Origin of the sequence: Pseudomonas sp. GZD-209, from assembly GCF_049310485.1 — a bacterium.
Lineage (GTDB): Bacteria > Pseudomonadota > Gammaproteobacteria > Pseudomonadales > Pseudomonadaceae > Aquipseudomonas > Aquipseudomonas sichuanensis.
Map to the genome: position 1 here is coordinate 1 of NZ_JBMOWQ010000021.1, position 56,154 is coordinate 56,154.

51 protein-coding genes, 1 tRNA gene and 1 pseudogene (1 of these 53 only partly in view) are annotated in these 56,154 nt (G+C 64.1%); 32 read left to right on the plus strand and 21 right to left on the minus strand.

Annotated elements, in window-relative coordinates; translation table 11 throughout:
* Positions 1 to 58: 58 nt before the first annotated feature.
* Entirely contained in the window at positions 59 to 862 is an 804-nt protein-coding gene (locus ACO6VM_RS03055) for an MOSC domain-containing protein (protein ID WP_422402749.1), read from the minus strand.
* Positions 863 to 923: 61 nt separating this feature from the next.
* Entirely contained in the window at positions 924 to 1,859 is a 936-nt protein-coding gene (locus tag ACO6VM_RS03060; RefSeq protein ID WP_401056864.1) for a chemotaxis protein CheV, read from the minus strand.
* A gap of 352 nt (positions 1,860 to 2,211) precedes the next feature.
* Between ACO6VM_RS03060 and ACO6VM_RS03065 the strand changes: the two genes are divergently transcribed.
* The 3 genes from ACO6VM_RS03065 to ACO6VM_RS03075 all read left to right on the plus strand — a co-directional run bounded on the left by ACO6VM_RS03065 (position 2,212) and on the right by ACO6VM_RS03075 (position 4,637).
* Entirely contained in the window at positions 2,212 to 2,694 is a 483-nt protein-coding gene (locus tag ACO6VM_RS03065; protein WP_401056863.1) for a histidine kinase, read from the plus strand.
* A gap of 397 nt (positions 2,695 to 3,091) precedes the next feature.
* Positions 3,092 to 3,988, plus strand: a complete 897-nt coding sequence (locus tag ACO6VM_RS03070; protein WP_401057140.1) for a sensor histidine kinase — start codon at positions 3,092 to 3,094, stop codon at positions 3,986 to 3,988.
* Positions 3,978 to 4,637, plus strand: coding sequence for a response regulator (locus tag ACO6VM_RS03075; protein WP_401056862.1), 660 nt, complete (start codon positions 3,978 to 3,980; stop codon positions 4,635 to 4,637). Before ACO6VM_RS03070 ends, ACO6VM_RS03075 begins: the two co-directional genes overlap by 11 nt.
* Here ACO6VM_RS03075 and yegS read toward each other — a convergent pair.
* Entirely contained in the window at positions 4,621 to 5,514 is an 894-nt protein-coding gene (yegS, locus tag ACO6VM_RS03080) for a lipid kinase YegS (RefSeq protein ID WP_422402750.1), read from the minus strand. The genes ACO6VM_RS03075 and yegS overlap by 17 nt on opposite strands.
* A 264-nt stretch (positions 5,515 to 5,778) precedes the next feature.
* Between yegS and ACO6VM_RS03085 the strand changes: the two genes are divergently transcribed.
* Together ACO6VM_RS03085 and ACO6VM_RS03090 are read left to right on the plus strand one after the other, a co-directional pair.
* The gene (locus tag ACO6VM_RS03085; RefSeq protein ID WP_422402751.1) at positions 5,779 to 7,233 is read left to right on the plus strand and encodes a mannose-1-phosphate guanylyltransferase/mannose-6-phosphate isomerase; all 1,455 of its coding nucleotides are present in this window, start codon (positions 5,779 to 5,781) and stop codon (positions 7,231 to 7,233) included.
* A gap of 64 nt (positions 7,234 to 7,297) precedes the next feature.
* Positions 7,298 to 8,533, plus strand: a complete 1,236-nt coding sequence (locus ACO6VM_RS03090) for a glycosyltransferase family 4 protein (RefSeq protein WP_401056859.1) — start codon at positions 7,298 to 7,300, stop codon at positions 8,531 to 8,533.
* Here ACO6VM_RS03090 and glp read toward each other — a convergent pair.
* Positions 8,522 to 9,709: a gephyrin-like molybdotransferase Glp gene (gene glp / locus ACO6VM_RS03095; protein ID WP_401057139.1), complete on the minus strand. Its 1,188-nt coding sequence runs from the start codon at positions 9,707 to 9,709 to the stop codon at positions 8,522 to 8,524. The two genes, ACO6VM_RS03090 and glp, sit on opposite strands and share 12 nt — an antisense overlap.
* A 22-nt stretch (positions 9,710 to 9,731) precedes the next feature.
* Entirely contained in the window at positions 9,732 to 10,271 is a 540-nt protein-coding gene (gene moaB, locus ACO6VM_RS03100; protein ID WP_125463355.1) for a molybdenum cofactor biosynthesis protein B, read from the minus strand.
* Between the two features lie 180 nt (positions 10,272 to 10,451).
* Here moaB and ACO6VM_RS03105 point away from each other — a divergent pair, with 180 nt between their 5' ends.
* On the plus strand, positions 10,452 to 10,673 hold the full coding sequence (locus ACO6VM_RS03105; RefSeq protein ID WP_110993561.1) for a YgdI/YgdR family lipoprotein: 222 nt from the start codon (positions 10,452 to 10,454) through the stop codon (positions 10,671 to 10,673).
* An 82-nt stretch (positions 10,674 to 10,755) separates the two neighbouring features.
* Positions 10,756 to 10,832 (plus strand) — tRNA-Pro (locus ACO6VM_RS03110).
* A gap of 176 nt (positions 10,833 to 11,008) precedes the next feature.
* Here ACO6VM_RS03110 and mqo read toward each other — a convergent pair.
* The 4 genes and pseudogenes from mqo to ACO6VM_RS03130 form a co-directional block, all read right to left on the minus strand.
* Positions 11,009 to 12,592, minus strand: coding sequence for a malate dehydrogenase (quinone) (mqo, locus tag ACO6VM_RS03115; RefSeq protein ID WP_422402752.1), 1,584 nt, complete (start codon positions 12,590 to 12,592; stop codon positions 11,009 to 11,011).
* A 165-nt stretch (positions 12,593 to 12,757) separates the two neighbouring features.
* On the minus strand, positions 12,758 to 13,525 hold the full coding sequence (locus tag ACO6VM_RS03120) for a methyl-accepting chemotaxis protein (RefSeq protein WP_422402755.1): 768 nt from the start codon (positions 13,523 to 13,525) through the stop codon (positions 12,758 to 12,760).
* Between the two features lie 165 nt (positions 13,526 to 13,690).
* A pseudogene (locus ACO6VM_RS03125) lies at positions 13,691 to 14,374 on the minus strand (methyl-accepting chemotaxis protein); the annotation flags it as partial.
* A gap of 191 nt (positions 14,375 to 14,565) precedes the next feature.
* Positions 14,566 to 16,329 carry an ABC transporter transmembrane domain-containing protein gene (locus ACO6VM_RS03130; RefSeq protein ID WP_401056857.1) on the minus strand — a complete coding sequence of 588 codons (1,764 nt, stop codon included), beginning with the start codon at positions 16,327 to 16,329 and terminating at the stop codon, positions 14,566 to 14,568.
* Between the two features lie 268 nt (positions 16,330 to 16,597).
* On the opposite strand from ACO6VM_RS03130, the gene ACO6VM_RS03135 reads away from it, so the two are divergent.
* A complete protein-coding gene (locus ACO6VM_RS03135; protein ID WP_190306040.1) occupies positions 16,598 to 16,771 on the plus strand; it encodes a PA1571 family protein in 174 nt (57 codons plus the stop codon).
* 58 nt (positions 16,772 to 16,829) lie between these two features.
* Here ACO6VM_RS03135 and pdxB read toward each other — a convergent pair whose 3' ends face one another.
* From pdxB to rlmM, 3 genes are all read right to left on the minus strand, one after another.
* A complete protein-coding gene (pdxB, locus tag ACO6VM_RS03140) occupies positions 16,830 to 17,972 on the minus strand; it encodes a 4-phosphoerythronate dehydrogenase PdxB (protein WP_422402753.1) in 1,143 nt (380 codons plus the stop codon).
* Between the two features lie 47 nt (positions 17,973 to 18,019).
* Positions 18,020 to 18,262, minus strand: coding sequence for a sulfurtransferase TusA (tusA, locus tag ACO6VM_RS03145; protein ID WP_110993565.1), 243 nt, complete (start codon positions 18,260 to 18,262; stop codon positions 18,020 to 18,022).
* Between the two features lie 146 nt (positions 18,263 to 18,408).
* The gene (gene rlmM / locus ACO6VM_RS03150) at positions 18,409 to 19,473 is read right to left on the minus strand and encodes a 23S rRNA (cytidine(2498)-2'-O)-methyltransferase RlmM (protein WP_323831195.1); all 1,065 of its coding nucleotides are present in this window, start codon (positions 19,471 to 19,473) and stop codon (positions 18,409 to 18,411) included.
* 250 nt (positions 19,474 to 19,723) lie between these two features.
* Here rlmM and acnA point away from each other — a divergent pair, with 250 nt between their 5' ends.
* The 3 genes from acnA (at position 19,724) to ACO6VM_RS03165 (ending at position 25,104) form a co-directional block, all read left to right on the plus strand.
* Positions 19,724 to 22,465 carry an aconitate hydratase AcnA gene (gene acnA / locus ACO6VM_RS03155; RefSeq protein WP_401056855.1) on the plus strand — a complete coding sequence of 914 codons (2,742 nt, stop codon included), beginning with the start codon at positions 19,724 to 19,726 and terminating at the stop codon, positions 22,463 to 22,465.
* A gap of 97 nt (positions 22,466 to 22,562) precedes the next feature.
* Entirely contained in the window at positions 22,563 to 23,339 is a 777-nt protein-coding gene (locus tag ACO6VM_RS03160) for a type II CAAX prenyl endopeptidase Rce1 family protein (protein ID WP_401056854.1), read from the plus strand.
* A 199-nt stretch (positions 23,340 to 23,538) separates the two neighbouring features.
* Positions 23,539 to 25,104 carry a methyl-accepting chemotaxis protein gene (locus tag ACO6VM_RS03165; RefSeq protein ID WP_125463347.1) on the plus strand — a complete coding sequence of 522 codons (1,566 nt, stop codon included), beginning with the start codon at positions 23,539 to 23,541 and terminating at the stop codon, positions 25,102 to 25,104.
* 141 nt (positions 25,105 to 25,245) lie between these two features.
* Here the strand turns inward: ACO6VM_RS03165 and ACO6VM_RS03170 are convergent, their stop codons facing one another.
* The 4 genes from ACO6VM_RS03170 to ACO6VM_RS03185 form a co-directional block, all read right to left on the minus strand.
* Positions 25,246 to 26,130 (minus strand): pseudouridine synthase, encoded by an 885-nt coding sequence (locus ACO6VM_RS03170; RefSeq protein WP_401056853.1) that lies wholly within the window; start codon positions 26,128 to 26,130, stop codon positions 25,246 to 25,248.
* 30 nt (positions 26,131 to 26,160) lie between these two features.
* On the minus strand, positions 26,161 to 26,490 hold the full coding sequence (locus tag ACO6VM_RS03175) for a transcriptional regulator (RefSeq protein ID WP_110993572.1): 330 nt from the start codon (positions 26,488 to 26,490) through the stop codon (positions 26,161 to 26,163).
* A 67-nt stretch (positions 26,491 to 26,557) separates the two neighbouring features.
* The gene (locus ACO6VM_RS03180; protein ID WP_401056852.1) at positions 26,558 to 26,794 is read right to left on the minus strand and encodes a glutaredoxin family protein; all 237 of its coding nucleotides are present in this window, start codon (positions 26,792 to 26,794) and stop codon (positions 26,558 to 26,560) included.
* 74 nt (positions 26,795 to 26,868) lie between these two features.
* Positions 26,869 to 28,077, minus strand: coding sequence for an ammonium transporter (locus tag ACO6VM_RS03185; protein ID WP_125857981.1), 1,209 nt, complete (start codon positions 28,075 to 28,077; stop codon positions 26,869 to 26,871).
* Between the two features lie 301 nt (positions 28,078 to 28,378).
* Between ACO6VM_RS03185 and ACO6VM_RS03190 the strand changes: the two genes are divergently transcribed.
* The 6 genes from ACO6VM_RS03190 (at position 28,379) to ACO6VM_RS03215 (ending at position 35,348) form a co-directional block, all read left to right on the plus strand.
* Positions 28,379 to 28,690, plus strand: coding sequence for a DUF883 family protein (locus tag ACO6VM_RS03190; protein WP_401056851.1), 312 nt, complete (start codon positions 28,379 to 28,381; stop codon positions 28,688 to 28,690).
* Positions 28,691 to 28,699: 9 nt separating this feature from the next.
* The gene (locus tag ACO6VM_RS03195) at positions 28,700 to 29,074 is read left to right on the plus strand and encodes a phage holin family protein (protein WP_110993575.1); all 375 of its coding nucleotides are present in this window, start codon (positions 28,700 to 28,702) and stop codon (positions 29,072 to 29,074) included.
* On the plus strand, positions 29,071 to 29,400 hold the full coding sequence (locus tag ACO6VM_RS03200) for a hypothetical protein (protein ID WP_401056850.1): 330 nt from the start codon (positions 29,071 to 29,073) through the stop codon (positions 29,398 to 29,400). Before ACO6VM_RS03195 ends, ACO6VM_RS03200 begins: the two co-directional genes overlap by 4 nt.
* Before the next feature lie 73 nt (positions 29,401 to 29,473).
* Positions 29,474 to 30,805: a deoxyguanosinetriphosphate triphosphohydrolase gene (locus ACO6VM_RS03205; protein WP_401056849.1), complete on the plus strand. Its 1,332-nt coding sequence runs from the start codon at positions 29,474 to 29,476 to the stop codon at positions 30,803 to 30,805.
* Positions 30,806 to 31,084: 279 nt separating this feature from the next.
* Complete coding sequence (locus ACO6VM_RS03210; protein WP_401056848.1) at positions 31,085 to 31,705, plus strand: response regulator; 621 nt, start codon at positions 31,085 to 31,087, stop codon at positions 31,703 to 31,705.
* 58 nt (positions 31,706 to 31,763) lie between these two features.
* Positions 31,764 to 35,348 (plus strand): ATP-binding protein, encoded by a 3,585-nt coding sequence (locus tag ACO6VM_RS03215; RefSeq protein WP_401056847.1) that lies wholly within the window; start codon positions 31,764 to 31,766, stop codon positions 35,346 to 35,348.
* Positions 35,349 to 35,380: 32 nt separating this feature from the next.
* On the opposite strand, the gene ACO6VM_RS03220 is transcribed toward ACO6VM_RS03215, so the two are convergent.
* A complete protein-coding gene (locus ACO6VM_RS03220) occupies positions 35,381 to 35,725 on the minus strand; it encodes a YggL family protein (RefSeq protein ID WP_401056846.1) in 345 nt (114 codons plus the stop codon).
* Positions 35,726 to 35,910: 185 nt separating this feature from the next.
* On the opposite strand from ACO6VM_RS03220, the gene dacB reads away from it, so the two are divergent.
* A complete protein-coding gene (gene dacB, locus ACO6VM_RS03225) occupies positions 35,911 to 37,374 on the plus strand; it encodes a D-alanyl-D-alanine carboxypeptidase/D-alanyl-D-alanine endopeptidase (protein ID WP_110993581.1) in 1,464 nt (487 codons plus the stop codon).
* A gap of 150 nt (positions 37,375 to 37,524) precedes the next feature.
* Here dacB and uraH read toward each other — a convergent pair whose 3' ends face one another.
* Complete coding sequence (gene uraH / locus ACO6VM_RS03230) at positions 37,525 to 37,878, minus strand: hydroxyisourate hydrolase (RefSeq protein ID WP_110993583.1); 354 nt, start codon at positions 37,876 to 37,878, stop codon at positions 37,525 to 37,527.
* Between the two features lie 388 nt (positions 37,879 to 38,266).
* Here uraH and puuE point away from each other — a divergent pair, with 388 nt between their 5' ends.
* The 7 genes from puuE to ACO6VM_RS03265 all read left to right on the plus strand — a co-directional run bounded on the left by puuE (position 38,267) and on the right by ACO6VM_RS03265 (position 45,299).
* On the plus strand, positions 38,267 to 39,193 hold the full coding sequence (gene puuE, locus ACO6VM_RS03235; RefSeq protein WP_401056845.1) for an allantoinase PuuE: 927 nt from the start codon (positions 38,267 to 38,269) through the stop codon (positions 39,191 to 39,193).
* On the plus strand, positions 39,193 to 39,708 hold the full coding sequence (gene uraD / locus ACO6VM_RS03240) for a 2-oxo-4-hydroxy-4-carboxy-5-ureidoimidazoline decarboxylase (protein ID WP_401056844.1): 516 nt from the start codon (positions 39,193 to 39,195) through the stop codon (positions 39,706 to 39,708). The genes puuE and uraD overlap by 1 nt, the downstream gene beginning before the upstream one ends.
* A 109-nt stretch (positions 39,709 to 39,817) precedes the next feature.
* Complete coding sequence (locus ACO6VM_RS03245) at positions 39,818 to 40,321, plus strand: ureidoglycolate lyase (protein WP_046856488.1); 504 nt, start codon at positions 39,818 to 39,820, stop codon at positions 40,319 to 40,321.
* A gap of 45 nt (positions 40,322 to 40,366) precedes the next feature.
* The gene (locus tag ACO6VM_RS03250) at positions 40,367 to 41,686 is read left to right on the plus strand and encodes a urate hydroxylase PuuD (protein WP_422402754.1); all 1,320 of its coding nucleotides are present in this window, start codon (positions 40,367 to 40,369) and stop codon (positions 41,684 to 41,686) included.
* A gap of 196 nt (positions 41,687 to 41,882) precedes the next feature.
* Positions 41,883 to 43,238 (plus strand): nucleobase:cation symporter-2 family protein, encoded by a 1,356-nt coding sequence (locus ACO6VM_RS03255; RefSeq protein WP_390967389.1) that lies wholly within the window; start codon positions 41,883 to 41,885, stop codon positions 43,236 to 43,238.
* Between the two features lie 140 nt (positions 43,239 to 43,378).
* Complete coding sequence (locus ACO6VM_RS03260) at positions 43,379 to 44,164, plus strand: outer membrane protein OmpK (RefSeq protein WP_401056843.1); 786 nt, start codon at positions 43,379 to 43,381, stop codon at positions 44,162 to 44,164.
* Positions 44,165 to 44,516: 352 nt separating this feature from the next.
* Entirely contained in the window at positions 44,517 to 45,299 is a 783-nt protein-coding gene (locus tag ACO6VM_RS03265) for an outer membrane protein OmpK (protein WP_232880068.1), read from the plus strand.
* A gap of 74 nt (positions 45,300 to 45,373) precedes the next feature.
* On the opposite strand, the gene ACO6VM_RS03270 is transcribed toward ACO6VM_RS03265, so the two are convergent.
* A complete protein-coding gene (locus ACO6VM_RS03270) occupies positions 45,374 to 45,676 on the minus strand; it encodes a hypothetical protein (RefSeq protein WP_401056841.1) in 303 nt (100 codons plus the stop codon).
* A 149-nt stretch (positions 45,677 to 45,825) separates the two neighbouring features.
* On the opposite strand from ACO6VM_RS03270, the gene ACO6VM_RS03275 reads away from it, so the two are divergent.
* Positions 45,826 to 47,769, plus strand: coding sequence for an LTA synthase family protein (locus ACO6VM_RS03275; protein WP_401056840.1), 1,944 nt, complete (start codon positions 45,826 to 45,828; stop codon positions 47,767 to 47,769).
* Here the strand turns inward: ACO6VM_RS03275 and ACO6VM_RS03280 are convergent.
* A complete protein-coding gene (locus ACO6VM_RS03280; protein WP_258706065.1) occupies positions 47,759 to 48,667 on the minus strand; it encodes a DUF808 domain-containing protein in 909 nt (302 codons plus the stop codon). The two genes, ACO6VM_RS03275 and ACO6VM_RS03280, sit on opposite strands and share 11 nt — an antisense overlap.
* A 132-nt stretch (positions 48,668 to 48,799) precedes the next feature.
* Between ACO6VM_RS03280 and ACO6VM_RS03285 the strand changes: the two genes are divergently transcribed.
* Positions 48,800 to 49,411, plus strand: a complete 612-nt coding sequence (locus tag ACO6VM_RS03285) for a TetR/AcrR family transcriptional regulator (RefSeq protein ID WP_110993592.1) — start codon at positions 48,800 to 48,802, stop codon at positions 49,409 to 49,411.
* 122 nt (positions 49,412 to 49,533) lie between these two features.
* Here the strand turns inward: ACO6VM_RS03285 and ACO6VM_RS03290 are convergent, their stop codons facing one another.
* Positions 49,534 to 49,974: a GlcG/HbpS family heme-binding protein gene (locus ACO6VM_RS03290; protein WP_125463327.1), complete on the minus strand. Its 441-nt coding sequence runs from the start codon at positions 49,972 to 49,974 to the stop codon at positions 49,534 to 49,536.
* 256 nt (positions 49,975 to 50,230) lie between these two features.
* Here ACO6VM_RS03290 and gcl point away from each other — a divergent pair, with 256 nt between their 5' ends.
* From gcl to pyk, 5 genes are all read left to right on the plus strand, one after another.
* On the plus strand, positions 50,231 to 52,006 hold the full coding sequence (gene gcl / locus ACO6VM_RS03295; RefSeq protein WP_258706064.1) for a glyoxylate carboligase: 1,776 nt from the start codon (positions 50,231 to 50,233) through the stop codon (positions 52,004 to 52,006).
* Between the two features lie 57 nt (positions 52,007 to 52,063).
* A complete protein-coding gene (gene hyi / locus ACO6VM_RS03300; protein ID WP_125463325.1) occupies positions 52,064 to 52,846 on the plus strand; it encodes a hydroxypyruvate isomerase in 783 nt (260 codons plus the stop codon).
* Between the two features lie 176 nt (positions 52,847 to 53,022).
* On the plus strand, positions 53,023 to 53,916 hold the full coding sequence (locus ACO6VM_RS03305) for a 2-hydroxy-3-oxopropionate reductase (RefSeq protein ID WP_023631172.1): 894 nt from the start codon (positions 53,023 to 53,025) through the stop codon (positions 53,914 to 53,916).
* A gap of 214 nt (positions 53,917 to 54,130) precedes the next feature.
* Positions 54,131 to 55,405, plus strand: coding sequence for a glycerate kinase type-2 family protein (locus ACO6VM_RS03310; protein ID WP_401056837.1), 1,275 nt, complete (start codon positions 54,131 to 54,133; stop codon positions 55,403 to 55,405).
* Positions 55,402 to 56,154 carry the 5' portion of a pyruvate kinase gene (gene pyk, locus ACO6VM_RS03315; protein WP_110993597.1) on the plus strand. It continues 663 nt past the right edge of the window, so 753 of the gene's 1,416 nt are visible here — the first part of the coding sequence; the start codon lies at positions 55,402 to 55,404; its stop codon lies off the right edge, out of view. Before ACO6VM_RS03310 ends, pyk begins: the two co-directional genes overlap by 4 nt.

Genomic DNA, 56,154 nt, shown 5'->3' on the forward strand with positions numbered 1-56,154 from the left:
GCTCCCACGCCACCCTATGTACCTTGTGGCGTGGGAGCGGGCTTGCCCCGCGATGACACTATTCGAGAACCTCGACGTTCATCCCCACTTTCAGTTCCCCCGCACCATCCACCGCCAGGTTCTGGCCGAACAGCACATCCCCCTCTTTCTCGCGGAACGTCTTGAGCGTGGTCAGCGGCTCACGGTCCGGGCTGCGTTCGCCCGTGGCGGGGTCGAGGGTGGTGAGGATGCAACGCACGCTGGGTTTGAGCACACGAAAGGTCATGTCGCCAATACGGATGCGCTTCCAGCGATCTTCGGCAAATGCCTCGGCGCCCTCGACCACCAGGTTCGGGCGAAAACGCAGCATCTCCATGGGGCGCCCGATGCGCGCGCTCAGCTCGTCCAGGGAAGCCTGGCCGATCAACAACAACGGGAAACCATCAGGGAATGCCGCGCGGTCGCTGTTCAGGCCATAACCGCTGGGCAGGTACCTCGCACGCTGGTCAGGGCAATGCACCAGCCGCACCGGCTTACCCAACAGCTCGCTGAGCCATGCCGCTGCCGCATCCCCGGCATCGGGCACGCGCAAGGTGTCACGCCAGATGGTGACACCACGCAACTCGTCGTCTGCAGGTGGCACTGGCACGCTCAATGCCGCCCGCCCTGGCGCGGTGAGCAGCAATTGGCCATTCGCACCGTAATCGGCAGTGATCTGCCCGAGCGCAGGCCACGCCCGCTGGGTGAGGAAACGACCGTTCTCGGCCTCTACCACCAACCAGCGCCGATCACCGTCCAGGCCCAGGTAATCGACCGGCGAGCGTTGCAGGCTCTGCGCCTGCGTCGACTTCACCGGATAACGATACAACGCACTCAGAATCATCCCTGCCTCACCCTGTGCCAGTAAAAGCCCAAGCTTATACCGGACACAGGTGGTCCAGGTATCAGGCCGAAGCGGTGTCCATGCTCAGGCGCTGACGGACCACATCCACCAGGCGGTCGGGCTGGAACTTGGAGAGGAAGTTGTCGCAACCGACCTTCTTCACCATCGACTCGTTGAAGCTGCCAGACAGTGAAGTGTGCAGCACCACGTAAAGGCCGCGCAGACGCGGGTCGTTGCGAATCTCGGTGGTCAGCCGGTAGCCGTCCATCTCAGGCATTTCCGCATCGGTGAAGATCATCAGCAGCTTCTCGCAGACATCCTCCCCGGCATCGGCCCAGCCTTTGAGCAGACGCAGCGCCTTCAGGCCATCACTGGCCACGTGCAGCTTCACCCCCAACTGCGACAAGGTATCGCGCAACTGCGCCAAGGCCACGCTGGAGTCATCCACCAGCAGCACTTCGCGGCCACGGGCACGGGCCAGCACCGGGTCTTCGAGCTTGTCACGGGAAACCTTGGCACTGTAGGGCACGATCTCGGCCAATACCTTTTCCACGTCGATGATTTCCACCAACTGCTCTTCGACCTTGGTGATCGCCGTCAGGTAGTGCTGGCGACCGGCGCTGGTCGGCGGCGGCATGATGGACTCCCAGTTCATGTTGACGATCCGGTCGACGCCCCCCACCAGGAAGGCCTGCACCGAACGGTTGTACTCGGTGACGATGATGGTGCTGCCTGGCCCTGGCTGCAGTGGCCGCATGCCGATTGCCTGGGACAGGTCGATCACCGGCAGCGTCTGCCCACGCAGGTTGACCACGCCACAGACGTATGAATGGCGCTGCGGCATCAGCGTCAGCTTGGGCAGTTGCAGCACCTCCTGCACCTTGAACACGTTGATGGCGAACAGTTGCCGGCCAGCCAGACGGAACATGAGGATTTCCAGGCGGTTCTCACCTACCAGTTGCGTACGTTGGTCTACCGTGTCGAGAATGCCGGCCATTTGGACAACCCCCTGGCTTGTGTCGGGAAAATTGATTGCATCCGCTGGTGTATCGGCGGGTATTTGCGCAGCTTGACCCCGAACAGAAAAAGCCGGGAGCAGAGATTGATATCACTTTACCATCATGCTTTACTGCCGCCACGCCCCCACTGCAAGGCACCCCCCGTAACGAAGCATTCGCCCCTATCTTCATCAGGGAAACCCCTACCCGCAATCGGGTGCAACCTGATGTTCGCAATATCCTTTAGCCATTAATGTGACGCCATTCTCAATGCATGAATGGAGTCAGGCTTTTGCTCGCAATCGTCCAGGTATGGCCCACCCCTGCTCTAGCCCTGCGCGCTGGAGTGACATGATGGATATCGCACCACTGCCCAGCAGCGTCCTGCAGGGTTTCCTGCTGGATGCGCAGACCCTGCTGAGCAAGGCACAGGAATGCCTGCAGCACCTCGAATTGATCGGCAACGACCCCGACGCCTGCCACTGCCTTGACGAAAGCCTTGACCTGCTGGCACTGCGCGCCGACACCCTTGGCCTGCTTGAAGTGGCGCACTACTCCCGCACCCTGCAACAGCTGCTCGCCCCTGCCTGCAGGCAGCGACACTTGCAGGGCAAGACATTGCCGGCACTGGCAGCCTGCCTGACCCTGCTGGCGTGGCAATTGGAGCTGGTCGATCCGCTCACCGGCCGCCTGAGCCTGGACAGCGAAGAACAACACCTGCTGCTGAACGAACTGGCCAGTGCACTTGGGCAACCGTGCGTGCCCGGCCTGGGTACCGACGCCAACTGCACGCCGGCACCTGCCGGGCAGGCAAGTGCCGGCGTGCAATGTTAAAACCGCCACGACCGGCAACTAACAGGCTGCTCTTGCGTTGCAACTAGGCGAGACGATCGTCCAACTTGCAAAGTTGCACAAGTTGCGTAAAACCTGCACATCAGGGTTTGCCTTAGTTGCACTTACCCCCTCGCTGCCGCGTAGCGGCCGTGGCACTGTGCCGGCCTGCGGACTGCACGGATACTCCGCGAGAGTCAGTAAATTCTGAGGTTTCAAGCAGTTGCACCCCCGCGACCAAAGCAAACCGAAGTGTTAACATGCGTGCACTCGAACGCGTGCTCCTTCGATACCGGGCTTTTGCATTCGTGCCCGATGCTTACTTGAAAACGGGACGCCGAACCTCTGGCCAAACCTGTCTAATGCCTCCAACAGCAATAATTTATTGGCCTCCCTCCCTATGTTCCCAGGCTTGACGTTTTTCCAGCGCTGCCGCTCTAGCATCGCCCTGCTGCGTTGGGCAACCGCGTTGTTGTGCCTGGCCTCACTGGCGGCCAACCTGCTTTTCTACTGGCGAGCACAACCATTGCCCGGCAGCCTGCTGCTGCTGCAAGTACTGGCAATGCTCGGCGTTGCCTGGCAGCTGCGCCACGGCGCACACTCGATCAGCCTGCGCCCGGCGGAGCTTGCCGACCGCATGCTCAAAGTGCAGGAAAGCGAGCGCCAGCACCTGAGCCGAGAACTGCACGACGATATCGGCCAGTTATTGACCGCTGCCAAGCTGCAGCTCGACTGGCTGCAACGCCGGGTCCCCGAGCAGTTGCAGGCCCAGTGCACGACCCTGCGCAGCACCCTGGACCACACCTTGAGCAACGTTCGCGACCTGTCCGCCATCCTCAACCCGCGGCAACTGGCCAGCCTGGGCCTTGAGGCCAGCCTGCGCGCGCACCTGCAGAGCACCTTGCAGAGCAGCGACCTGCACTGGAGCCTGGACTGCCACCAGCGCCTGGGCGGCATCAGCGAAGAAGTATCCATGGCGGCTTTCCGCATCACCCAGGAAGCGGTCACCAACGTGCTGCGCCATGCCAACGCCCGCAACCTGCTGATTCGCCTGCAACGCACGCCGCCAGGCCTTGCCCTGTCGATTCAGGACGATGGCCGTGGCTTCGTGCCCGCCCAAGCTCCGGCCGAGGCAGGCCAACGCGGCATGGCTGGCATGCAGGAGCGGGCCACCGCCCTGCAAGGCAGCCTGACCGTCAACAGCCAACCCGGCCAAGGCTGCCAGATCGAAGCCCTGTTCCCGTGGCCGCCACGCAGCCAGGAACGTGCCAGGACCTCCCCCCATCATGACGTGTAGATTGCTGCTGGTAGACGACCATTCGCTGATTCGCGCCGGCGTGCGCGCGCTGGTATCGGACCTGCCCGACTACCTGGTGGTCGGCGAAGTCGAGGATGGTGGCCAGTTGCTGGAGCAGGTCCTGCGCCTAGCGCCGGACATTGTCCTGCTGGACATATCCATGCGTTCGACCAGCGGCCTGGACGCGCTTGCGCAACTACGCGCAAACGGTTGCGCCTGCAAGGTGCTGATGCTGTCCATGCACACCGACCCCGACCTGATCATGCGCGCCCTGGAAAGCGGCGCCCATGGCTACCTGCTCAAGGACACCAGCGCCACCGAGCTGGAACAGGCCCTCACCGCACTGCGCAACAACGAGCGTTACCTGAGCCCCGCCATCGCCCACACCGTGATCAACCAGGCGCTGCTGCGCGCGCAGAGCGGCAAGCCACCCAGCGAAGAGCGCCATAACCTGACCGCTCGCCAGCTGGAGATCCTGCGCCTGATCGTACGTGGCAAATCAACCCGTGAAATCGCCAATGGCCTGGGGTTGTCGATCAAGACCGTGGAAACCCACCGTTCGCAAATCATGAAACGCCTGCAGATCTACGACGTGGCGGGCCTGGTGCTGTTCGCCGTGCGCGAAAAGATCATCAGCCTGGACGACTGAGCAACGGCGAATCCGCCGGCAGGTGCACGCACAGCGCCCGGGGCACGACCTCGAAGCGCAGGCTGTCGGCCTGCAGCGGCTCGCCGTCGAGGTTGATGTCCAGGCCTTGTGCGCTCTTGATCTCCACCCACGGCAGCCGCGCCCGCACGAACAGTTCCTCCCCCGCCAGCAGCCCACGCAAAGCCCCCACCATTTCCTGCGGCGCCGGCAGGATACCGATGTCCAGCAGGCCATCGTCAGCCTTGGCGTCCGGACAGAGCACGTGCCCGCCGCCGGCCTGGCGCCCGTTGCCGATGCCCAGCGCCAGCAGCTCCCCCTGCCACTCGAAACCCGGCCCGTGCAACGTGACCGAGGCAGCCTGCAACTCACTGAAGCGCGACAGGCCGGTGAACAGGTATGCCGCCGCCCCCAGCACTTTCTTGAGGTCTTCCGAGGTGCTGGCTGTGACCTGGCTGCCAAAGCCGCCAGTCGCCATGTTGAGGAACAGCTGGTCGCCCACCTGCCCCAGATCGATCGCCTGCGCCGGCGTGTCCAGCAGCGCAAGTGCCGCCGCCGGCTCCAACGGCACCCCGGCGGCCCTGGCGAAGTCATTGGCGGTTCCAAGGGGTAGCAACGCCAGGCTTGGCCGAGTGTTGGCGGCCCCCTGTGCCACGGCCTCGGCCACGTCGCGCAAGGTGCCATCACCACCACCTGCCACCACCAGCGGATAGCCTGCGGCCTGCGCCTCCTCGACCAGGCGCCGGGCGTCGCCCGCCTCCCAGGTGAGGCGCACATCCAGCTGCCAACCGCGCTCACGCAGTTGGCCCACGGCCTCGCGCACCTCGTCGTTGGTCGCCTGCTTGCCATGCAGGATCAGCAGTGCCTTGCGCTCATTCATCGTTGTTCTCCATGGAAAAACCCTACTGCAATCTCGACCACCATCAACCTGAAATTGCTCACTGAGCTAAGCGATTAAAGCTGACTTCACACAATTGACATTGAAAGCCTGAGGCTACAAGCGCATCATTCGACAAATATTTGGCCTTCAAGGACGATGCCGCTCACGAAAGTCATTTTATTGACTTTTTGCCGCCAGATGCCTGACAGGTCGTGATTTCCGTTCGTTGCGCTGCCCCCAGCGCCCTGAGTAGAGGCTATGACTATGAGCGTTCTGATCCCCTGTATCATCGCTGGCGGTGCTGGCACCCGATTGTGGCCGGTTTCCCGCGAAGCCATGCCCAAGCCCTTCATGCGCCTGGCCGATGGCATCAGCCTGCTGCAGAAGACCTTCCTGCGCGCCAGCACGCTCCCAGGGGTTGAACGCGTACTCACGGTGACCAACCGCGAAGTGGTGTTCCGCACTCAGGACGAATACCGGCAAGTGGACAGCGAGCGGGTTGCGCTCGATTTCATCCTCGAACCGTTCGGCCGCAATACCGCCCCCGCCATCGCCGCCGCTGCACTGCACTGTGCCCGCGTGCATGGCGAAGACAGCGTGCTGCTGGTGCTCCCCGCCGACCACCTGATCGAGGACCAGGCCGCCTTCGCCACGGCTGTGGAACAAGCCCGGCAGCTGGCCGGCCAAGGCTGGTTGACCACCTTCGGGCTACAGCCGACTCGCGCCGAGACCGGCTTTGGCTACATCGAGCAAGGCCAGCCACTCGGTGACGGCGCGTACCAGGTCGAGCGCTTCGTCGAGAAGCCCGACGCCACGACTGCCCAGGCCTACCTGCAAGGCGGCCGTCACCTGTGGAACGCCGGCATGTTCTGCCTGCGTGTCGACACCCTGCTGCACGAACTGCAGCTGCACGCGCCGGACATTCTGCAAAGCGTCACCCACTGCCTGGCCCAGAGCGAGACCAAGCAAGGCTCGACCGGCCTGCAGGTGGAGCTCGATGCGCAAAGCTTCGAGCAGGTAGCCGATATTTCCATCGACTACGCGCTGATGGAGCCCTCCACCCAGGTCGCGGTGCTGCCCTGTGACATGGGCTGGAGCGATATCGGCTGCTGGGAGGCCGTCCGCGAACTGCGCCCCGCCGACGCGCTGGGCAACCACTGCAATGGCGAAACCGTGCTGCATGACGTGAGCAACTGCTACATCGACTCGCCACGCCGGCTGGTCGGCGCCGTCGGCCTGGACAACCTGATCGTCATCGACACCCCCGACGCCCTGCTGATCGCCGATGCGGCCCGCAGCCAGGAGGTCAAGCTGATCGCCCAGCAGCTCAAGCGCCAGGGCCACGACGCCTACCGCCTGCACCGCAGCGTGAACCGCCCCTGGGGGCTGTACACCGTGCTCGAGGAAGGCGCGCGGTTCAAGATCAAACGCATCATGGTCCGCCCTGGCGAATCGCTGTCGCTGCAGATGCACCACCACCGCAGCGAGCACTGGATCGTGGTCAGCGGCATGGCCTGCGTGACCAATGGTGAAGAGGAGTTCCTGCTCGACACCAACGAGTCGACCTTCATCAAGCCCGGCCGTACGCATCGCCTGACCAACCCCGGCGTCATCGACCTGGTGATGATCGAAGTGCAGAGCGGCGAGTACCTGGGCGAGGACGACATCGTACGCTTTACTGATATTTATGGACGCGCCCCGGCAGCCGCCATCGGTTGACTGCCAGCGGGCGCGTCTTGGCTTCCAGGGCCGACACCCGGCCATGCAACGAGGAATCCGGCTCATGCGCATACTCTGGACCTTGCCCTACCTGCCCTGGCCCACCACCAGCGGCAGCAAGACCCGGCAATATCATCTGCTGCGCCAACTGGCGCAGCGTGGTCACCGGATCACCTTGCTGGTGCAGTCCAGGGTGCCGCTGAGCGATGCGGCGCGCGAAGCCCTGGAGCCCTTGCTCGAACGCCTGATCGTGCTGCCCCGGCGCCCTTTGCACAGCCCGCTGAACCTGCTGGCCTCACCGATCATCGACTACCCCATGCGGGCGATCGTCAATGGCCTGGCACCGTGCCTGCGGCATCGCTTCGAGCAGTTGCTGGACGAACCCTGGGATGTCATCCAGATCGAGCACAGCTACAGCTTCCAACCCTTCGAAAAAGCCCTGCAGGCCCGTGGCCTGCCCTTCATGCTCAGCGAACATACCCTTGAGTCGGTGATGGGCGGCGCCTGCCATGACCGCCTGCCACTGTGGCTGCGCCCCTTCAATGCCTTCGACCGCTGGCGCTATCGCCGCTGGGAGCAGCGCGTGCTGCGTCAACCCAGCGAAGTGGTGGCGGTCAGCAACCACGATGCCGAACTGATCGAGCAGATCAGCGGGCGAGCAGTCAACGTGGTGGTCAATGGCGTCGACTGCGACTACTTCGAGGCTGTCCGGCCGTGCCCCCACAGCCAGCGCCTGCTGTTCGTCGGCAACTTCGAGTACGGGGCGAACCTCGAGGCCATCGAGTGGGCCCTGGAAGAAATCCTGCCACAGGTGTGGATGAGCAACCCGGCGGTACGCCTGGCCATTGCCGGGCATGCGCTGCCGGCCAGCTGGAAACTGCATTGGAACGACCCGCGCATCGAGTGGGTCGGCTACCGCCCCGACCTTCGCGAAGTGCAACGGCGCTCGGCGCTGTTCTTCGCACCGCTGCGCTATGCCGGCGGCTCCAAAGTGAAAATCCTCGAAGCGATGGCCGCGGGCCTGCCGGTGATCAGCACCGGCAAGGGCGTTTCGGGCCTGGCGGCCAACAATGGCGAACACTATCTGGGCAGCGACGACAGCGGCCAGCTGGCCTTGTTGATCACCCAACTGCTCAACCAGCCCTGGCGCATGGCCCAACTGGGTGAAGCCGGCCGCCAGTTCGCCCGCCAGCGCCACGACTGGAGTGTCGCGGCGCAACAGCTGGAGAACGTGCACATGCGCTTGACCCAACTGGCCCCCGCAGGCGCATCGCCCAGCGGTGAGGTGCTAGCCGAGTAGCTCACTGAAGGGAATGAACGGCACCAGCTCGCCCTGACGCGGCATGCTGCCCTCGCGCACCTCCACCACCCCCTCGGCCCAGGCAGCGCTGCGCAGCACCCCGGAGCTCTGGTTCTTGTAGATGCGTACCTGGCCGTCTTCGATCCGCGCCCGCAGGTATTCCCGACGATTGCCCGGCTTGGGCCAGTCGAAACCCGCCGGCACGCTGAAGCGCAGCGGTGCGACAGCGGCCACGCCCTGACGACGCAGCAGGTACGGGCGGGCCAGCAGGCCGAACGTGACCAGGGTCGATGCGGGGTTACCCGGCAGGCCGATTACCGGTACGCCCTGGTAGTGACCGAAGGTCAGGGGCTTGCCCGGCTTGATCGCCAGCTTCCACAACGCCAGCTCACCGGCTTCGCGCAGGGCCAGGCCAAGGTAATCGGCCTCACCCACCGACACGCCGCCGGTGGACAGGATCAGGTCGACATCGCCCAGCCCGGCCAGGCATTGGCGGGTGCGCTCAAGGTCGTCGGCCAGAATGCCGGCATCCACCACTTCACACCCCAGGCGCTGCAACCAGCTGACCAGCAGGCGCCGGTTGCTGTTGTAGATCTGCCCCGGGCCAAGCGGCAAGCCGGGCTCGACCAGTTCGTCGCCGGTGGACAGCACCGCCACCCTCGGCCGGCGCACCACGTCGAGGCGCGCAAAACCCAGGGTCGCCGCCAGGCCCAGCTGGATCGGCCCCAGGCGTGTGCCGGCGCTCATCACCTGCTCGCCGGCACGGGTCTCCTGGCCTTTGGGGCGCACGTTCTGGTCAACGGCCAGTGGCTCGAGGAAGCGTACCCGGCCATCCTCCAGCACTTCGGCGTTTTCCTGCATCTCGACGCAATCGGCCCCTTCAGGCAAGGGCGCACCGGTGAAGATACGCGCACAGGTGCCTGGCTGCAGGGGCTGCGGCGCGTGGCCGGCAAAGATGCGCTGGCTCACCGGCAGCGCCTCGCCCTGCCAATCAGCCAGGCGCAGCGCATAGCCATCCATGGCACTGTTGGGCCAGGGCGGCAGGTCGAGCCCGGCTACAAGCTCACGCGCCAGCACGCGGCCTTCGGCATCGGCCAGCGCCACCTCTTCGGTGTCACCGATCGGCGCGGCCTCGGCCAGCGCCAGCAGGCGCTCGAGGGCTTCTTCCACCGGCATCAACGGCCGGGCGGTCGCAGCCTCAACCACGGCTGTCACAGGCCGCCGCCTGCTTCAGGTGAGGGACGAAGTTGCAGGGGCGATGGCGGGCGTCGAGCTGTTCGGCGAGGATGCCATCCCAGCCGGTGCGCACGGCATTGGTCGAACCCGGCAGGCAGCACACCAGGGTGCCATTGGCCAGGCCCGCCAAGGCCCGGGACTGCACGGTCGAGGTGCCGATATCGGCCACCGAGATCTGTCGGAACAGCTCGCCGAAACCCTCGACCTGCTTGTCCAGCAGGCAGGCCACGGCTTCCGGGGTGCTGTCACGGCCGGTGAAACCGGTACCGCCGGTGATCAACACCACCTGCACCTGGTCATCGGCGATCCAGGTCGCGACCTGGGCGCGGATCTTGTACAGGTCATCCTTGAGCAGCACCCGGGCAGCGAGCTGATGGCCGGCCGCCGTGAGGCGATCGACGAACAGTTGGCCGGAGGTGTCGGTCTCGAAGGTACGGGTGTCGCTGACCGTCAGTACAGCGATGTTCAACGGCACGAAGGGGGTATCTGCCTTGGCTTTCATGGGGGTCCGTCGCAGGGAAACTGGGATGTGCGCTGTTATATCACAGGCCGGCCGAGCGCTGCCCCGCCGTTGCTCCCGGTCAATGCCCCGGCCTGAGCGCTATGCTGCACTGGACAAGGAACTTGCGTAGGCGCCCTGCGTCATAACGTCATCAAGCACACTCGAACCAGGAGAAACACGATGATCCAACGGACCCTTCCCGCTTTCCTGCTCGCCCTGGGCCTGGGCGCCCTCGCCGGCTGCGCCTCACCAGCCGTCATCACCCTGAACGACGGCCGCGAGATCCAGGCGGTGGATACCCCGAGCTATGACGAAGACTCCGGCTTCTACGAATTCGAACAGCTTGACGGCAAGCGCACGCGCATCAACAAAGACCAGATCCGCACGGTCAAAGAGCTTTGATCCAGCCACTGCTTTTCGGCGCAACTCCTTTTTGCAACAAGGGGTTGCGTTGAAAAAAACGATGCAGTAGCATTTTGGCCATCGGAGTGTAGCGCAGCCAGGTAGCGCGTCTCGTTCGGGACGAGAAGGCCGCAGGTTCGAATCCTGTCTCTCCGACCAAATCCCCGAAAAGCCCGCCAAGTGCGGGCTTTTTTGTGCCTGAATCGCATCGGGGGGGGGGGGGGAGAATCAGCCGGATAGGAGAGGCGGAGAAGAGGGGAGGGGAGGCAGCTCCCCCCCCTACGCGGTGGAGCTGTGGCAGGAGTGGGGGGTTTGTCTCCCCCCGCGATTGGCAATTACCGAGCCGACACCGCCGTATCCGGCATGACCGGCACATGCAGCAATTGCAGCCGTGCACTGCTCCATTCGCGGGTCTTGTTGGTCAGCGCCAGGTCGTTGTTCAGCTTCTGCCCGTAGGTTGGCACGATCGCTTTCAGCTTGGCCTGCCACTCAGGGCTCTTGATGCGGTCCTTGAAGGTCTTCTCCAGCACCGTCAGCATGATCGGCGCGGCGGTCGACGCGCCGGGCGAGGCGCCCAGCAGCGCGGCAATGCTGCCGTCCTCGGCGGCCACCACCTCGGTGCCGAACTGCAGGATACCGCCGTGCACAGGGTCCTTCTTGATCACCTGCACCCGCTGGCCGGCCTGCAGCAGCGTCCAGTCCTCGTTCCTGGCGTTGGGGAAATACTCGCGCAGCGCCGCCATGCGGTCATCGAAGCTGAGCATCAGCTGGCCCATCAGGTAGGTGCTCAGGTCGATGTTGTCGATACCGGCATGCAGCATGGGGCTGACGTTGTGGCTAGTCAGCGAGGCGAACATGTCCAGCAGCGAGCCGTGTTTCAGGTACTTGGTGGAGAAGGTCGCGAACGGACCGAACAGCAGGACCTGCTTGCCATCGATCATTCGGGTGTCGAGGTGCGGCACCGACATCGGTGGCGCACCGACCGACGCCTTGCCGTACAGCTTGGCCTGGTGCCGGGCGACGGTGTCGGGGTTGTCGGTCATCAGGAACTGGCCGCCCACCGGGAAGCCGGCATAGCCGTCGGCTTCCGGGATGCCGGATTTCTGCAGCAGCTTGAGCGCACCGCCGCCGGCGCCGATGAACACGAACTTGGCCTTGACGCTGGTCTGCTCGCCGCCGTTGGCCAGGTCGGCCACCACCACGTTCCAGCTGCCGTCTTCATTGCGCGCGATGTCGCGCACTTCATGGCTCAGGTGCAGTTGCACATTAGGGTTGCGGGTCATCGATGCGAACAGCTGGCGGGTGATCTCGCCGAAGTTCACGTCGGTACCGATGGCCATGCGCGTGGCCGCGACTTTCTGCCCCGGGTCGCGCCCTTCCATTACCAGCGGTGCCCATTGGCGGATCTGCTCGCGGTCTTCGGAGATCTGCATGCCGCGGAACAACGAGCTGTGCTGCAGCGCCGCCACGCGCTTGTGCAGGAAGGCGATGTTCTCCTCACCCCAGACGAAGCTCATGTGCGGCACATTGTTGATGAACGAAGGTGGGTTGCTCAGCACGCCCTGTTCGACCTGGTAGGCCCAGAACTGCTTGGACACCTCGAACTGCTCGTTGACGTTGACCGCCTTGCTGATGTCGATGCTGCCGTCCTTGCCTTCGCTGGTGTAGTTCAGCTCGCAGAAGGCCGAGTGGCCGGTACCGGCGTTGTTCCAGGCGTTGGAGCTCTCTTCGGCGACCTGGTCCATGCGCTCGTAGACGTCGACCTTCCAGCCCGGCTCAAGCTCGGTGAGGTAGGTCCCCAGGCTGGCGCTCATGATGCCGCCGCCGATCAGCAGGACATCGACGGTCTTTTGTGGCTCCGCAGGCTTGGAGCAACCGATGACGCTCAGGCACAGGAGCGTCAGCAGGATTTTCTTCATTGGATCTATCCGGTTGTTATGTAAGCGCGGCCTCGATAGCAGAGAGCGTGCCAACCGGTTGCAAGCCAATGTTCATGGGGGCGACATCAGGTCGCATGGCGACAAACCGCCACGCACCGGGGGAAGATCCCGCCCGGATGGCGGATTTCCCCCGCGATGGCAGCTTCAGGCGGTCAGGCGCGAGGTCACCTCACCCAACTGCCCCGACAAGCCATGCAAACGCTGCCCGGCCTGCTCGGTATGCTGCACCGCCTGCTGGTTGGCCGTGGCGATACGGGTGATCTCGATCAGGTTGCGCGAGATATCTTCGGCAACGCTGGTCTGCTCCTCGGCCGCCGTGGCGATCTGCCGGTTCATGTCGCGAATCGCCTCCACCGCCAGGGTGATGCGCTGCAGCATCTGCCCGGCCTGCTGCACCTGTTCGGCGCCCTCTTCACTGCGCTGCTGGCCACTCTCGATGGCCTTGACCGCCTCTGCCGCGCCCGACTGCACCGCCTCGATGATCTGGTGGATTTCGGCGATCGACGCCGCCGTGCGCTGGGCCAGGCTGCGCACCTCGTCCGCCACCACCGCAAAGCCACGCCCGGCCTCGCCAGCGCGCGCTGCCTCGATGGCCGCGTTGAGTGCCAGCAGGTTGGTCTGCTCGGCAATGCCGCGGATCACCTCGAGCACCTTGCCGATGCGCGTGCTGTCGTTCTCCAGATGGCGAATCACCGCAGCCGTGCCGGCGATCTCGCGGTTGACCAGGCCAATGATATCGATGGTCTGCTGCATCACCTGCTCGCCGGCCTGGGCACTGTGGTCGGCGTCGTCCGCCGCGCGGGCCGCCTCGGCGGCATGGCGCGCGACTTCCTGGGCAGTGGCGGACATCTCGTGCATGGCGGTGGCGACCTGGTCGGTGCGCTGGAACTGGTCATGGGTGCCGCTGGCCATGTCGCCGGCGATGTTGCGCAGCTGGCCGCTGGCGCTCTCCAGCTCTTCGGCATTGTCCTTGAGGCGGCCGACGGTGTCGGCGAGAAAATCGCGCAGGGTATTGGCGGCCCGCGCCAGGCGCCCCAGCTCGTCCTCGCGACGGCTGTCGACCCGCGCGCCGAAGCGGCCCTGGCTGAGCTGGGCGACATAGTCGATCAACTGGCGAATCGGCTCGACCAGGCTGCGGTTGATCAGCCACAGGCTCAACAGCCCGACCAGCACGGCCGAAGCCAGCATCACCAGCACACCGAGCCATACGGTGCGCTCGGCATCAGCATTGATTTCAGCCGCACGGCCACGGGCATCACCGCGCAACTGCTCGACCAGCGCGCTCATCTGGTCGCTGGTGGCGCGGTCCACACCCTTGACCGCCACATCGCCGGCCACCGGGTCACCGCCGGCGGCGAGGAAGGCCTGGCGGCCCTGCTCGTATGCCACACCCAACTGCCGGTGGCTGGCTTTGAGCTGTTCCAGGCGCGCCTTGAGCGCCGGCTCACTGCTGTCGATCAACTGGCCGAGCAGGGTCTGAACCTGCTGCTCACGGGCCTGGAACTGCTGCCAGTACTTGTCCAGCTCGGCCGGCTGGCGGCCGCGCAGCAGCACGTTCTTCCACTCCTGCACCTGGATCTTGAACTGCAGGTTGGCTTCATCGATCAACTGCGAGGCCTGCAAGGGCCCGTCCACCAGCTGGGCATAGCCGCGCACGCTGGAAGACAGGAACTGGAAGCACACCAGGGCGATCAGCAACATCGCCGCCAGGCTGCCGCCGAGCAGGGTGAGAATTTGCACTCTGAGGGATTTACGCAACATCGTGGATCTCGGAACAAGGAGGTAAGGAAGCGGACACGACAGCGCCGCCGACTAAAGACATCCTTGTCCTCGTTCGCAGGCCAAAAAAAAGCTGCCATCAATCGATAGCAGCCAGGTCGAGCACATACGCAACAGCTGAGCCAGATACTCTCAGGCAATTGCTACAGAATTGTTACAAACTCGCGACAGCCTCATCCATTGTTGAACTGCAGCGCCGCCAGGCGCGCATACAGCGGGCTGTCTTCCACCAACTGGCGGTGCGTGCCCACCGCCACCAAACGCCCCTGGTCGATCACCGCGATACGGTCGGCATGCTGCACCGTGGCCAGGCGGTGGGCGATGACCAGCGTGGTGCGCCCGGCCATCAGCTGCGGCAACGCTTGCTGGATCAGGTGTTCGCTCTGCGCATCGAGGGCGCTGGTGGCTTCGTCCAGCAGCAGGATTGGCGCATCCACCAGCAGCGCCCGGGCAATCGCCAGGCGCTGGCGCTGGCCGCCGGACAAACCGATGCCGCCCTCCCCCAGCCGGGTCTGATAACCCTGCGGCAACTGGGCGATGAATTCGTGGGCATGGGCGCTGCGCGCCGCCGCCTCGACCTCGGCCTGGCTGGCCTCGGGGCGGCCATAACGGATGTTGGCCTCGACCGTGCCGCGGAACAACGCCGGTTGCTGGGCCACCAGGGCGAACTGACGGCGCAGCTCGGCCACCTCCAGGCCGGTGATCGGCTGGCCATCGAGCAGGATGCTGCCGCCCTGGGGGTCGTAGAAGCGCAGCAACAGGTCGAACAGGGTCGACTTGCCGGCGCCCGACGGCCCGACCAACGCCACCGTCTGGCCGGGCTGCACCAGCAGGCTCAGGCCATCGATGGCGGCCACCGCCGGGCGCGACGGGTAGGCGAAGCGCACTTCGCGCAGCTCGATGGCGCCACTGGCGCGCCCGCCTGCCAGGCTGACGGCCTGGCGCGGCGCCAGGATCGCACTCTGCGCCGCCAGCAGCTCGGCAATACGCTCGGCAGCACCCGCTGCCCGCTGCAGTTCGCCGATCACCTCGCTCAAGGTGCCGAAGGCACTGCCGACGATCAGGCTGTAGAACACGAAGGCCGCCAGCTCGCCGCCAGAGATGCGCCCGGCGATCACATCCATGCCACCCACCCAGAGCATCACCCCCACCGCCCCCAGCACCAGCACGATCACCAGGGTGATCAGCCAGGCACGCTGGGCGATGCGCCGTCGCGCCACGCCGAACGCCGCTTCCACGGTCTCGGCGAACAGCATGCGGTCACGGGCTTCGTGGTTGTAGGCCTGCACGGTCTTGATCTGCCCGAGGCTCTCGGCGACGTAGCTGCCGACATCGGCGACCCGGTCCTGGCTTTGCCGCGACAGGCTGCGCACCCGCCGGCCGAACAACAGGATCGGCGCCAGCACCAGCGGCAAGGCCAGCACCACGATGCTGGTGAGCTTGGGGTTGGTGACGAACAGCAGAATCACCCCACCCACTACCATCAGGGCATTGCGCAGGAACATCGACAAGGACGAGCCGATCACCGACTGCAGCAAGGTGGTGTCGGCGGTCAGCCGCGACTGGATCTCCGAGCTGCGGTTGTCCTCGAAAAACCCTGGGTGCAGCCCCAGCAGATGATCGAACACCGCCCGACGGATGTCGGCGACGCAACGTTCACCGATCCACGACACCAGGTAGAAGCGGGCGAAAGTCCCCACGGCCAGGGCCAGCACCAACAGCAGGAACAGGCCGATGGTCTGGTTGAGCTGGTGCATCGAACCCGTCATGAAGCCCTGGTCCACCAGCAGGCGAATGCCCTGCCCCATGGACAGGGTGATGCCGGCAGTGACCACCAGCGCCAGCAGGGCCAGCAGGGCCTGGCGGCGGTATGGGCGCAGGAACTGCCAGCCCAGGTGCAGGGCACGACGTTGGCGGGAAGAGATCGGTTCAGGCATGGCGGGCAGGTTCGGCAGGAAGATGGGCCAAGCCTACCACTGGTCCACCTGGCAGGAACTGCTCCACCCGCAGGGGCATCACATCAGAGGTATCGGGCGGCGTGGGGCGAAAAAGCCTTATGCCCCACCTATGACCTTTCGTTCTAAGGTGCCGCTGGAGCTTTGCCACGCTTTCTGTTGGACTGGGCCTGTCATGCCCCGCCCGTTGTCACAGGCCAGTCATGGCAAAGCGGTACGTTTGAGCTTGAACCTGAAGAGGAGACAGGACATGAGCTTGCAGCACGGCAACGAGACGCCCAAGGCCCCGAAACACCCGCAACCTCAAGTTTGCGGTTCGATCATCGATGGCCAGGGCCGCGAGATCCCGATCACCGAGCAGATGATCCAGAAAGCCTGCAAGGACCTGGAAGAAAGCCGGGTCAAGAAAGTCGGCAAAGACTGAAACAAGAATTCCTTCGAACCCGGCGCCTGCGCCGGGTTTTTATTTGCAGGTCAAGCTGTCAAACCAGCACCGCGCCCAACGCACTCACCACCTGCGCCAGCTGCGGCGCCTCGCCGCGCAGACGCACCGCCAACCCCTCGATCTCGCGGCGCACCGGATACTGCTTGCGCAGCAGGTCGAAGGCCGCACGCTGCTCGGCCGGGTCGTCGCTCAGGCTGCGACGGAAATCGGCATCGTCACGGCGCGGGTCGTACACCGCCCGGCACAGGGTGGCCAGCGCCCAGGCCGGCTCGGCGCCCGCATCCAGCTCGATCTGCGCCAGCGCAGGGGCTGGCAGCAGGTCCGCCAGCCGCACCTGCTCGGCTTCACCCTGCACGCGGCAGAACGCCTGGTAGATCTGCGCCGTGCCGCGCTGCTTGCCGTCCAGGCTGTAGCCGGCGATATGCGGGGTGGCCAGGGTGCACAGGTCGGCCAGTTGCAGGTCCACCTGCGGCTCGCCTTCCCACACGTCGAGCACCGCATGCAGGTCTTCGCGATCCAGCAGCAGCTCACGCAGCGCAGCATTGTCCACCACCGGGCCACGGCTGGCATTGATCAGCCAGGCGCCGGGGCGCAGGCGCGCCAGGTGCGCTTCATCGAGCAGGTGCCAGGTCGGGTGTTCGCCCCCGCGCTGCAGCGGCGTGTGCAGGCTGATCACGTCGCACTGCTCGACGATGGTCGCAAGGTCGACGAAGTCGCCCCCCTCGCTGGCCTGGCGCAGCGGGTCGCACACCAGCACCTTCCAGCCCAGGCCATGCAGCACGCGCACCAGACGCCCGCCGACTTCGCCGGCACCGACCACGCCATAGACCCGCTTGCCCAGCTCGACACCTTCGAGTTCGGCCAGGGTCAGCAGGCTGCCCAGCACATAGTCGACCACGCCACGGGCGTTGCATCCTGGGGCGCTGCTCCAGTGGATGCCAGCTTCAGCGAAGTAATCGAGGGCGAGATGATCGGTACCGATGGTGCAAGTGCCCACGAAGCGCACCTTGCTGCCTTCGAGCAGTTGCCGGTCGACGCGGGTCACCGAGCGCACCAGCAGCACGTCGGCGTCCTTCACGCAGGCGGCATCGATGGCCCGGCCGGGGTAGCGGCGGATCTCGCCGAAACCGGCAAAGAAGGCATCGAGCAGCGGGATGTTTTCGTCGGCAACTATCAGCATGGCGCTCTCCTGTCAGGGGAGCGCAGTGTAGCCTGATCGCGCCGGCCTCAGTCGGCCTTCTTGCGGATCCAGTACAGGTAGGTGCCGGCCTCTTCCTGCTGGCCTACCAGCTCGTGGCCGAGGAAGTTGCAGAACTTGGGGATGTCGCGGCGGGTCGAGGGGTCGGTGGCGATCACCTTGAGCAGGCCGCCGGCGGCCAGGTTGCGCACGTGCTGGTGCAACATCATCACCGGCTCCGGGCAGTTCAGGCCGGTGGCGTCGAGGATGGCGTCGGGGGTGAAATCGGTCATGAAAGGCTCCGCGAAATGATCGTCATTGTGGCGCATCCGTCGAGGTGCTCCAAGGGGCTGCTGTGCAGCCCAATCGCCGGCAAGCCGGCTCCCACATGGACCGTGCAACCCTTTGCCCGTGGGAGCCGGCTTGCCGGCGATTGGCTTCAACGCGGTTTCAGGTCCAGCCGGCGCAGGTGGCAGGTCACTTCCTCGCGGTCGTGGTACAGCTGCTTGCAGGCGATCGACACCTTGACCTTGCGCGCCTTGAAGCCTTCCTCGATGCGGTCGAGCAACTTGCGCACCTCGGCGTGACGCTGCTTCATCGGCAGCTTGAGGTTGACCACCGCCTCGCGGCACAGCCCCTCGCCCAGCCAGGTCTCGATCAGCGACGCGGTGCGCGCCGGCTTCTCGACGATGTCGCAGACCATCCAGTCCACGGTCTGTTTCGGCTTCCAGGTAAAGCCGTCGGCCATCAGGTGCGTGACCAGCCCGGTGTCCATCAGGCTCTCGGCCATCGGCCCGTTGTCGATGGCGGTGACCAGCATGCCGCGCTTGACCAGCTGGTAGGTCCAGCCACCGGGCGCAGCGCCCAGGTCGACACCGGTCATGTCGTCGTTCAGGCGCTGGTCCCACTGCTCGCGCGGGATGAACTGGTGCCAGGCTTCTTCCAGCTTGAGGGTCGAACGGCTGGGCGCTTCCCGGGGGAACTTCAGGCGCGGGATGCCCATTGGCCACAGCGCCTGGTTACCCGCTTCGGCCTGGCCCAGAAATACCCGCCGGCCACTGATGAAGGTCAACAGCAGGCGCGGACGCTGCGCGTCGTCGACCAGCCGCCCGGCCTTCTCCAGCGCCTTGCGCAGCGGCACTTCGAACTTGCGGCAGAAGGTCGAAAGCTCCTTGCCGTCGTTGGTGTCGAGCACCTCCAGCCACAGGCTGCCGAACACCGGCAGCTCGGCCAGGTGCTCGAGCAGCACGCTGATGCGGTCGGTTTCGGGCAACTCGATGTAGCTGCCGCGCGCCCACTGGCGCGGGAAGATCAGCTGGTCGAAACGCATTTCACGCATCAGCCGCGCGGCGCCGTCGGGCTCGCTGCAGACGAATTCGGCGCAGGCGCTGCTTGGCTTGCCTTTGGCATAGCCGGCCACGCCCAGGTGGGCGGCGTGTTCGCTGATTTCGGCGCAGACCTCGCCCTCGAAGCCGGGCCGGCAATGCATGAACAGGGTATTCATCTCTAACTCCACATCACTGGCGCAGGCGGCGCCAGCCTTGACCCGACGCAACACAAGGTGCGGCCGGGCGGCGAATGATAAAGGAAGATCGGAACCCGCGACACGCCCCACCGGTCCAGAAAAGGGTCAGGCCCGGCAAACGGGGCTAACCTGACTGTTCAGCCAGGTCCGTGCCGTGCGGACCGATCCACAGCGGTGACACTGGCGATCCTTTGGCAGTCGCCGGGCACCGGAGCACAAGGAGTAGTCAATGCCCTCGCTCGATAGCCTGAAAACCCTCAAGTCACTGAAGGTGGCCGACCACACCTACCACTATTTCAGCCTCGCCGAAGCCGCCCTCCAGCTGGGCGACCTGCAACGCCTGCCGATGTCGCTGAAAGTGCTGCTGGAAAACCTGCTGCGCTGGGAGGACGGCAAGACCGTGACCGGCGACGATCTGCGTGCCTTGGCCGAGTGGCTCAAAGATCGCCGCTCGGACCGCGAGATCCAGTACCGCCCGGCGCGGGTGCTGATGCAGGACTTCACCGGCGTACCGGCCGTGGTCGACCTGGCTGCCATGCGCGCGGCCATGCACAAGGCCGGTGGCGACCCGCAGCGCATCAACCCACTGTCGCCGGTGGACCTGGTGATCGACCACTCGGTGATGGTCGACCGCTACGCCAGCCCCGCCGCCTTCGCCCAGAACGTCGACATCGAGATGCAGCGCAATGGCGAGCGCTACGCGTTCCTGCGCTGGGGCCAGAACGCCTTCGACAACTTCCGCGTGGTGCCGCCGGGCACCGGCATCTGCCACCAGGTCAACCTGGAATACCTCGGGCGCACGGTCTGGACCCGCGACGAGGACGGGCGCACCTACGCCTTCCCCGACACCCTGGTCGGCACCGACTCGCACACCACCATGATCAACGGCCTGGGCGTGCTCGGCTGGGGCGTGGGCGGCATCGAGGCCGAGGCGGCCATGCTCGGCCAGCCGGTGTCGATGCTGATCCCCGAGGTGATCGGCTTCAAGCTCACCGGCAAGCTGCGCGAGGGCATCACCGCCACCGACCTGGTGCTGACCGTGACGCAGATGCTGCGCAAAAAAGGTGTGGTGGGCAAATTCGTCGAGTTCTACGGCGACGGCCTGGCCGACCTGCCGCTGGCCGACCGCGCCACCATCGCCAACATGGCCCCGGAATACGGCGCCACCTGCGGCTTCTTCCCGGTCGACCAGGTGACCCTCGACTACCTGCGCCTGTCGGGCCGCCCGGAGCAGGCGGTGCAACTGGTCGAGGCCTATTGCAAGGCCCAGGGCCTGTGGCGCCTGCCTGGCCAGGAACCGCTGTTCAGCGACAGCCTGGCGCTGGACATGCATGAGGTCGAAGCCAGCCTGGCCGGCCCCAAGCGCCCGCAGGACCGGGTAGCCCTGAACCAGGTTCGCCAGGCCTTCGACCAGTTCATCGAGCTGCAGCCCAAGCCACTGGCCAAGGATGTCGGGCGCCTGGAAAGCGAAGGCGGTGGCGGCGTGGCCGTGGGCAATGCCGACCAGGCCGGCGAGATCGACTACAGCCATGCCGGCCAGACCCACACCCTGCGTGACGGCGCGGTGGTGATCGCCGCCATCACCTCGTGCACCAACACCTCCAACCCGAGTGTGATGATGGCTGCCGGGCTGGTGGCGAAAAAAGCCGTGGAAAAGGGCCTGCAACGCAAGCCCTGGGTCAAGAGTTCGCTGGCCCCCGGCTCCAAGGTGGTCACCGACTACTACAAGGCAGCCGGCCTGACCCCTTACCTGGACCAGCTGGGCTTCGACCTGGTGGGCTATGGCTGCACCACCTGCATCGGCAACTCCGGGCCGCTTGACGAAGCCATCGAACAGGCCATCGGCAGCGCCGACCTGACGGTCGCCTCGGTGCTGTCGGGCAACCGCAACTTCGAGGGCCGGGTGCATCCGCTGGTGAAAACCAACTGGCTGGCCTCGCCACCGCTGGTGGTGGCCTACGCCCTGGCCGGCAGCGTGCGCGTGGACCTGAGCCAGGATGCCCTGGGCACGGGCAAGGATGGCCAGCCGGTCTATCTGCGCGATATCTGGCCCAGCCAGCAAGAGATTGCCGCAGCGGTCAGCAACGTCGACACACGCATGTTCCACAAGGAATACGCCGAAGTGTTCGCCGGTGACGCCCAGTGGCAGGCCATCGAGGTACCACAGGCGGCCACCTATGTCTGGCAGGACGATTCCACCTACATCCAGCACCCGCCGTTCTTCGACGACATTGGCGGCCCGCTGCCGCAGATCACCGATATTCAAGGGGCTCGCATCCTCGCCCTGCTCGGCGACTCGGTGACCACCGACCATATTTCTCCGGCCGGCAACATCAAGGCCGAAAGCCCCGCCGGGCGCTACCTGCGCGAAAAGGGCGTGGAACCGCGCGACTTCAACTCCTATGGCTCGCGCCGCGGCAACCACGAAGTGATGATGCGCGGCACGTTCGCCAATATTCGCATCCGCAACGAAATGCTCGGCGGCGAGGAAGGCGGCAACACACTGCATGTGCCGAGCGGCGAAAAGCTGTCGATCTATGACGCCGCCATGCGCTACCAGCAGGAAGGTACGCCGCTGGTGGTGATCGCCGGGCAGGAATACGGCACCGGCTCCAGCCGCGACTGGGCGGCCAAGGGCACCAACCTGTTGGGGGTCAAGGCCGTGCTGGCGGAAAGCTTCGAGCGCATCCACCGCTCCAACCTGGTGGGCATGGGCGTGTTGCCTCTGCAGTTCAAGGCCGGTGACGACCGTAAGCGCCTGGGGCTGACCGGCAAGGAGCGCATCGATGTGCTGGGGCTTGGCGGCGCGCAGATCCGCCCGGGGATGAGCCTGCCAGTGCGTATTACCCGTGAGGACGGGCAACAGACGCAGATCGAGGTGCTGTGCCGGATCGACACGCTCAATGAGGTGGAATACTTCAAGGCGGGGGGCATCCTGCACTATGTGCTGCGGCAACTGATTGCAGGGTGATCATGGCCAGGGGCCATTTATTGGCCCCTGATCAGGTGTCCTGAAGGACGCGAGCTCAGTCGAAGCAGTTCCGCACTCGCTGCCACAAGGATTTTGCATGTCGTTGCCCCACTGGATCGCGCTGGGCCTGCTGGCCCTCGGCTACTGCTTTGCACTGGCCCACGGCAGCCTCGGCCTGGCTGCCCTGCCCAGCCTGCTCGCCCTGTTGTGCACCGCCCTGCTGGTACGGCGCAGGGTGCGCGGGCAACAGACCCTCGGCCACCTGCTGTTCATCGGCATGGCTGCTGCACTGGCCCTGCATTGGCTGCCGGGCTTCAATAGCGCCAAGGTCATCGACAAGGCGGTGTTCAGCCAAGGCGCGCTGCCGTTCTCGATGTACCTGAACCTGGACAAGCCGCTGATCGGCCTGTGGTTGCTGCTGGCCTGCCAGTGGCTGGTGGTGTTGCGCGGGCGCGGGCTGGCGCTGAGCCTGCTCGCGATCCTGCCGCTGACCCTGCTCGCCTGCCTGGGCGGCGCCTGGGCCCTGGGGCTGGTGGCCTGGGCGCCGAAATGGCCGGACCAGGCCTGGCTGTGGCTGTTGAACAACCTGCTGCTGGTCAGCCTGACCGAAGAACTGCTGTTTCGCGGTTACATCCAGGGCGGCCTGCAACGTCTGTTCAGGCATGACGGCCTGGCGTTGCTGGCAGCAGCGCTGCTGTTCGGCCTGGCTCACCTGGGGGGCGGCTGGCAGTGGTTCTACCTGGCGACGTTGGCAGGGGTGGGTTACGGCCTGGCGTACCGCCATGGCGGGCTGGCCGCAGCGGTGGCCTGCCATGCCTGCGTCAACCTGGCGCACTTCGCGGGCTTCAGTTACCCGATGCTGGCACTTGGCTGAGCAATCGGTCATGATCCGACCTGATCGTCACAAATCATAAATAAAGCTGCAATATTGACGGCAACGTACGCGAACGCGTGGGCTTACACCACAATCGCAGTGGTCATCCGTTGCGCCAGATCAATGCAAGTTAAATATTCATTCAATAAAACCAGCGGCTTGCCGATACCTGTCGAAAGCCTTGCGGATTGAACAGCCAATGCGTAACAACCAGCCGATTACCCAGAGAGAACGGACTTTCCCTGCCCAACAGCGGTTGATCTCCACGACCAATGCCAAAGGCGTGATCACCTACTGCAACGATGCCTTCGTCGAGATCAGCGGTTTCTCTCGCGAGGAACTCATGGGCGCAGCGCACAACCTGGTGCGCCACCCCGACGTACCGCCTGCGGTGTTTGCCCACATGTGGCAGACCCTCAAGCAAGGCCTGCCATGGATGGGCATCGTCAAGAACCGCTGCAAATCCGGCGACCACTATTGGGTCAACGCCTACGTCACCCCTGTTTTCGAGAAAAACCAGGTGGTTGGCTATGAATCGGTGCGGGTCAAACCCACCGCCGAGCAGATCCGCCGCGCCGAAGGCCTGTACCAGCGCATCAACCAGGGCAAGTCGGCGATCCCGCGCCGCGACCAGTGGCTGCCGGTGCTGCAGGACTGGCTGCCGTTCATTCTGATCAGCCAGGTCGGCTTCCTGATCGGCAACTGGCTCGGCCACTCCTGGGGCTTCGCCCTGGCCGCCGGCCTGTCGGTCCCGCTGGGCCTGCTCGGCCTGAGCTGGCAGCAGCGCGGCCTCAAGCGCCTGCTGCGCCTGGCCGAACAGAGCACGTCCGACCCGCTGATCGCGCAGATGTACACCGACAGCCGCGGCGTCCAGGCGCGCCTGGAAATGGCCATGCTCAGCCAGGACGCACGGATGAAGACCTGCCTGACCCGCCTGCAGGACAGCGCCGAACAACTCAGCGACCAGGCCCGCCAGTCCGACACCCTCGCCCACCAGAGCTCGTCGGGCCTGGAGCGCCAGCGCGTGGAAACCGAGCAGGTGGCCGCCGCCGTCAACCAGATGGCCGCCACTACCCAGGAAGTGGCCAACCACGTTCAGCGCACCGCCGATGCCACCCAGGAAGCCAACCGCCTGACCAGCCAGGGCCGCAACATTGCCGGCGAAACCCGTGACGCCATCGAGCGCCTGTCGGCTGCCGTGGGCGAGACTGGCCTGACCGTGACGCAACTGGCCAAGGACAGCGACGAGATCGGTGGCGTGGTCGATGTGATCAAGGGCATTGCCGACCAGACCAACCTGCTGGCGCTCAACGCCGCCATCGAAGCAGCCCGTGCCGGTGAGATGGGCCGCGGTTTCGCCGTGGTTGCCGACGAAGTTCGCCAGCTGGCCCAGCGCACCGCCGAGTCCACCGGGCAGATCCACGGCCTGATCGCCAAGCTGCAACAGACCGCCAACAACGCGGTGCAGACCATGGAGACCGGCCACCGCCAGGCCCAGGAAGGTGTCGAGCGGGTCATGGAAGCCGACCAGGCGCTGGTGGGCATCAGCGAAGCGGTCGCCAACATCACCGACATGGCCACCCAGATCGCCGCCGCCACCGAAGAGCAGACCGCGGTGGCCGAAGAGATCAGCCGCAACATCAGCACCATTGCCGACCTGGCCGACCAGACCGCCGGCCAGGCCCAGCGCTCGGCGCTGCTCAGCGAAGAGCTGACCAGCACCGCCGGCACGCAGTACTCGCTGGTGGAGCGCTTCAACCGCTAAAGCCTGTACGAACCATCGCGGGGCAAGCCCGCTCCCACAAGTCCTGTGCAGAGTGCCAGACCAGTGGGAGCGGGCTTGCACGCAGCAGGCTTGTGAGGAGGGAGAAAAAATGGTGGGGGGTTTCCTCCCCCCGCGATGCTTTTACCAGTCGAGCGTCAACCGACTCTCGAAATACCTCTCCTGCCCCGTCAACGGATCTTCGAAGCGCAGGCTCTTGGCCAGCAGCTTCAATGGCCGCTCATAGTCATCCTGTTCATCGACCAGCTGCGGGTAGAACGGGTCGTTGCAGATCCCCGCACCCAGCGCCGCCATGTGCACCCGCAACTGATGGGTCTTGCCGGTCACCGGCGACAGGCCATAGCGCCACAGCCCACCGTTCTTTTCCAGCACACAGGCATGGGTTTCGCTGTTATCGGCCCCTTCCACTTCATGCATGCGGAAGAACGGCTCGCCATGCACCAGGCGGCTGCAATGCACCAACGGGAACTCATGCTGCGGCAGTGCAGCGGCGATCGCCTGGTAGTGCTTGTCGATGCGCCGCTCGGGGAACAGCCGCTGATAGGCACCCCGGGTTTGCGGGTTGGCCGAGAACAACACCAGCCCGGCGGTGTGGCGGTCGATGCGGTGCAGAGGCACCAGGTGCGGGTTGTCCAGCCGGCGGATCAAGCGGCGCAGCAAGGTCTGCTCGACATACTCGCCAGTGGGCGTTACCGGCAGGAAATGCGGCTTGTCCGCCACCACCAGATGCTCGTCGATGTGCAGGATCTGCTCCTGTACCGGGATCGGCTTCTCGTTGGGTACTTCACGAAAGTAATGCAGGCGCATGCCCTGGCGGTAAGCAAGGTTGGCGGCAATCGCCTGGCCTTGTGCGTCCAACACCCGACCCCGGGCGAAACGGTCCAGCCACTGCTCACGGTCGATGGCCTTGAAGTGATCGCACAGGCAATCGAGCACTGTCGCCCAGCGCCCGGGCGGCAGGCATACCGTGCTGGCTTGCAGGTGGGCGGGGTTGAAAGGCGTGGTCATCGTCGGGCTCTGCTGATCGGTAGCCGGGCATTATCCCCCAGCCTGCGCGGCGCAACCAGCCTCGCCGGCCGGCTCGCAGCGCGCCTTGAGCCAGCGCAGCACCTGCACCGCATCCCAGCGCCCGGGGTCGAACAAGGCGTAGCTCAGGCCCTGGTAGCCAACCACGTCCAGCGGCCGGTGAAAGCCGGCGCGCTGGAACAGTGCTTCGATCTCGGCGAAACAGGTATTGAAATGCACCTTGCCGAACGGCGTCTGCTCATCGGTGACGATGCCGTCGAGGCGCAGTTCCAGCACGGCGTCGCACACACGCTCCGGGGCCATGTGGTTGATGCTGTACTTGAGTTGCTCGACATTGAGCATGGCTTCACCTCGATACTGTATTTATATACAGCATACGGAGCGGGCCACGCCGTCGTCAATGCGCGGCTCAGCGCAAGAAGGCCACCACCTGCTCGGCATCGAAGGGCCAGTTCAGCTCGGCCCCGGTATCACCGCGGCGCAATACCGGAATGGTCAGGCCGTAGCGCTCGAACAGCACCTCGTCGTCGGCAATATCGACCAGCTCGACCAGCAAGCCATGTTCGACGAACGGCATCAACATGGCCTCGGCCACTTCACACAGGTGGCACCCGAGGGTGCCGAACAGCTGGCATTCAGGGAGCATGGGGCAAACCCGGAAATCGCAGATAAGGGATGCTTATTCTAGGTCCGTGCTTGCCATCGCGCACCTGCGCCGGATCAATCCTGGCTAGTGGCGCCAATGCGGTGCAGCGACAGGTCGGCACCCTGGAACTCCTGTTCGTGGCTCAGGCGCAGGCCGTGTACCGCCTTGATCAGGCCGTACACGACAAAACCGCCGGCCAGCGCTACCAGCACACCGGCCAAGCTGCCCAGTAACTGGCTGACCAGGCTTACGCCCCCGAGGCCACCCAGCGCTGCCTGGCCGAACACGCCACAGGCGATGCCGCCCCACACCCCACACACCCCGTGCAGCGGCCAGACACCAAGCACATCGTCGATCTTCCAACGGTTCTGCGCCGCGGTGAAGCACCAGACGAACAGGCCGCCGGCGATGAGGCCGGTGGCCAGCGCACCGATCGGGTGCATCAGGTCGGAACCGGCACAGACCGCCACCAACCCGGCCAGCGGGCCGTTATGCAGGAAGCCGGGGTCGTTGCGCCCGGCCACCAGCGCCGACACGGTGCCGCCGACCATGGCCATCAGCGAGTTGATCGCCACCAGGCCGCTCACCCCTTGCAGGGTCTGTGCGCTCATCACGTTGAAGCCGAACCAGCCGATGATCAGGATCCACGAGCCCAGCGCCAGGAACGGAATGCTCGACGGAGCGAACGCCACCAGCCGGCCATCGCGATAACGGCCACGGCGCGCACCCAGCAAGATCACCGCCGCCAGCGCCAGCCAGCCGCCCATGGCGTGCACCACCACGGAGCCGGCGAAGTCATGGAAGGGTGCACCGAAGCGCGCCTGCAGCCAGGCCTGCCAACCGAAGTTGCCATTCCACACCACCCCCTCGAAGAAGGGGTAGATGAACGCCACGATCAGCGCCGTGGCGCACAGTTGCGGGACGAACCGCGCACGCTCGGCGATGCCGCCGGAGATGATCGCCGGGATTGCAGCGGCGAATGTCAGCAGGAAGAAGCACTTGACCAGCGCATAGCCATGATCGTTGGCCAGCACTGCCGCGGGCTGGAAAAAGGTCACGCCGTAGGCGATCCAGTAACCGATGAAGAAGTACGCCAGCGCCGAGATGGCGAAGTCGCTGAGGATTTTCGACAGGGCGTTGACCTGGTTCTTGTGGCGCACGGTACCGACTTCGAGAAAGGCGAAGCCGGCGTGCATGGCCAGCACCAGGATGGCGCCCATGAGGATGAACAAGGTGTTGGAGCCATGGACCAGGGAGTCCATCGCGCTGTGCATGTTTTCCATGAAGAGGCAGGCCTGCAAAAAGGCACCAGGACAGTTCAAGAACCGGCATCCCTGCACCGAATCGGTGCCAGGCGCCTGCCCCGCTTCTGTGAGCGGGTGAACGCCTGCGTGGTTTTTTCTTGGGTTTGTCGTGGATTGGGTTAAGGTTTAGCGTCATCCGCAGGGCGGGTGCACGGTTTCGGCGCGCACGCTTGCGAGCACGCCTCGAACATAAGCAAGCGCTGTACCAGCACATCGTGCTGAACCTTCCGCGCTCGCCATCACTCGAAATAGCCACACACATCCACAGGGAGAGGCCCATATGGCCAGCAAATCGGCAAAGACTGCTCAAGACATACTGATGGCTGACTTCCAGGCCTTGGTCCGCGACACCGAGAGACTGCTCGCCGACACCGCCAACCTGGCCGGCGACCAGGCCGACGAGCTGCGTGAACAGATTCACGAGCGCCTGGCCCAGGCCCGCGAAACCCTGCAGCTCACCCAGGACTCGGTACGCCAGCGCGGCCAGGCGGCCGTGGGCAGCGCCGAGCAATACGTGCAGGAGAACCCTTGGCAGGCCATCGGTATCGCGGCCGGCGTCGGCCTGCTGATCGGCCTGCTGGCCAAGCGCTGAGGAGCCGCCATGGACAACGACGCCATCGGCGCCGGCGCGTCCGGCAGGCGCCTGGGCGCGGCGATGCTGGGCCTGCTGCACAGCCACATCGAGCTGTTCGGCATCGAGCTGCAGGAGCAGAAGGGGCGCACCCTGCGCCTGCTGCTGTTCGCCGGCCTGGCGCTGGTGTTCGCCCTGCTGCTGCTCACCGCCCTGTCCGGGCTGGTACTGGTGCTGCTGTGGGACAGCTACCGGTTGGCCGGGATCATCGGCCTGTGCCTGTTCTACGGCATCGCCGCGCTGTACTGCGGCCTGCGCCTGAAAGCGGCGGTGTTCGATGAGTCCTCGCCATTCAGCGCCACGCTCGAAGAGCTGGCCAAGGACCGGGAGCGCCTGCTGCCATGAACCTGCCCGAAATGCCCGACACACGTAACCCGCGTGAGCTGCGCAAGGCGCTGCTGCGCCTGCGCATGGAGATGCACCGCCAGCAGATCAGCCACGAAACCACCCAGATGCTCGAACCGGCTCGCCGCCTGCGCGGCATGGGCAGCTCGTTCGGCGAGGGCCTGGGGGTCAAGCACGGCTCGCTGTGGGGCCTGGGCGCTATCGTCGCGCTGGGTTTTCTCACTGGCAAAGGCGTGCGCAGCGGCAACATCAATCGCCTGCTGCAGCTGGGCACCAGCCTGGCGCCGCTGATCCGCCTGTTCCTGGGCAGCGGTCGCCGACCCTGAACCTCGTGCGCGCCCTTGCCAGGGCGCGCCAGACGCAGGAAGCTATGCCGATTCAACGACCGGAGATCGAGCCTTGGACTGGCACACCCTGCTGACCCGCGAACGCCTGGGCAAAGCCCTCTACAGCCCTGAAGAGCTCGGCCGCAGCCCCTTCCACAAGGACCACGACCGCATCATCTTTTCCGGCGCCTTCCGCCGCCTGGGGCGCAAGACCCAGGTACACCCGGTCACCAGCAACGATCATATCCACACCCGCCTCACCCATTCGCTGGAAGTCAGCTGCGTTGGCCGCTCGCTGGGCATGCGCGTTGGCGAAACCCTGCGCGGCGCCCTGCCCGACTGGTGCGAGCCCAGCGACCTGGGGATGATCGTGCAGTCGGCCTGCCTGGCCCACGACATCGGCAACCCACCCTTCGGCCACTCCGGCGAAGACGCCATCCGCCACTGGTTCCAGCAGGCCGCCGGGCGCGGCTGGCTGGACGACATGAGCGACGACCAACGCGCCGACTTCCTCAACTTCGAGGGCAACGCGCAGGGTTTTCGCGTGCTGACCCAGCTCGAATACCACCAGTTCGACGGTGGCACGCGCCTGACCTACGCGACGCTGGGCACCTACCTCAAGTACCCCTGGACTTCGCGCCATGCCGACGCCCAGGGCTACAAGAAGCACAAGTTCGGTTGCTACCAGAGCGAGCTGCCCCTGCTCGAGCAGATCGCCGGCAAGCTGGGCCTGCCGCAGCTCGAACACCAACGCTGGGCCCGGCACCCGCTGGTCTACCTGATGGAGGCCGCCGACGATATCTGCTACGCCCTGATCGACCTCGAAGACGGCCTGGAGATGGACCTGCTGCAGTACGCCGAAGTCGAAGCGCTGCTGCTCGACCTGGTCGGTGATGACCTGCCGGAAACCTACCGCCAGCTCGGCCCCAACGAATCCCGCCGGCGCAAGTTGGCAATCTTGCGCGGCAAAGCCATCGAGCACTTGACCAACGCCGCCGCGCAAGCCTTCGTCGAACAGCAAAGCGCCCTGCTCGCCGGCCACCTGCCCGGCGACCTGGTCGAGCATATGCACGGCCCGGCCCAGCGCTGCGTGCTGCAGGCCAAGGACATGGCACGCAAGAAGATCTTCCAGGACAAGCGCAAGACCCTGCATGAAATCGGCGCCTACACCACCCTGGAAATCCTCCTCAATACCTTCTGCGGCGCGGCGCTGGAGCAACATGGCGGGCGTACGCCGTCGTTCAAGAGCCGCCGCGTGCTGGACCTGATCGGCAATAACGCGCCCAATCCACATGGCTCGCTGCATGGCGCCTTCCTGCGCATGATCGATTTCATCGCCGGCATGACCGACAGCTATGCCAGTGAAATGGCCTGCGAGATGACCGGGCGCACCAGTCCAACTTGAGCCAGGGTGGTGACGGTAACGTGCCTATTACCTTCACCGCCCAACTTGTAAGACTCTTCCCACAACTACTAAAAGCATTAAACATTAACTCCCAAGACAACCAATCAAACCTTCCAAATCAATCAAATCGCCTAAAAATCCACATTCTTCGTAGCACACACACGCTCTCGCCGTAAGGAATTTCCTATATACATAAATTAGCCTGAGCATCCCTGCCCGCCACCATTCAACTGAGCTAATGTGCCGACTGCTTCCGCCTCGCCGCATGGAATGTTGAATATGCAAACAGTATTTATCGTCGACGATCATCCCGTTATCCGCCTGGCTATCCGAATGCTGCTGGAGAACCAGGGCTACAACGTCCTGGGCGAATCTGACAATGGTGTCGATGCCATGCAGATGATTCGCGAATGCCGCCCCGACCTGGTCATCCTCGACATCAGCATCCCCAAGCTCGACGGCCTTGAGATGCTGTCACGCTTCCAGTCCATGGCCATTCCGCTCAAAGTCCTGGTACTGACCGCACAATCACCCGCGCTGTTCGCGATTCGCTGCATGCATTCTGGCGCTGCGGGCTACGTCTGCAAGCAAGAAGACCTGGGTGAACTGCTCAGCGCCATCAAGGCGGTACTGTCCGGCTACAACTACTTCCCCAGCCAGGCACTCAACGCTGCGCAAAAAAGCTGCAATAAGGAACTGGAGTTGTTCCGCCAGGTCAATGACCGCGAACTGATGGTGCTGCAACTCTTCGCTCAGGGCCGTAGCAACAAGGAAATCGCCAAGGGCATGTTTCTCAGCAACAAGACGGTCAGCACCTACAAGAAACGCCTTATGCACAAGTTGCAGGCCAGCACCCTGGTGGAGCTGATCGACGTCGCCAAACGCAACGCGCTGGTCTGAGGTCGTAATGTGGAAGTACCTCGGTATATTGCTGTTTTGCCTGAGCCTGGGCGCTCCCATGCCGACTGTCTGCGCGAACATCGACGAAGGCAAGAGCTACGCCTTGCTCAGCCGCTCGGCACCGACGTCGATCCACCCTGCCCTGACCCTGGAGCAACGCAACTGGCTAGCCACCCGCCATGAACTGGTACTCGGCACTTCCGCACCTGACTATCCGCCGTTCGACATCGCCAGCGGAGGGCGCGAGTACCAAGGCTTGACCGCCGACTACGCAGGCCTGATCGGCAATGCCCTGGGCCTGCCGGTGCGGGTGCAACGCTTTCCCAGCCGGCCAGCGGCAGTCGCGGCGCTCAAGAGCGGGCGGATTGATCTGCTCGGTAGCGCCAATGGCTATGAAGTCACCACCCAGGGGCTGGCGCTTTCACGCCCCTACGCCATCGACCAACCGGTGCTGGTAACCCGGGAGGACGAAACCCGCGCCCTGGACACCGGCCTGGACGGCATGCGCCTGAGCATGCTCTATCACTACCTGCCGCCCGAAGAGATCCGTGCCAACTACCCCAAGGCCGAGCTGCTGACCTTCGAGTCCTCTACCCAGGCGCTCAATGCCGTGGCCTTCGAGCAGGCCGACGTGTTCATTGGCGACACGGTCTCCACGCACTACCTGATCAGTCAGGGGCACCTGCCGCGCCTGCGCATGGCCAACTTCGGCAAGCATGAGGCCGTGGGCTTCAGTTTCGCCATGCGTGACGACGACCCGATGCTGTTGGCCCTGGTCAACGCCGCCCTCGACGCCCAGTCCAGCGCCACCCGCAACGATATCTTCAAGCGCTGGAGTGCCAGCAGCGGCAGCCTGTTGACTGATCGCAAGCTGCAGCTGTCGTCACGGGAAGAGAAATGGCTGCGCGATCACCCGGTGATGCGGGTCGTGGTCAACGACACCGCAGCGCCGCTGACCTTTCTCGACGGCAACGGCCGGCTACGCGGCATCGTCGCCGATCTGCTCGAACTCATCCGCCTGCGCACCGGCTTGCGCTTCGACATTGGTCGCGCCAGTGGCGATGGCGACATGATCGATCAGCTTGAGTCCGGCCGCACCGACATCATCGCCACGCTCTCCACCGACACCCGCCCAGGCAACCCGCTGCAACTGAGCAGGCCCTACCTGGAAAGCGCCTACGTACTGGTCAGCCGCGACGGCAATCACCAGCCGGTCAATCTGAAGCAGCTCAAGGGCAAGCGGGTCGCGGTACCCCGTGACAGCAGCGTGGCCGCACTGCTCAATGCCAAACACCCATTGATTCATCAGGTAGCCACCGACAGCACCTACTACTCCCTGGCCCTGCTGGGCAGCGGCGCCGTGGATGCCGCGATCGCCACACTGATCGACGCCAACCATATGCTGGCCAGCAACAACGACCTGGTGATCCGCACCACCGTCGGCACCGAGCCTGCGGCCTTCTCGCTGGCCACCCTGCCCCAGGCCAGCGAACTGTCTTCGATCCTCGACAAGGCGCTGCTGAGCATCTCTCCGGAGGAACTGGGGGTGATCAACAGTCGCTGGCGGGATCACGGCGCGGCCGACGACGCTTATTGGCGCAATTACCGCAGGGTGATCCTGCAGGTGGTGGCGGTCATCGCGGTGCTGCTGGTGCTGGCACTGGTGTGGAATGCCCGGCTGCGTCGCCAGATCAAACAGCGTCAACACGCCGAACGGGCGCTCAACGACCAGCTGGAGTTCATGGGCGCCTTGCTCAATGGCACGCCACACCCCATGTACGTGCGTGACCGCGAAGGGCGCCTGCAAAGTTGCAACGACAGCTACCTGCAAGCGGTCGGCGCCAGCCTCGAGCAGGTCGTCGGCAAGCGCCTGCAGGACACCCGCTTCAGCGACTGCGACTACACCCGGCAGATCCAGGACGATTACCGACGCGTGATGGAGCAAGGCAAACCTTTGATCCTCGATCGCCCTCTGCGGCTGAAGGACAAGGAGCTGACCATCTACCACTGGATCCTCCCCTACCGCGATTCGCTGGGGGAAATGCAGGGCATCATCGGCGGCTGGATCGACATCAGCGATCGCCGCAACCTGGTCCAGGACCTGCGCCTGGCCAAGCAACAGGCCGATGATGCCAACCGCGCCAAGAGCACATTCCTCGCCACCATCAGCCACGAAATCCGTACACCAATGAACGCCTTGATCGGCATGCTCGAACTCGCCTCACGGCGCGCCGAAAAGGGCCAGCTGGACCGCCCGGCCCTGGAGATTGCCCATCACTCGGCCAGGGATCTGCTGGGGTTGATCGGCGATATCCTCGATATCGCCCGGATCGAGTCGGGCCATTTGTCCCTGGCCCCGGAGCCGGTGGACCTGGCAGCGTTGGTCGAGTCCGTCGGACGCGTATTCGACGGATTGGCCCGACACAAGGGCCTGGCGCTCGAAGTGGTGATCGCCGCCGAGGCGCGCTGCCATGCGCTGCTCGACCCGCTGCGGTTCAAACAGGTGCTGTCGAACCTGGTGAGCAACGCGATCAAGTTCACCGAACAGGGCCAGGTGAGCATCAGCGTCAAACTGTGCAGCAGTGGCGAGCCACTGACCCAGACCCTCGACATGGAAGTCCGCGACACCGGCATTGGCATCCGCGAACAGGAACTCGAGCAGCTGTTCACCCCCTTCGTGCAGGCCAACCCCTACAGCGACGGTGCTCGGGCCGGCACCGGCCTCGGGCTGGTGATCAGCCGCAGCCTGTGCGCAATGATGGGCGGCGAACTGAGCCTGCAGAGCCTGCATGGCGTAGGTACACGGGTAAGGCTGCGCATGCCCTTGCAGTGTGTTGCCCCGGTCGAGTCAAGGCCTCAGGACGCGAACGACATCGAACGCCCGGATGCACGGCTGAGGATCCTGGTGATCGACGATCATCCGGCCAACCTGTTGCTGATAGCACAACAGCTGAACTACCTGGGCTTGCGCCAGGACAGCGCCCGCGATGGCCGCGAAGGATTGCGCAAATGGCGCGAAGGCTGTTTCGACGTACTCATCGTCGACTGCAACATGCCACAGATGAACGGCTACGAATTGGCCAGGACCGTGCGCGCGGAGGAACGCCTGCACGGCAGGCCACGCTGCACCCTGGTCGGCTATACCGCCAACGCCCAACCCGAAGTGCGCCAGCAGTGCCTGGATGCGGGGATGGACGACTGCCTGCTCAAACCCATCGGCTTGCAGGTGCTCGGCCAGCGGCTGGCGGCCATTGCCCGCAACACCCGGCCGTGCAAGGAGGGCTGCGACGAGTGCGGTCATCGCTTCCACCTGCAGGGCCTGAGCGCCATTGTCGGCGACAGCGCCAGTGACCGCGACCGCATCCTCAGCACCTTGCACCTGAGCCTGCAGCAGGACCTGGCCATCCTGATGACCATCGACCCGCAGCAGGACGCCGACGCGCTTGCCGCGCAGGCACACAAGATCCTCAGCGCGGCGCGAATGCTGGATGCCAGGTCGTTGATTCAGGCGTGTGAACTACTGGGGGAGCCCGGGTTGCCCCTGGCTGAGATGAAGCTGTACCGTCAGGCACTGGCACGGCACATGCGCCGTGTGGAGAAAGCCCTGGCCCGGCAATTGGAGCGCCAGGCCGAGCCAAGGTGAGGCGGCGCCCGCTCGGGCACCGCCGCCACGGATCAGGAAGCCGAGTTGATCGGCTTTTCCGGGTACCAGGCGTCCAGCAGTGGGCTGACTTCGATATTGGTCAGTTCGCTGCGGCCTTTGAGCCAGGCTTCGACAGCAGCGCGCTGCGATTCTTCCACCGAGCCACGGGTGGCCTTGCAGACCAGGCCGAAGTCATCGCCACCGACATAGTCCAGGCCGTTGGCGTCCATGGCTTCGGTCAGGAAGGCGTCGAGGAAGGCATCGATGGCTTCATCGGACAGGTCTTCCTTGAAACCCAGGTTCAGTTCGAAACCCAGCTCCTGGAATTCATCCACGCACAGTTTCTTGCGCAGGCGACGGGAACGGTTGGTAGCCATGAAACAATCCTCTCAAGTATTAACGCGCGGCACTTTACCAGTTTCCGGCGTGCAGCGGCGCATTTGTGTCGAACGGGGCGCATACAGCGTGCGCTTGGGGCATAATGCGCACTCGTTTACGTGCTGGGGCCATCATTCTTACAGCCCCATGGTCTTTTCCCCTCGCCTGCAGGGTTCATCTATCCATGATCAAGACGCTCCGCCCACTATTGCTCGCCGGCCTGCTCCTGCCACTCGCCCTGCCCAGCCAGGCCGCCGCCGTCAACACCAGCTTGCCAGCCAAAGTGCAGCAGGCCCTCAAGACCAACAAGCTGCAGGACTCCGCCCTGTCCCTGGTGATGCTGCCGCTCAACGGCCCCGGCACCGCGACCGTGTTCAACGCCGACGTTTCGGTGAACCCGGCCTCGACCATGAAACTGGTCACCACCTACGCCGCACTCGAGCTGCTGGGCCCCACCTTCCAGTGGAAGACCGAGTTCTACACCGACGGCACCCTGAGCAACGGCGTGCTCAACGGCAACCTCTACCTCAAAGGCGGCGGTGACCCCAAGCTGAACATGGAAAAGCTCTGGCTGCTGATGCGCGACCTGCGCGCCAACGGCGTGCGCACCGTGACCGGCGACCTGGTCCTGGACCGCAGCCATTTCGTGCAGCCCAACCTGCCGCAGTTCAATGACGACGGCGGCGACGACAACAAGCCGTTCCTGGTCAAGCCCGATTCGCTGCTGGTCAACCTCAAGGCGCTGCGCTTCGTCGCCCGCAACGACGGTGGCAAGGTCACCGTGGCGGTCGAACCGCCGATCGCCAGCATCCGCATCGACAACCAGGTCAAGGCCGTGGCGGGCAAGCAGTGCACCGGCGAAGTGCGCTACAACCCGGTGACCCAGGCCGACGGTGTCAGCGTGACGGTCAGCGGCCAACTGGCCGAAGGCTGCAACTCGCAGACTTACCTGTCGCTGCTGGACCACCCGACCTATGCCGCCGGGGCCGTGCGCGCCATCTGGAACGAGCTGGGCGGCAGCATCCAGGGTGCCGACCGCATCGAGAACGTGCCCAAGAGCGCCCGCCTGTTGGCCCGGGCCTTCTCGCCAGACCTGGTCGAAGTGATCCGCGACATCAACAAGTACAGCAACAACACCATGGCCCAGCAGCTGTTCCTCAGCCTCGGCGCGCAGTTCCGCACCGACGCCGATGGCGACGATGCCCGTGCCGCCCAGCGCGTGGTGCGTCAGTGGCTGGCGAAGAAAGGCATCACCGCGCCGCACCTGGTGATGGAGAACGGCTCGGGCCTGTCCCGCGCGGAACGGGTCAGCACCCGCGAGATGGCCGCGCTGCTCCAGGCTGCCTGGAACAGCCCGTACGCCGCCGAATTCATCAGCTCCATGCCACTGGTGGGCATGGATGGCACCATGCGCAAGCGCCTCAAGCGCACGGCCATGAGCGGTGAGGCCCATATCAAGACCGGCACCCTCAATACCGTCCGCGCGATCGCTGGCTTCAGCCGCGACAGCAATGGCAACACCTGGGCGGTCGCAGCCATCCTCAACGACCCCAAACCCTGGGGCGCCTCGCAGGTGCTGGACCAGGTATTGCTGGACCTCTACCGGCAACCGAAGCTGGCCAACGGCACGGCGGGCATCGCGCCCTGATGCCGGCCTGAACGGGTTACACGAGCAAACGACAAAGGGGCGCATGGCGCCCCTTTGTCGTATCTGCCTGCCGGCACTTTGCGACGGGCAAAAAAAAGCCCGCCAGTGTGAGAGCGGGCAAGGACCTACGAAGATTCTTCTAGCGACCAACTAGCTTCCACGATAGGTCGAGTAGCTGTACGGCGAGATCAGCAGCGGCACATGGTAGTGCTCTTGCTGCTCGTCGATGCCAAAGCGCAGCACGACAACGTCAAGGAACGCCGCGGCCGGCAGTTGCACGCCGCGAGCGCGGTAATAATCGCCAGCGCTGAACTGCAGCTGGTAAACGCCGGTACGGTAGTCGTCACCCTGCAACAGCGGCGCGTCGACGCGGCCATCGCTGTTGGTCAGCACGGTGTTGATCAACTCCAGCTGCTGGCCTTCGACACGGTACAGCTCAACCTTGATCGAGCTGCCCGGGCAGCCATGCGCGGCGTCCAGTACGTGTGTGGTCAAACGTCCCATTTGCTTGTCGCCTCTTGTCGTATGCGTGGGCAAAAAATACACGGCATGCACCGGGCACGGGGGCCAGCGGTGTGCGGGAATGACGCCATTAAGACAGTTTCTCAAAAAATTGTACACAATTTTTTAAACCCTTCTTCCGGCCCGCCCGCTCACCCCTGAAAACAGGCCACCAATCGCAAAGACAGGCAGCAAGCAGGCGTCACCGCTATTAGCTGACCAATCAGGCAGGTTTCTTGCAAGCTGCTTCAGGGCGACAAATGGGAAGAAATGCGGAAAAACAGGCTTACAAAGTATTTAAGAAGTTGTATACAATCAGCCCATCCGGTGGTGCGACATCCCGACGCGGCCCGCCCACCAACCGCACTAACGTACAAGAAGGAAGACTGCAGTGAGCGCTGACTACCCTCGCGACCTGATCGGTTACGGCAACAACCCACCTCATCCGCAATGGCCGGGGAATGCCCGCATTGCACTGTCCTTCGTGCTCAATTACGAAGAAGGTGGCGAGCGCAACATCCTGCACGGCGACAAAGAGTCCGAGGCCTTCCTGTCTGAAATGGTGGCCGCCCAGCCGTTGCAGGGCCAGCGCAACATGAGCATGGAATCGCTCTACGAATACGGCAGCCGCGCCGGTGTATGGCGCCTGCTCAAGCTGTTCAAGGACAGCGGTGTGCCGCTGACCGTCTTCGCCGTGGCCATGGCCGCCCAGCGCCACCCCGACGTGATCCGCGCCATGGCCGAGGCCGGCCACGAGATCTGCAGCCACGGCTACCGCTGGATCGATTACCAGAACATGGAAGAAGCGCAAGAGCGCGAGCACATGCTCGAAGCCATTCGCATCCTCACTGAACTGACCGGCGAGCGCCCGGTGGGCTGGTACACCGGCCGCACCGGCCCGAACACCCGGCGCCTGGTGATGGAGGAAGGCGGTTTCCTCTACGACAGCGACACCTACGACGACGACCTGCCCTACTGGGAACCGAACAACCCGACCGGCAAGCCGCACCTGGTGATCCCCTACACCCTGGACACCAACGACATGCGCTTCACCCAGGTACAGGGTTTCAACTGCGGCGAGCAGTTCTTCCAGTACCTCAAGGACGCCTTTGACGTGCTGTACGCCGAAGGCGCCGAAGCCCCGAAAATGCTCTCCATCGGCCTGCACTGCCGCCTGGTCGGCCGCCCGGCGCGCCTCGCCGCGCTCAAGCGCTTCGTCGATTACGCCAAGAGCCATGAGCAGGTCTGGTTCGCCCGGCGCGCGGACATCGCCCGCCACTGGCACGCCACCCACCCGTACAAGAAAGAGAACGCCTGATGACCGCCTTCAAAACCCTCAAACCCTCCAGCCTGGGCCGCGCCGCCTTCGTCGAAGCCTTCGCCGACATCTACGAGCACTCGCCGTGGGTCGCCGAAAAAGCCTACGACCTCGGCCAACTGGCTGAACTGGACGAGATCGAAGCGCTGCATCAGCGCATGAGCGACATCCTGCTCAGCGCCAACCACAGCGAGCAGCTGGCCCTGATCAACGCTCACCCGGACCTGGCCGGCAAAGCCGCCGTACAGGGCGAGCTGACCGAATCGAGCACCAACGAGCAGGCCGGCGCCGGTATCCACCAGTGCACCGCCGAAGAGTTCGCCCGTTTCACCGAACTGAACGACGCCTACAAAGCCAAGTTCCAGTTCCCGTTCATCATGGCGGTCAAGGGCAGCAACCGGCACCAGATCCTCGCCTCCTTCGAAAAGCGCATCCACAACGACAAGGATGCCGAGTTCAAGGAAGCCCTGGCGCAGATCAACCTGATCGCCCTGTTCCGCCTGCTGCAGCTTTAAGGACTGTGCGAAGGCCTGGCCCGAGTGCGTGACGCGTCCGTACCCAGGGCCTGGCAAGAGCTACCAGTCCACCCAAATCAAGAACAACGAACATAGAAGAGATAACCGCATGCGCACCCTGATGATCGAGCCCCTGACCAAAGAAGCCTTTGCCCCGTTCGGTGATGTGATCGAAACCGATGGCAGCGACCACTTCATGATCAACAACGGCTCGACCATGCGCTTCCACAAGCTCGCCACGGTCGAGACCGCCGAGCCTGAGGACAAGGCGATCATCAGCATCTTCCGCGCCGACGCGCTGGAAATGCCGCTGACCGTGCGCATGCTGGAACGCCATCCGCTGGGCAGCCAGGCTTTCATCCCGCTGCTCGGCAACCCCTTTCTGATCGTGGTCGCGCCAGTTGGCGATGCACCTGTATCAGGCTTGGTCCGCGCCTTCCGCAGTAACGGCAGGCAGGGCATCAATTACCATCGCGGCGTTTGGCACCACCCGGTGCTTACGATCGAAAAGCGGGATGATTTCCTGGTGGTTGATCGCAGTGGTTCTGGCAACAACTGCGATGAGCATTACTTCCCCGAGGAACAGATGCTGATCCTCAATCCCCACCAATAAGAAAGGGTCGGTCATCTATGTGGTGACCGGCGAGAGGTAACTACTGTGGAAGCACACCTTCACGAATGGCTGAACCTGAGCATTCGCTGGGTTCACATGATCACCGGCGTCGCCTGGATCGGTGCATCGTTCTACTTCGTCTGGCTGGAGAACCACCTGAACCGAAGCAACCCGCGCGATGGGTTGTCGGGTGACCTTTGGGCCATCCACGGTGGCGGTATCTACCACCTGGAAAAATACAAGCTCGCGCCACCGAAAATGCCCGAGAACCTGCACTGGTTCAAATGGGAAGCCTACTTCACCTGGATGTCCGGGATCGCCTTGCTGTGCGTGGTGTTCTACTGGAACCCGGCCTTGTACCTGCTGGCACCTGGCAGCACCCTGAGCGGTGCCGAAGGCGTGGCCATCGGTATCGGTTCGCTGATCGCCGGCTGGTTCGTCTACGACTTCCTCTGCGACTCGCCCCTGGGCAAGAAACCAGCCCTGCTGGGTGGCGTGCTGTTCGTGCTGATCATCGCCGCATGCTGGGGCTTCAGCCTGGTGTTCAGCGGCCGCGGTGCTTACCTGCACACCGGCGCGATCATCGGCACCATCATGGTCGGTAACGTGTTCCGCATCATCATGCCGGCCCAGCGCCAGCTGGTGGCGGCCATCGAGAACAACCAGACCCCCGACCCGGTACTGCCGGCCAAGGGCCTGCTGCGCTCGCGCCACAACAACTACTTCACCCTGCCGGTGCTGTTCATCATGATCAGCAACCACTTCCCGAGCACCTACGGCAGCCAGTACAACTGGCTGATCCTGGCCGGGATCGCGGTGGCCGCGGTACTGATCCGTCACTACTTCAACACCCGCCACGACAGCAACAAGTACGCCTGGACCCTGCCTGTCGGCGCCCTGGCGATGATCTGCCTGGCCTACGTGACCGGCCCCAAGACGCTGCCGACCGCCCCTGAGCAGGCCGCCGCCAAGGTCGAGTACCAGCCGCTGCCGGCCACCGCCGTGGGTGGCAAGACCGCCGCCGAGCTGCGCGCCGAGGAAGCTGCCAAGCCTGCCGAAGCACCAGCCGCAGCACCTGCCCAGGCCACCGCCCAGGCAGCCACCGGCGGTTTCGACAAGATCCACAACGTCATCCAGGAACGCTGCACCGTGTGCCACTCGTCCAAGCCGACCAGCCCACTGTTCAGCGCCGCCCCTGCCGGCGTGATGTTCGACACCCCGCAGCAGATCCAGGCCCAGGCCGCGCGCATCCAGGCGCAGGCCGTCGCCAGCCAGATCATGCCGCTGGGCAACATCACCCAGATGACCGTTGAAGAACGCAAGCTGGTCGGCGACTGGATCGCCAAAGGCGCTCAGGTCAACTGATCCAACCTGCAACTGTATGTGGGAGCGGGCTTGCCCCGCGATGAGGCCGGCAACCCCGGCCTCAGTTTCACGATCTACGCAACAAGCAAGCATCGAGCGTTGGATTTCAAGCGGGAACCTCAGGTCGCCTTCACCGGGCCTGCCGCTTGAAGCCGACGCTTGGATCCGAGAATAAAAACAAAACTCGAGGTGCTGCATGTCCGAGTCACCCAAGGCGTACATTCCTGTTGCGCCGCCACGACAGCCCCTGCCCCTGTTCCAGCTGATCCTGGTGGGTTTGCAACACGTTCTGCTGATGTACGGTGGCGCCATTGCCGTGCCGCTGATCATCGGCCAGGCCGCCGGCCTGTCCCGCGAGGAAGTCGCCTTTCTGATCAACGCCGACCTGCTGGTCGCCGGCGTTGCCACCATCATCCAATCCTTCGGTATCGGCCCGGTCGGCATCCGCATGCCAGTCATGATGGGCGCCAGCTTCGCCGCCGTCGGCAGCATGGTGGCCATGGCCGGCATGCCCGGCGTCGGTTTGCAGGGGATCTTCGGCGCGACTATCGCCGCTGGGTTCTTCGGCATGCTGATCGCCCCGTTCATGTCCAAGGTCGTGCGGTTCTTCCCACCCCTGGTGACCGGCACGGTCATCACCTCCATCGGCCTGTCGCTGTTCCCGGTGGCGGTCAACTGGGCCGGTGGTGGCCATGAGGCCGAGACCTTCGGCTCGCCGATCTACCTGATGGTCGCCGGCCTGGTGCTGGCGGTGATCCTGCTGATCAACCGCTTCATGCGCGGTTTCTGGGTCAACGTTTCGGTACTGGTGGGCATGGGCCTGGGCTACATCCTCGCCGGCTCCATCGGCATGGTCGACCTGTCCGGCCTGAACGAGGCGCCCTGGCTGCAGGTGGTCACCCCCCTGCACTTCGGCATGCCGACCTTCAGCCTGGCGCCGATCCTGTCGATGTGCCTGGTGGTGGTGATCATCTTCGTCGAATCCACCGGCATGTTCCTCGCCCTGGGCAAGGTCACCGACCGTGAAGTTACCCCGGGGATGCTGCGTCGCGGCCTGCTGTGCGACGCCGGGGCATCGTTCATCGCCGGGTTCTTCAACACCTTCACCCACTCCTCGTTCGCCCAGAACATCGGCCTGGTGCAGATGACCGGGGTGCGTTGCCGCTACGTCACGGTGATGGCCGGCGGCTTGCTGATCCTGCTCAGCCTGCTGCCCAAGGCAGCCTTCCTGATCGCCTCGATCCCGCCTGCAGTACTGGGTGGCGCGTCCATCGCCATGTTCGGCATGGTCACCGCCACCGGGATCAAGATCCTCCAGGAAGCGGACATCTCCGACCGTCGCAATCAGCTGCTGGTTGCGGTCAGCGTCGGTCTGGGCCTGATCCCCGTGGTGCGCCCGGAGTTCTTCGCGCAGATGCCGCAGTGGATGGAACCCATCACCCACAGTGGCATTGCCATGGCCACCCTCAGCGCCCTGGTGCTGAACCTGCTGTTCAACATCCTCGGTGGCGCCGAACGCGCCGCGCACAACGACGCCTGCCACCAGCATTGAGGACCAGGGGCGGCAGCGTTTGCCGCCCCGCTTACCACCTGCAGTAACCGCATGACCGTCGGCCCGCCGGAATGGGCCGCCCGGGGCGCCTGCGCGCCGAAAAAACCGCCAACAAAAACAATAAGTCCGGGAAACACAACATGAAGCGCATCACTTCCTCGCTGTTGCTGGGCAGCAGCCTGCTGGCCACCCTCCCCTCCCACGCCGGCGAATGGCTGCAGTGGCACGGCGAAAGCCTGACCTACCTGTATGGCAAGGATTTCAAGGTCAACCCCGATATCCAGCAGACCATCACCTTCGAGCACGCCAACAAGTGGAAGTACGGCGACACCTTCCTGTTCGTCGACAAGATCTTCTACAACGGCAAGCCCGACCCGAGCAAAGGCGTGACCACCTACTACGGCGAGTTCAGCCCGCGCCTGTCGTTCGGCAAGATCCTCGACCGCAACCTGGGCTTCGGCCCGGTCAAGGACGTGCTGCTGGCCATGACCTACGAACGCGGCGAAGGCGACAACGAGGCCTACCTGATCGGCCCCGGCTTCGACCTGAACATTCCCGGCTTCAACTACTTCACCCTGAACTTCTACCTGCGCAACACCGAAGGCAGCCGCCCGGGTGACAACGTCTGGCAGATCACCCCCGGTTGGTCCTACACCATTCCCGTGGGCCGCTCCGACATCCTGATCGATGGCTACATGGACTGGGTCACCGACAACGACCAGACCCGCCGTGGCACCTACCATTCCAACCTGCACTTCAACCCACAGGTCAAATACGACCTGGGCAAAGCCCTGAACCTGGGCGCCAAGCAGCTTTACGTGGGCTTCGAGTACAGCTACTGGAAGGACAAGTACGGCATCGACAGCCGCGGCAACCTGGAAAGCAATCAGAGCGTCGCCAGTGCCCTGATCAAGGTCCACTTCTGATAACCTGACCAAACGCACAACTTTGTAACACCGTGCTCCAGGACGGAGCACTTGAGGACCGGCGCGCAAGCCAGTAATCTGCGCGCCCCCTCGATCGGGGCAGGAAGGATCCTGCCCACGTTTGCTGACCGCTCAGTCAATGAATTCGGGCGGTTGGTCAACGTGTTGCCAGCCTGAAAGAACCATGTTCATCCGTTCAGCAAGACGTCGAGCAGGATGGTTGTGGCCAACCCGGAAAAGTTGGCGCAGCTCTTGCCAAACAGCTGTGGCCAATCGAAAAAAGCTGACTCAAAAGACAAAAAACGGCGCCCGAGCGCTGACAACAGATCCAATCAAGGGAGCGACACACGCAATGCGCATCATCAATAGCCTGATCCTCGCTGGCGGCCTGCTGGCCTGCGGCGCCAGCCAAGCCGGTGACCTGCTGCAGTGGCAGAACAACAGCCTGACCTACCTGTGGGGCAAGAACTTCAAGGTCAACCCCGAAATCCAGCAGACGGTGACCTTCGAGCACGCCGATGCCTGGAAGTACGGCGACAACTTCTTCTTCCTCGACAAGATCTTCTACCAGGGCAAGAAGGACGCCAATAACGGCCCGAACACCTACTACGGCGAGTTCAGCCCACGCCTGTCGTTCGGCAAGATCTTCGACCAGAAGATCGAGTTCGGCCCGGTCAAGGACGTGCTGCTGGCCATGACCTACGAGTTCGGCGAAGGCGACACCGAGTCCTACCTGATCGGCCCAGGCTTCGACCTGGCCATCCCAGGCTTCGACTACTTCCAGCTGAACTTCTACCAGCGCACCACAGACGGCAGCCGCCCGGGCGACAACGTCTGGCAGATCACCCCGGTGTGGTCCTACACCATCCCTGTGGGTTCGTCCGACGTGCTGATCGACGGCTTCATGGACTGGGTGGTGGACAACGACGAGAACCGTCGCGGCACCTACCAGGCCAACCTGCACTTCAACCCGCAGATCAAGTACGACCTGGGTAAAGCGCTGCACCTGGGTGAGAAGCAGCTGTACGTCGGTATCGAGTACGACTACTGGAAGAACAAGTACGGCATCAAGGACAGCGACGCCTTCACCACCGACCAGAACACCGCCAGCTTGTTGGTGAAAGTGCACTTCTGATGACTGAAACGAAACAGCGCCTCTAATTGAGACGCTGTTTCGTTAGAGCATGTAGGAATAAACCTACATATAACTCAGCCTTTTCTTACTTTTGAAAAACCTGTCTTGTAAATCAATATCATCATTATTGGCAAAACCACGCCTACCGCCAATAAACCAGCCTCAACCTGAGCGTGGTCGAGCACCCGCCAGATATCCAGCATCAGCATGAATCCATTGATCAGCAGCGCCACACCAAACATGGCGCAACACCTGAGCAACGCCGCGACGCCCACGCCACTCATCAGAAACCACAGCCCCAGTACGCCCCAGGCCAGCGCGGTGAGCAGGTATAGCGCCAGGTGATAGGCATCGTAGGTCAACACATTGCCAAACATGTTCAGCCCTCGCCTTCATTAAAAAAGAAAGTTCTGAACTATAAAGCCGAAGTATCAATCATCCTATAGCGAAATTTTGACAAAACTTTTGCAAACAAGCCGCTAGCCTGCTCGCCTTCCTGCACCTAATAAGGACATAGGCATAATTCATGCGCGCACCTCTCGCCGCTCCCTGGCGCTTCCTCGTTCTTTTATGTTCTACCTGGTTCGGCGTTTTTATCCTGACCCGATTGGTCCTGTTGCTGGCTCACGCAGACGAGTTCAGCGGTAACTATTTCGCGGTGTTTTTCACCGGCGCGCTGTACGACCTCAGCTTCCTCATCTATGCCGCCCTGCCGCTAGGCCTTTACCTGGCCCTGTGCCCAGCGTCGCTGTGGCGCACCCGGGCGCACCGCTGGCTGATGCAGGGCGTGCTGGCCGTCAGCCTGTTCGTGATGCTGTTCGTCGCCGTGGCCGAATGGCTGTTCTGGGACGAATTCGGCGTGCGCTTCAACTTCATCGCCGTCGACTACCTGGTGTATTCCAAGGAAGTGCTGGACAACATCCGCGAGTCCTACCCCCTGCCAACGCTGCTCGGCAGCCTCGCGGTGGCGGCCGTGGTGCTCTGCCTGCTGCTGCGCAAGCCCCTGCTCCGCGCACTGTCCGCAGCGCCCGCCAACGCGCGCCAGCGCCTGGCCGGGGTTGCCGTGCTGGCGGTACTGTGCGGCGCCTCGGTACTGATCATCGACCAGCAGTTCCCGCGCCACCCGGATGGCAACGCCTACCAGCGCGAGCTGTCCAGCAACGGCCCGTACCAGTTCTTCGCCGCCTTCCGCAACAACGAACTGGACTACAGCCAGTTCTACGCCACCCTCGGCGCCGATGATGTCGGTGCCCAGATGCACCATGAACTGGCCGCCGCCAATGCCCGCTTCGACCTGCGCGAGCCCCAGGACATCCGCCGCCACATCAGCGCCAGCGGCCCGCAGCGCACGCCCAACATCATCCTGGTGACCATCGAAAGCTTCAGCGCCAAGTACATGGGCAGCAACGGCGACCCACGCAACCTCACGCCCAACCTCGACGTGCTGCGCAAGCAGAGCCTGTATTTCAACAATTTCTACGCCACCGGCACCCGCACCGACCGTGGCCTGGAGGCCATCACCCTGTCGATTCCGCCCACCCCCGGGCGCTCGATCGTCAAGCGCATCGGCCGCGAAAGCGGCTACGCCAGCCTCGGCCAGCAATTGGCGGCCGTGGGCTACGACGCGGTCTACGTCTATGGCGGGCGCGGCTACTTCGACAACATGAACGCGTTCTTCAGCGGCAACGGCTATCGCATCGTCGACCAGAGCAGCGTCGATGAAAGCGAAATCAGCTTCAAGAATGCCTGGGGCATGGCCGACGAAGACCTGTATCGCCAGGCGATCAAGCTGGCCGATGCCGACCACGCCACGCAAAAGCCGTTCTTCCTGCAGCTGATGACCACGTCCAACCACCGCCCTTACACCTACCCCGAGGGGCGTATCGACATCCCCTCAGGTGACGGTCGCGAAGGCGCGGTGAAATACACCGACTACGCCATCGACCAGTTCCTGCAACAGGCCCGGAAAAAGCCCTGGTTCGACAATACCCTGTTCATCTTCGTCGCCGACCACACAGCAGGTAGCGCCGGCAAAGAGGACCTGCCGGTCGCCAACTACCAGATTCCGCTGTGGATCTATGCACCGAAGATGATCGAACCGGCCGAGAACCCGACCCTGGCCAGCCAGATCGACCTGGCGCCGACCCTGCTCGGCCTGCTCAACCTGAGCTACACCTCGACCTTCTTCGGCCGCGACCTGCTCAAGGGCGACGACTTGCCACCCCGGGTGCTGATCGGCAACTACCAGCACCTGGGCCTGTACGACGGCAAGGACCTGGCGATCCTCAGCCCACGCGGTGGCCTGCGGATTCACCAGGATGCCCTGGGCAACAGCCATGAAACCAAGGTGGGCGTGGACAACCCGCTGATCCGCCGGGCCATTGCCTACTACCAGAGTGCGGCCTACGGCTTCAGCCAGAACCTGCTGAGCTGGCGCCCGCAGGAGAAGAGCGTCACGGTCAGCCCCTGACCGCGCGCCATAGCTTCGAGGCAGCGCTGACCAGCGCCAGCACCACGGCCCCGGCGACCACGCCGGCCACGCCGTTGAGCAAGGCACCGGTCAGCGCCCCGCCCCGGCCTTCGGCGAAGGCCTCGATGGCGTGATGCAGCGGTGCAATACCGTGCACCAGGATGCCGCCACCGACCAGGAACATGGCCGCAGTACCAATCACCGACAGGCTCTTCATCAGGTATGGCGCCGCGCGCAGGATGCCGTTGCCGACGGCACGGGTGACGCTCGAGGCCTTCTTGCTCATCCACAGCCCGAGGTCATCGAGTTTGACGATGCCGCCCACCAGGCCATACACACCCACGGTCATCACAATGGCGATGCCCGACAGCACGATGATCTGCTGGGTCAGCGGCGCATCGGCGACGGTACCCAGGGTGATGGCGATGATCTCGGCGGAGAGGATGAAGTCGGTCCGCACCGCGCCCTTGATCTTGTCCTTCTCGAAGGCCACCAGGTCGACATTGGCATCGGCTACGGCTTCTTTGCGCGCCTCGTGCTGCGCCTCGTCCTCATCCTTGCTGTGCAGGAACTTGTGCGCCAGCTTCTCGAAGCCCTCGAAGCACAGGTAGGCGCCACCGACCATCAGCAGCGGCGTCACCGCCCAGGGGATGAACGCGCTGATCAACAGTGCCGCCGGCACCAGGATCGCCTTGTTGACCATCGAACCCTTGGCCACCGCCCACACCACCGGGATCTCGCGCTCGGCGCGCACGCCGGAAACCTGCTGGGCATTGAGCGCCAGGTCGTCACCGAGCACGCCGGCGGTCTTTTTCGCCGCGACCTTGGTCATCAGCGACACATCGTCGAGTACCGTGGCGATGTCGTCGATCAGTACCAGTAGACTGCTTCCTGCCATGTTTGCTTGTATCCCGTGGTTTGAGTGCTGCGGATTCTAGCCGAAAGTCGCTGCCTTGAGCCCCCGTCGGGGCGGGTGCTACCATGCCGGACCCCTCATGGAGGGGGCCATACACGAGGAAGACCCCCGACAATGAGCACCATTCGCGAGCGCAACAAGGAACTGATCCTGCGCGCGGCCAGTGAAGAATTCGCCGACAAGGGCTTCGCCGCCACCAAGACCAGCGATATCGCGGCCAAGGCCGGCCTGCCCAAGCCGAACGTGTACTACTACTTCAAGTCGAAGGAAAACCTCTACCGCGAGGTGCTCGAGAGCATCATCGCGCCGATCATGCAGGCTTCGACGCCGTTCAGCGCCGATGGCGACCCCAAGGAAGTGCTGAGCGCCTATATCCGCTCGAAGATCCTCATCTCCCGCGACCTGCCCCACGCCTCGAAAGTGTTCGCCAGCGAGATCATGCACGGCGCGCCGCACCTGTCGCCGCGCCAGGTCGAGCAGCTCAACGAGCAGGCCCGGCATAACATCGAGTGCATCCAGCGCTGGATCGACCGCGGGCAGATCGCCCACGTCGACCCGCACCACCTGATGTTCAGCATCTGGGCAGCGACACAGACCTACGCGGATTTCGACTGGCAGATTGCCGTGGTGACGGGGAAGGCCAAATTGGCCGACAGTGACTACGATGCGGCGGCAGAAACCATCATTCGCCTGGTGCTGAAGGGCTGCGAACCCGAAGCTGCCTGAACCACGGCGATTGCCCCTTCGCGGGTAAACCCGCTCCCACAGGCTCACCACAACCTTCAACATTGTGGTGAACCTGTGGGAGCGGGTTTACCCGCGAAAGGGCCGGTAGCGTCAATAAAGAATCAGGCAGCCACCCCGGCATCCGCCGTCAGCCCCAGCTCTTCGATCGCACTGATCGCACACTGCTCGTCGATATCCGACGTATCCCCGCTGATCCCTACCGCACCCAGCACCTTGCCGTCCTGATCGCGAATCAGCACACCCCCCGGCACCGGCACCACCGGCCGCTCACCCAAGCCATTCAACGCGGCATAGAACGCCGGCCGCTGCTGCGAGTCCAGCGCCAGCAGGCGCGAGCCCTTGCCCAGGGCCACTGCACCCCAGGCCTTGCCGATGGCCACCTCTGGCCGCAGCAGGCTGGCGCCATCCTCCCGTTGCAGCGCCAGCAGGTGCCCGCCGGCATCCAGCACCGCTACGGTCAATGGCGCTGCGTTGATCTTGCGGCCTGCGGCCAGCGCAGCGTTTACCACGCCGACGGCGACTTTAAGGGTCAATGCGTTCATGAAAAGGTCCTCTTCTTGTTGTGAGAAGCCCTGAGGGCAGTTGAAAACCGATGAGAGAATAGAACACAACAGAGATATGTTTTGTATACAATAATTTGACTCAATCGTACCGACTGCGACGAAATGCCGCTTTTCACGGGCCCATACGCCAATCACAGCCTGCCGACGAAAATGGATTGACCTTTGGGTCGAAGCGTGAATACACTCTGTCGCAAAGCAAGTTGTATACAATTACAAAATCGATGAGGCACAAACCATGAGCAAAATGAGAGCAATCGATGCAGCCGTTCTGGTCATGCGCCGTGAAGGTGTAGATACCGCGTTCGGCATTCCTGGCGCCGCGATCAACCCGCTTTACTCGGCCCTGAAAAAAGTCGGTGGCATCGATCACGTCCTCGCTCGCCACGTCGAAGGTGCCTCGCACATGGCCGAGGGCTACACCCGCGCCAACCCAGGCAACATCGGCGTATGCATCGGCACCTCCGGCCCTGCCGGCACCGACATGGTCACCGGCCTGTACAGTGCGTCGGCCGACTCCATCCCGATCCTCTGCATCACCGGCCAGGCTCCGCGTGCCCGTCTGCACAAGGAAGACTTCCAGGCCGTCGACATCACCAGCATCGTCAAGCCGGTGACCAAGTGGGCGACCACCGTGCTGGAACCGGGCCAGGTGCCTTACGCGTTCCAGAAGGCCTTCTATGAAATGCGCACCGGCCGCCCAGGCCCTGTGCTGATCGACCTGCCGTTCGACGTGCAGATGGCCGAGATCGAATTCGACATCGATGCCTACGAGCCACTGGCGGTCAACAAGCCGTCCGCCACCCGCGTACAGGCCGAAAAAGCCCTGGCCCTGCTCAATGACGCCGAGCGCCCACTGCTGGTAGCCGGCGGCGGCATCATCAACGCAGATGCCAGCGACAAGCTGGTCGAGTTCGCCGAACTGACCGGCGTACCGGTAGTGCCGACCCTGATGGGCTGGGGCACCATCCCTGACGACCACGCCCTGATGGTCGGCATGGTCGGCCTGCAGACCTCGCACCGCTACGGCAACGCGACCATGCTCAAATCCGACCTGGTGTTCGGTATCGGCAACCGCTGGGCCAACCGCCACACCGGCTCCGTCGACGTCTACACCGAAGGCCGCAAGTTCGTGCACGTGGACATCGAGCCGACCCAGATCGGCCGCGTGTTCACCCCGGACCTGGGTATCGTCTCCGATGCCGGCAAGGCGCTGGACGTGTTCCTCGAAGTGGCCCGCGAGTGGAAAGCCGCCGGCAAGCTGAAGTGCCGCAAGGCCTGGCTGGAAGATTGCCAGCAGCGCAAGGCGACCCTGCAGCGCAAGACCAACTTCGACAACGTCCCGGTCAAGCCACAGCGCGTGTACCAGGAAATGAACGAAGTGTTCGGCAAGGACACCACCTACGTCAGCACCATCGGCCTGTCGCAGATCGCCGGCGCGCAGTTCCTGCACGTGTACAAGCCACGCCACTGGATCAACTGCGGCCAGGCCGGCCCGCTGGGCTGGACCATCCCTGCAGCCCTGGGCGTGGTCAAGGCCGACCCGAAGCGCAAGGTTGTCGCGCTGTCCGGTGACTACGACTTCCAGTTCATGATCGAAGAGCTGGCAGTGGGCGCGCAGTTCAACCTGCCGTACGTCCACGTGCTGGTGAACAACGCCTACCTCGGCCTGATCCGCCAGGCGCAGCGTGGCTTCGACATGGATTACTGTGTACAACTGGCGTTCGAGAACATCAACTCCACCGACGCCGCCACCTACGGTGTCGACCACGTCGCCGTGGTCGAAGGCCTGGGCTGCAAGGCCATCCGCGTGTTCGAACCGGCCGAGATCGCCCCTGCCCTGCTCAAGGCGCAGAAGATGGCCGAAGAGTTCCGCGTACCGGTCGTGGTCGAAGTGATCCTCGAGCGCGTCACCAACATTTCCATGGGCACCGAGATCAACGCGGTCAACGAGTTCGAAGACCTCGCCCTGGTCGGCAACGACGCGCCAACCGCCATCTCGATGCTCGACTGATTGCCTGACGCCCCCGCGCACCGGCGTGCCGGGGGCCCTCATTGCAAGGAGACAACCATGCCTCGCTTCGCTGCCAACCTGTCCATGCTGTTCACCGAACAGGACTTCCTGGCCCGCTTCAAGGCCGCCGCCGATGCTGGCTTCAGCGGTGTCGAATACCTCTTCCCGTACGATTTCAGCGCCGCCGAGATCAAGCAGCAGCTCGACGCCCACGGCCTGACCCAGGTGCTGTTCAACCTGCCGGCCGGTGACTGGGCCAAGGGTGAGCGCGGCATCACCTGCCACCCGGACCGCGTCGAAGAGTTCCGCGCCGGCGTCGACAAGGCCATCGAATACGCCAAGGTGCTGGGCAACACCCAGGTCAACGCCCTGGCCGGCATCCGTCCACAAGGCCTGCAATGCGCCGACGTACGCAAGACCTTCGTCGACAACCTCAAGTACGCCGCCGACAAGCTCAAGGCCGCCGGGATCCGCCTGGTCATGGAAATGATCAACACCCGCGACATCCCCGGCTTCTACCTGAACACCACCCAGCAGGCCCTGGAAATCCAGGCCGAAGTGGGCAGCGACAACCTGTTCTTGCAGTACGACATCTACCACATGCAGATCATGGAAGGTGACCTGGCCCGCACCCTGGAAGCCAACCTGCCGCTGATCAACCACGTGCAGCTGGCCGACAACCCGGGCCGCCACGAACCCGGCACCGGCGAGATCAACTACCGCTTCCTGTTCGAGCACCTGGACCGCATCGGTTACCAGGGCTGGGTGGGTGCGGAGTACAAGCCCAAGACCACCACCGAGGCGGGTCTGGGTTGGCTGAAGACTCACAACGCAATCTAACGGCTGAGCGCAGGCCCCTGTTGAACACAGGACACTGTGGGAGCGGGTTCACCCGCGAACACCGGCGAAGCCGGTGCCATCCACCGCAGTGCCTGCTTCGCGGGTAAACCCGCTCCCACAGGGGCCTGTTCAGCCTGCTCCATCGAGATTCAACAATTACAACGAGGTAATCTCTCATGGCTAAAATCGGTTTCATCGGCACCGGCATCATGGGCAACCCCATGGCCCAGAACCTGCAAAAAGCAGGTCACAGCATCTTCGTATCGACCCACCACGACGCCGCTCCGGCCAACCTGATCGCCGCCGGCGGCGTGGCCCTGGCCAACCCCAAGGAAGTGGCCCAGGAAGCTGAATTCATTATCGTCATGGTGCCCGACACCCCGCAGGTCGAAAGCGTCCTGTTCGGTGAAAACGGCGTTGCCGAGGGCGTGGGCCCGAACAAGGTCGTGATCGACATGAGCTCGATCTCGCCTACCGCCACCAAAGCTTTCGCCGAGAAGATCAAGGCCACCGGCGCCGCCTACCTGGACGCTCCGGTGTCCGGCGGTGAAGTCGGCGCCAAGGCCGCCACCCTGAGCATCATGGTCGGCGGCTGCCCGAAAGCCTTCGAACGCGCCCTGCCGCTGTTCGAAGCCATGGGCAAGAACATCACCCGCGTCGGCGGCAACGGTGACGGCCAGACGGCCAAGGTCGCCAACCAGATCATCGTCGCCCTGAACATCCAGGCCGTTGCCGAAGCGCTGCTGTTCGCTGCCAAGAACGGCGCGGATCCAGCCAAGGTGCGTGAGGCGCTGATGGGCGGCTTCGCCTCCTCGAAGATCCTCGAAGTGCATGCCGAGCGCATGATCAAAGGCACCTTCGACCCAGGCTTCCGCATCAACCTGCACCAGAAGGACCTGAACCTGGCCCTGCAAGGCGCCAAGGAGCTGGGCATCAACCTGCCCAACACGTCCAATGCCCAGCAAGTGTTCAACACCTGCCAGGCCCTGGGCGGCGGCAACTGGGACCACTCGGCGCTGATCAAAGGCCTGGAGCACATGGCCAACTTCTCGATCCGCGACGACAAGTAAGGCCCAATCGCGGGGCAAGTCGCATCGGCGCACCGCCGCTCCCACGCGGCTTAACGCTCTGATACGTGGGAGCGGGCTTGCCCCTCGATGAATTTCACACCGCCTGGGTGCCAGGCGGTGACCCCGAGCAACACCCGCCCCTGGTTCGGCCTGCACGGAGGCAGTTCCAGGGGCGTTTTTGATTCTGCAGAACAACAATAATTGGGAGCCTGCCATGTCGGTCGATCCACAAAACCTCCTGCGCGAACTGTTCGACACAGCCATCGCCGCCGCCCACCCCCGTCAGGTCCTCGAACCCTACCTGCCCGCCGACCGCAGCGGCCGGGTCATCGTCATCGGTGCAGGCAAAGCCGCCGCCGCCATGGCCGAAGTGGTCGAAAAAAGCTGGCAGGGCGAAGTCTCAGGCCTGGTCGTCACCCGCTACGGCCACGGCGCCAACTGCCAGAAGATCGAAGTGGTCGAAGCCGCCCACCCGGTCCCGGATGCCGCCGGCCTGGCCGTGGCCAAGCGCGTGCTCGAGCTGGTCAGCAACCTCAACGAAGACGACCGCGTCATCTTCCTGCTCTCCGGCGGCGGCTCGGCCCTGCTGGCCCTGCCCGCCGAAGGCCTGACCCTGGCCGACAAGCAGCAGATCAACAAGGCGCTGCTCAAGTCCGGCGCCACCATCGGCGAGATGAACTGCGTGCGCAAGCACCTCTCGGCGATCAAGGGCGGCCGCCTGGCCAAAGCCTGCTGGCCGGCCACCGTCTACACCTATGCGATTTCCGACGTACCGGGCGACCTGGCCACGGTCATCGCCTCCGGCCCTACCGTGGCCGACCCGAGCACCTCGGCCGATGCCCTGGCGATCATCAAGCGCTACAACATCGAGGCCCCCAAAGCCGTCATCGACTGGCTCAACAACCCGGCCTCCGAAACCGTCAAGGCCGACGACCCGGCGCTGGCGCGCAGCCACTTCCAGCTGATCGCCAAACCCCAGCAGTCGCTCGAGGCCGCCGCCGTCAAGGCCCGCCAGGCCGGCTTCAGCCCGCTGATCCTCGGCGACCTGGAAGGCGAGTCGCGGGAAGTGGCCAAGGTCCACGCCGGCATCGCCCGGCAGATCGTCCTGCACGGCCAGCCGTTGAAGGCGCCCTGCGTGATCCTCTCCGGCGGCGAAACCACCGTCACCGTGCGCGGCAACGGCCGCGGCGGGCGCAACGCCGAGTTCCTGCTCAGCCTCACCGAAAGCCTCAAGGGCCTGCCGGGCGTATACGCCCTGGCCGGTGACACCGACGGCATCGACGGCTCGGAAGAGAACGCCGGCGCCTACATGACCCCGGACAGCTACGCCCGCGCCGAGGCCCTGGGCCTGTCGGCCAGCGACGAGCTGGACAACAACAACGGCTACGGCTACTTCGCCGCCCTCGATGCGCTGATCGTCACCGAGCCGACCCGCACCAACGTCAACGACTTCCGCGCCATCCTGATCCTCGAGACCCCGCAATCATGACGCCTGATAAAAAAGTAAAAATCCTCGCCACCCTCGGGCCTGCGATCAAAGGCATCGATGACATCCGCCAGCTGGTCGAAGCCGGGGTGAACATCTTCCGCCTCAACTTCAGCCACGGCGAACACGCCGATCACGCCCTGCGCTATCAGTGGATCCGCGAAGTCGAGCAACAGCTCAACTACCCGCTGGGCATCCTCATGGACCTGCAAGGCCCGAAACTGCGCGTTGGCCGCTTCGCCGACGGCAAGGTGCAACTGCAGCGTGGCCAGGCCCTGCGCCTGGACCTGGACAAGACTCCGGGCGACAGCCGCCGGGTCAACCTGCCGCACCCGGAGATCATCGCCGCGCTGGAGCCCGGCATGGACCTGCTGCTCGATGACGGCAAACTGCGCCTGCGAGTGACCGCCAAGCACGCCGACGCCATCGACACCGAAGTGCTGGCCGGCGGCGAGCTGTCCGACCGCAAAGGCGTCAACGTGCCGCAAGCGGTGCTCGACCTGTCCCCGCTCACCGACAAAGACCGCCGCGACCTCACCTTCGGCCTGGAGCTGGGCGTGGACTGGGTGGCCCTGTCGTTCGTGCAGCGCCCGGAAGACATCGTCGAGGCGCGCCAGCTGATCGGCGACCGCGCCTACCTGATGGCCAAGATCGAGAAGCCCTCGGCGGTCGAGCAACTGCAAGCCATCGCCGAGCTGTCCGACGCGATCATGGTCGCCCGCGGCGACCTGGGCGTGGAAGTGCCGGCCGAG

Excerpts from the sequence above, each read along its gene's own strand:
- ACO6VM_RS03180 (WP_401056852.1), bottom strand. The coding sequence starts at position 26,794 with ATGCTCCCTGAATGCCAGCTGTTCGGCACCCTCGGGTGCCACCTGTGT.
- uraD (WP_401056844.1), top strand. The coding sequence starts at position 39,193 with ATGACCGCCTTCAAAACCCTCAAACCCTCCAGCCTGGGCCGCGCCGCC.
- rlmM (WP_323831195.1), bottom strand. The coding sequence starts at position 19,473 with ATGAATACCCTGTTCATGCATTGCCGGCCCGGCTTCGAGGGCGAGGTC.
- ACO6VM_RS03055 (WP_422402749.1), bottom strand. The coding sequence starts at position 862 with ATGATTCTGAGTGCGTTGTATCGTTATCCGGTGAAGTCGACGCAGGCG.
- ACO6VM_RS03170 (WP_401056853.1), bottom strand. The coding sequence starts at position 26,130 with ATGACCACGCCTTTCAACCCCGCCCACCTGCAAGCCAGCACGGTATGC.
- acnA (WP_401056855.1), top strand. The coding sequence starts at position 19,724 with ATGCCCTCGCTCGATAGCCTGAAAACCCTCAAGTCACTGAAGGTGGCC.
- ACO6VM_RS03275 (WP_401056840.1), top strand. The coding sequence starts at position 45,826 with ATGCGCGCACCTCTCGCCGCTCCCTGGCGCTTCCTCGTTCTTTTATGT.
- ACO6VM_RS03070 (WP_401057140.1), top strand. The coding sequence starts at position 3,092 with ATGTTCCCAGGCTTGACGTTTTTCCAGCGCTGCCGCTCTAGCATCGCC.
- ACO6VM_RS03105 (WP_110993561.1), top strand. The coding sequence starts at position 10,452 with ATGATCCAACGGACCCTTCCCGCTTTCCTGCTCGCCCTGGGCCTGGGC.
- ACO6VM_RS03175 (WP_110993572.1), bottom strand. The coding sequence starts at position 26,490 with ATGCTCAATGTCGAGCAACTCAAGTACAGCATCAACCACATGGCCCCG.
- ACO6VM_RS03060 (WP_401056864.1), bottom strand. The coding sequence starts at position 1,859 with ATGGCCGGCATTCTCGACACGGTAGACCAACGTACGCAACTGGTAGGT.
- ACO6VM_RS03310 (WP_401056837.1), top strand. The coding sequence starts at position 54,131 with ATGTCGGTCGATCCACAAAACCTCCTGCGCGAACTGTTCGACACAGCC.
- ACO6VM_RS03185 (WP_125857981.1), bottom strand. The coding sequence starts at position 28,077 with ATGGAAAACATGCACAGCGCGATGGACTCCCTGGTCCATGGCTCCAAC.
- ACO6VM_RS03130 (WP_401056857.1), bottom strand. The coding sequence starts at position 16,329 with ATGCCTGAACCGATCTCTTCCCGCCAACGTCGTGCCCTGCACCTGGGC.
- tusA (WP_110993565.1), bottom strand. The coding sequence starts at position 18,262 with ATGACCGATTTCACCCCCGACGCCATCCTCGACGCCACCGGCCTGAAC.
- ACO6VM_RS03165 (WP_125463347.1), top strand. The coding sequence starts at position 23,539 with ATGCGTAACAACCAGCCGATTACCCAGAGAGAACGGACTTTCCCTGCC.
- uraH (WP_110993583.1), bottom strand. The coding sequence starts at position 37,878 with ATGGGACGTTTGACCACACACGTACTGGACGCCGCGCATGGCTGCCCG.
- hyi (WP_125463325.1), top strand. The coding sequence starts at position 52,064 with ATGCCTCGCTTCGCTGCCAACCTGTCCATGCTGTTCACCGAACAGGAC.
- gcl (WP_258706064.1), top strand. The coding sequence starts at position 50,231 with ATGAGCAAAATGAGAGCAATCGATGCAGCCGTTCTGGTCATGCGCCGT.
- ACO6VM_RS03090 (WP_401056859.1), top strand. The coding sequence starts at position 7,298 with ATGCGCATACTCTGGACCTTGCCCTACCTGCCCTGGCCCACCACCAGC.
- ACO6VM_RS03285 (WP_110993592.1), top strand. The coding sequence starts at position 48,800 with ATGAGCACCATTCGCGAGCGCAACAAGGAACTGATCCTGCGCGCGGCC.
- dacB (WP_110993581.1), top strand. The coding sequence starts at position 35,911 with ATGATCAAGACGCTCCGCCCACTATTGCTCGCCGGCCTGCTCCTGCCA.
- ACO6VM_RS03200 (WP_401056850.1), top strand. The coding sequence starts at position 29,071 with ATGAACCTGCCCGAAATGCCCGACACACGTAACCCGCGTGAGCTGCGC.
- moaB (WP_125463355.1), bottom strand. The coding sequence starts at position 10,271 with ATGAAAGCCAAGGCAGATACCCCCTTCGTGCCGTTGAACATCGCTGTA.
- ACO6VM_RS03260 (WP_401056843.1), top strand. The coding sequence starts at position 43,379 with ATGAAGCGCATCACTTCCTCGCTGTTGCTGGGCAGCAGCCTGCTGGCC.
- ACO6VM_RS03280 (WP_258706065.1), bottom strand. The coding sequence starts at position 48,667 with ATGGCAGGAAGCAGTCTACTGGTACTGATCGACGACATCGCCACGGTA.
- ACO6VM_RS03255 (WP_390967389.1), top strand. The coding sequence starts at position 41,883 with ATGTCCGAGTCACCCAAGGCGTACATTCCTGTTGCGCCGCCACGACAG.
- glp (WP_401057139.1), bottom strand. The coding sequence starts at position 9,709 with ATGCCGGTGGAAGAAGCCCTCGAGCGCCTGCTGGCGCTGGCCGAGGCC.
- ACO6VM_RS03265 (WP_232880068.1), top strand. The coding sequence starts at position 44,517 with ATGCGCATCATCAATAGCCTGATCCTCGCTGGCGGCCTGCTGGCCTGC.
- ACO6VM_RS03120 (WP_422402755.1), bottom strand. The coding sequence starts at position 13,525 with ATGGCCAGCGGCACCCATGACCAGTTCCAGCGCACCGACCAGGTCGCC.
- ACO6VM_RS03085 (WP_422402751.1), top strand. The coding sequence starts at position 5,779 with ATGAGCGTTCTGATCCCCTGTATCATCGCTGGCGGTGCTGGCACCCGA.
- ACO6VM_RS03190 (WP_401056851.1), top strand. The coding sequence starts at position 28,379 with ATGGCCAGCAAATCGGCAAAGACTGCTCAAGACATACTGATGGCTGAC.
- ACO6VM_RS03220 (WP_401056846.1), bottom strand. The coding sequence starts at position 35,725 with ATGGCTACCAACCGTTCCCGTCGCCTGCGCAAGAAACTGTGCGTGGAT.
- ACO6VM_RS03210 (WP_401056848.1), top strand. The coding sequence starts at position 31,085 with ATGCAAACAGTATTTATCGTCGACGATCATCCCGTTATCCGCCTGGCT.
- ACO6VM_RS03305 (WP_023631172.1), top strand. The coding sequence starts at position 53,023 with ATGGCTAAAATCGGTTTCATCGGCACCGGCATCATGGGCAACCCCATG.
- ACO6VM_RS03160 (WP_401056854.1), top strand. The coding sequence starts at position 22,563 with ATGTCGTTGCCCCACTGGATCGCGCTGGGCCTGCTGGCCCTCGGCTAC.
- mqo (WP_422402752.1), bottom strand. The coding sequence starts at position 12,592 with ATGAAGAAAATCCTGCTGACGCTCCTGTGCCTGAGCGTCATCGGTTGC.
- ACO6VM_RS03290 (WP_125463327.1), bottom strand. The coding sequence starts at position 49,974 with ATGAACGCATTGACCCTTAAAGTCGCCGTCGGCGTGGTAAACGCTGCG.
- ACO6VM_RS03270 (WP_401056841.1), bottom strand. The coding sequence starts at position 45,676 with ATGTTTGGCAATGTGTTGACCTACGATGCCTATCACCTGGCGCTATAC.
- ACO6VM_RS03215 (WP_401056847.1), top strand. The coding sequence starts at position 31,764 with ATGCCGACTGTCTGCGCGAACATCGACGAAGGCAAGAGCTACGCCTTG.
- ACO6VM_RS03195 (WP_110993575.1), top strand. The coding sequence starts at position 28,700 with ATGGACAACGACGCCATCGGCGCCGGCGCGTCCGGCAGGCGCCTGGGC.
- ACO6VM_RS03065 (WP_401056863.1), top strand. The coding sequence starts at position 2,212 with ATGATGGATATCGCACCACTGCCCAGCAGCGTCCTGCAGGGTTTCCTG.
- yegS (WP_422402750.1), bottom strand. The coding sequence starts at position 5,514 with ATGAATGAGCGCAAGGCACTGCTGATCCTGCATGGCAAGCAGGCGACC.
- ACO6VM_RS03075 (WP_401056862.1), top strand. The coding sequence starts at position 3,978 with ATGACGTGTAGATTGCTGCTGGTAGACGACCATTCGCTGATTCGCGCC.
- ACO6VM_RS03135 (WP_190306040.1), top strand. The coding sequence starts at position 16,598 with ATGAGCTTGCAGCACGGCAACGAGACGCCCAAGGCCCCGAAACACCCG.
- ACO6VM_RS03245 (WP_046856488.1), top strand. The coding sequence starts at position 39,818 with ATGCGCACCCTGATGATCGAGCCCCTGACCAAAGAAGCCTTTGCCCCG.
- pdxB (WP_422402753.1), bottom strand. The coding sequence starts at position 17,972 with ATGCTGATAGTTGCCGACGAAAACATCCCGCTGCTCGATGCCTTCTTT.